The organism is Streptomyces sp. NPDC020742 (genome assembly GCF_040641675.1).
GTDB lineage: Bacteria > Actinomycetota > Actinomycetes > Streptomycetales > Streptomycetaceae > Streptomyces.
This window is the reverse complement of the sequence record NZ_JBFAEA010000002.1, coordinates 736,956-794,626: the sequence shown is the minus strand read 5'-3', so window position 1 is coordinate 794,626 and position 57,671 is coordinate 736,956. Positions and strand designations below refer to the sequence as shown.

The following is a 57,671-nucleotide window of genomic DNA, read 5'->3' as shown; positions in this document are numbered from 1 at the left end:
CGCGGGCGTAGCAGGTGCCGGTGCGGTCGGGGTCCGGGTCGTAGAGCCCGTCGAGGTTCCAGCCCCGGTCGGCGGGGAACTCGCCGACAGCGTCCGACCGGTCGTGCAGCAACCGCCACAGGTCCTCGGGCGAGCGCACGCCGCCCGGGAAACGGCACGCCATGGCCACGATCGCGATCGGGTCGTCATCGGCGGTGGTGAGGGGCGTCCGGTCCGTAGCGGCAGCCGTGCGGTCCGTACGAGCCGGTGTGGTGACGCTTGCTTCCAGCGGGACCGCCGATGCGGACGGCCCGGCGCCGGCGCCGGTCAGTGCCTCATCGGCGCCGGTCAGGGTGGCTCCCAAGTGCCCGGCGAGCGTCTTGACCGTGGGGTGGTCGAAGACGACGGTGGCGGCGAGCTTGAGCCCGGTGGCGGCGTTGAGCCGGTTGCGCAGCTCCACCGCGGTGAGCGAGTCGAAGCCCAGCTCGCGGAAGGCCCGTCCGACCGCGATCTCCTCGGTGTCCGCGTGGCCGAGCACCGCGGCGACCTGCCGGCGCACCAGGTCGGCCAGCAGCCGTTCGCGTTCGGCCGGCCCCAGCTCGGCGAGCTGGGCACGCAGCGACGCGGAGGCGCTCTCGGCGGCCTCGGGGTCGTCGGCATCGGTGTCCAGTGCGCGCAGGACCTCGGGGACCTCGTGCAGCAGCGGCCGGGGGTGGGCCGCGGTGAAGACGGGAACGAAGCGTTCCCAGTCGATGTCCGCGACGGCGAGGAAGGTCTCGTCGTGGTCCAGCGCCTGCTGGAGCCCCAGGACGGCCAGGTGCGGCGGCATGAACGGGATGCCGCGCCAACGCAGTTGCTCCTGCACCACCTCCACCGCCATGCCGCCGCCCTCCGGGCTCCAGATGCCCCAGGCGAGGGACGTACCCGGCAGGCCGCGGGCGCGTCGGTGTGCGGCGAGCGCGTCGACATAGGCGTTGGCGGCGGCGTACGCCCCGTGGTCTCCGCTGCCCCAGGTCCCGGCAACGGACGAGTACAGCACGAACGCGTCGAGCCCATCGCGGTCGAAGAGCGCATCGAGGTTGCGCGCGCCGAGGAGCTTGGCGCGGACCCCCTCGGCGAACTCGTCCAGGGTGGTGTCCGCGAGCGGCACCAGCAGACCGACGCCGGCCGTGTGGACGACGGAACGGATGGGCGGGCCCTCGGACTCCACCTGCGCGACGAGCGCGGCCAGCGCGTCGGCGTCCGCCACATCGCAGGCGGCGACCGTGACGTCGACTCCGAGCGCGGACAGTTCGTCGCGCAGCTCGGCCGCTCCCGGGGCATCCGGGCCCCGCCGACCGGTCAGTACCAGACGCTCGGCGCCGCTGCGGGCGAGCAGTCGCGCGGCGTGCGCACCGAGCCCTCCGGTGCCACCGGTGATCAGGGCCGTTCCGCCCGTACGCCAGGGGGCGGCGGGCTCACCGTGCAGGGGGGCGCGAGTCAGCCGGCGGGCGAGGAGCCCGGAGCCGCGGATGGCGAGCTGGTCCTCGTCGCCGCCGGCCGCGAGGGCTCCGGACAGCAAGGTCGTGGCGTGGGCGTCGGGCGCGGCGGGCAGGTCGATGAGACCGCCCCACCGGGCGGGATGTTCCAGGGCGAACACCCGGGCAAGTCCCCAGACCGCCGCCTGGAGGGGGTGTCGCACTACGCCATCGGACGCATCGGATGCGATGAACGGCCCTGATACGTCAGGCTCTTCGGTGGAGAGGCACTCGGTCGTCAACAGCCACAGCGGAGCCTCAACACCGACGTCGAGGAGCGCCTGCATCAACGCCACGGACTGGATCAGCCCTACGGGGACCTCGGGGCGCTCCGCCAGCGGCTGCTCCGCGAGGGCGAGGAGGGAGAGGACGCCGCTGGGCGCCTCCCCCGCCGCGAGCCGGCGAAGGTGTTCAGCCACCGCATCCCGGTCGGCGGACGCTTCGGGCAGGACGAGGGTTTCGGCCTCGACCCCGCCGTCCCGGACGGCCTGGAGCGCGCACCGTACGAGGGCATGGTCCTCATGTCCCTCGGGCACGACCAACAACCACCGCCCCACCAACTCCCCCTGTTTCGGGGCTTGTTGTGGCCTCCAGTTGATGCGGTAGCGCCAGCCGTCGACCGTACTGCGCTGTTGCCGCTGCTGTCGCCACGACGAAAGGGCGGGCAGTACCTCGTCCCACGTTTCGGCGCCGGTGAGCCCCAGCGTGCCGGCGAGTGCGGTGCCGTCCTGGGCCTCCACGGCGGTCCAGAACGCCGCCTCCTCGGGAGACGCCTCCACGGCCGCGACTGTCGGCTCCAGCCAGAAGCGCTGCCGCTGGAAGGCGTATGTCGGAAGCGCGACGGCCTTGGGGTGGGTGGCGGCAAAGGCCGGTGCCCAGTTCACCTGCACGCCTCGGACATACAGCTCAGCGAGGGAGGCGTAGAAGCGGGCCAGGCCGCCTTCGGCGCGGCGGAGGGTGCCGGTCACCAGCGTCTCCTCCTCCATGTCCGCGTCGTCCAGGGTCTCCTGGACCGGCACGGTCAGGACCGGATGCGGGCTGACCTCGACGAACACCCGGTGGTCCTCAGCCAGCAAGTGGCGTACGGCAGGCTCCAGTTCCACGGTCTGCCGGAGATTCGCGTACCAGTACGCGGCATCCATCTCCGACGTGTCCAACCACTCCCCCGTCACCGTCGACAACAACGGGACGGAACTCGCCTGCGGCCGTATCGGCGCCAGGGCGGCAAGGAGCTCCTCGTGGATCTCCTCCACATGCGCCGAATGTGACGCATAGTCCACCTCGATACGGCGCGCCCGGACATCCGCCTCCTGGCAGGAGGCCATCAGCTCGTCCAACGCCTCCGCATCACCGGACACCACGACCGACGAGGGGCCGTTGACCGCGGCCAGGGACACCCGCCCCTGCCAGCGCCCGATCAACTCCTCAGCCTGGCCACGACCAAGCGCCACCGACACCATCCCACCCCGACCCGCCAGAACACGGAGGGCACGGCTCCGCAGCGCCACCACCCGAGCGCCGTCCTCCACACTCAACCCACCCGCCACACACGCCGCGGCAATCTCGCCCTGGCTGTGTCCCACCACCGCCGACGGCTCCACCCCAAAACCACGCCACACCTCCGCCAACGACACCATCACCGCCCACAGAACGGGCTGCACCACATCCACCCGGTCCAGGCCCGGAGCACCCTCCACCCCACCACGCAACACCCCACCCAACGACCAACCCTCCGGCCAGTCCACAAACGGCCTCAACGCCGCCTCACACTCACCCAACCGCGCCGCAAACACCGACGAGGTCTCCAACAACCCCACCGCCATACCCACCCACTGCGACCCCTGCCCCGGAAACACAAACACCACATCGGTGTCGCCCTCCGGGCCACCCAGGTCTGCCACCTCACCGACCACGACGCCCTTCGGCGCTGTGCCCGCCGCTACCCCGCGCAGCCCGGCCGTCAGGGCGCCCCGGTCGCCGCCCACCACCACGGCGCGGTGTTCCAGTCCCGCGCGGGACGCCACCAGCGCGTGCCCCACGTCCGCCGGCGAGACCCCCACGTCCGCCGGCGAAAGCTCCAGGTCCGGCAGCGAGAGCGCCTCCCGCTCCGCCGGATCCTTCCGCTCCGCCCGCTCTGCGCGGCTCGCTGCCGGTCCGGTCCGCTCCGCCCAGTCCGCGAGGCGCTCGGCCTGGGCCCGCAGCGCCGCCGCCGAGCGCCCGGACACCACCCAGGGCAGGGCGTCCAAGGGCGTAGCTTCTTGTGCGGCCTCGTCGACCGAAGCCCCCTCTGCGGCCTGTGCCCCTCGGGCCTGTTCGTCTGTGGTCTGTTCCTCTGGGGTCTGTGCCTCTGGACCCTGTGCCTCTTGGGCTTGTTCGTCTGCGGCCTGTTCCTCCGGGGCCTGTTCGAGCAGGACGTGCGCATTGGTTCCGCTGCCGCCGAACGACGAGACACCGACGCGTCGGGGTGCGTCGGTGCCGGGCCAGGCCACCTCGTCCGTGAGCAGCCGGACGTTCCCGGTGGACCAGTCGACGTGGGGCGACGGCGCGTCGATGTGGAGCGTGGCCGGCAACTCGCCATGGCGGAGCGCCTGCACCATCTTCATGACGCCGGCAATGCCGGAAGCGGCCTGGGCATGCCCGATGTTGGACTTGAGCGAGCCGATCCACAGCGGCCGGTCCGCGTCCCGTTCCTGACCGTAGGTGGCGATCAGCGCCTGTGCCTCGATCGGGTCACCGAGCGTGGTACCCGTACCGTGCGCCTCCACCGCATCGACGTCCGACGGCCGCAGACCCGCGTTGGCCAACGCGGCCCGGATCACCCGCTGCTGCGACGGGCCGTTCGGCGCCGTCAGACCATTGGACGCACCGTCCTGATTGATTGCCGAACCCCGCACCACCGCCAGCACCGGGTGCCCCTTGCGCCGCGACTCCGACAGGCGCTCCAGCAGCAGGACTCCCACGCCCTCGCCCCATCCGGTGCCGTCGGCGGCAGCGGCGAACGGCTTGCAACGCCCGTCGCGCGCCAGCCCCCGCTGTCGGCTGAACTCCACGAAGTTCCGCATCGAGGACATGACGGTGGCGCCGCAGGCGAGCGCCATGGAGCATTCGCCGTGCCGCAGCGCCTGGACCGCGAGGTGCAGGGCGACCAGGGACGACGAGCACATGGTGTCGACGGTGACGGCCGGGCCTTCGAGGCCGAAGCTGTAGGCGAGGCGGCCGGACAGCACGGCCGCCGATCCGCCGGTCAGGAGATGGCCCTCGACGCCCTCGGGGGCGGTGCTCCCGTCGGCGGCAGCGGCGTAGCCCTGGTTGCTCGATCCGACGAAGACGCCGGCACCGCTGCCGCGTACGGAGGTCGGGTCGATACCCGCCCGCTCGAAGGCTTCCCAGGTCGTCTCCAGCAGCAGCCGCTGCTGCGGGTCCATGGCCAGCGCCTCGCGCGGCGAGATCCCGAAGAAGCCGGCGTCGAACTCCGGGGCGTCGTAGAGGAAGCCGCCCTCGCGCACATAGCTGCGGCCGGCCCGGTCGGCGTCGGGGTCGTAGAACGTGTCCACGTCCCAGCCTCGGTCGGTCGGCATGGGGGCGATGGCGTCGGTGCGTTCGGCGACCAGCTGCCACAGGTCCTCGGGGGAGCGCACCCCGCCCGGAAGCCGGCAAGCCATGGCGACGATCGCGATGGGCTCCTGCTCCCGTGACTCGACTTCCTGCAGCCGTCGACGGGTCTGCCGCAGGTCGGTGGTGACCCGCTTGAGGTAGTCGCGAAGCTTGTCCTGGTTGTCCATGTAGCGTCAGCCCTTCAAGAAACCGGTGGTCGGTGGGCGTACCGGGTCAGCCGATCCCGAGTTCCCTGTCGATCAGGTCGAACATGTCCTCATCGCTCGCTTCCGCGAGCTCGTCGTCGACGGCTCCGTCCGCCGTCTGTCGTCCGCCTTCCGGTCGCAGCCGGCTGTCCGGCTGCGGCCCGCCTTCCGACTGCGGCCGGCCATTGGGTTGCACCTCGCCTTCCAGCTGCGGCCCGCTTTCCCAGTGGGTGAGCAGGTCCCGCAGCCCGTCGACGAGGGCACGCCGCGAGGTGTCGTCGGTTGCCGCGCGCAGGGCGCCGTCCACCTGCTCCAGCTCGGGCAGCAGGTGACCTCCGCTCCCGGTGAGCGGCGACGGGGGAAGGAGCGCGTCCCGCAGGTATCCGGCGAGCGCGGCCGGTGTGGGGTGGTCGAAGACCAGGGTGGCGGGGAGCGTCAGCCCGGTGGCCGCCTTGAGGCGGTTGCGCAGCTCGACTCCGGTCAGCGAGTCGAAGCCCAGCTCACGGAAGGCCCGGGCGGGTTTGACCGAGTCACTGGACGCATGCCCCAGCACGGCGGAGGCGTGGCTGCGGACGAGGTCCAGCAGCCTGCGCCGGCGCTTGGGCTCGGGCAGCGCGGCCAGCTCGCCAGCCAGGTCCGGTCCTGGTGCGTCGACCTGGTCCGGCCGTTCGTCGTGGCCGGTGGTCAGCTGCCGCGCCTCCGGAATCTCATCCAGCAGCGGCCGGGGGCCGCCCACGGTGTAGGCCGGGAGGAAGCGGTCCCACTGGATGTCGGCGACGACCAGCGTGGTCTCCCGGTGGTCGACGGCCTCGCGCAGCGCCGCCACAGCGAGACGGGGGTCCATCGCGGGAACGCCCCGGCGGCGCAGCTGTTCGGCCACGCCCTCATCGACCATGCCGCCACCGTCCCAGGCACCCCAGGCGATGGCGGTGGCGGGCCGGCCCTGTGCGTGGCGCCATTCGGCGAGCGCATCGAGCGCGGCATTGGCCGCCGCGTACGGGCCCTGGCCGCCGTTGCCCCACACTCCGGCACCGGAAGAGAACAGCACGAAGGCGTCCAGCGGGTGGTCGGCCAGCAGTTCGTCGAGGTGGCAGGCGCCGGAGACCTTGGCGTGTACGGCGGCCAGCACCTCGTCCGGGGAGGTCTCGGTGAGCGGGCGGGCCGGGTCGACGACGCCCGCGGTGTGCACCACGGCGGTCAGCGGGGGCCCGTCGGAGAGCGAACCCAGCAGCTCGGCCACCGCGGCGCGGTCGGTGATGTCGCATGCCGTCACCGTCACCCGCGCCCCCAACGCCGTCAGCTCGGCGGACAGCTCGGTCGCGCCCGGGGCATCGGGACCGCGCCGGGCGACGAGGACGAGGTGCTCCGCGCCCTCGGCGGCGAGCGCCCGCGCCACATGAGCCCCCAGGGCACCGGTACCGCCGGTGATCAGAACCGTGCCGCGCGGCCGCCACGGCTCGGCGCCGGCCCGCGCGTCAAGCGGCGCGTGCACCATCCGCCGGACGTAGACACCGGATGCCCGGACGGCGTACTCGTCGCCTTGGTTGTCCCCTTGGCCGTTCCCTTGGTCGTTCCCTTCACCGTTCCCTTGGTGTCCGCCCCTGGCAGGGGTCCCGTCCCCACTCCCGGCCCGGGCCCCGTACCCGCTCCCGATCTCGTCCCCGAGCAGGCGCAGGTACCGGCGTCGCGCCGGTGCGTCCAGGATGCCCGGCAGGTCGATCAGGCCGCCCCAGTGCGCGGGGTGGTCGAGGCCGAAGACCCTGGCCAGCCCCCAGAGCGCGGCCTGGGCCGGATTGCGCACGGGGTCGGGCACCCGGTCGGTTTCCGGCGCCCGCTCGGCCGCTCCGATGGACACGGCTCCCTGAGTGACCACCCACAGTCGGAAGTCCAGGCGCGTGTCGGCGTCCAGGCCCGTGTCGGCCCGTGCCAAGGCCTGGGCGAGCGCCATGGTGCTCAGCAAGCTGCCGGGCACTCCGCGGTGGCCGTCGATGTCGCGGTCGTCCAGCGCGAGCAACGACAGTATGTGACAGGGACCGGGGCCCTCAATGGCCTTGCCCGCCGTCGTCAACTGCGCCACGAGAGCGGCACGATCGACGGCCAGGGGGACGGACACGATCCGGGCCCGGTCGCCGAGCCCATGGACGGTCGCCTGCACAAGGTCGTCGTCCTCGTGGCCGACGGGCACAACAACCAGCCAACGTCCTGCCGACTCCGCCTGCTCCGTCTCGTCCGGCTGTCCGGGCCGATCGGGGTGCTGGGGCTGTTCGCGGTCGGGCTGTACGGGCTGTACGGGCTGGTCGGGGTGCGCGGGCTGTTCGCGGTCGGGCTGTACGGGCTCGGCCTGTGGCCGCCAGACGATGCGGTAGCGCCAGCCGTCGACCGTACTGCGCTGCTGCCGCTGCCGATGCCACGCCGAGAGCGCCGGCAACACTTCGGACAGCGCCCCCTGCTCCGACAGCCCGAGCGTCGCGGCCAGACCATCGGCATCCGCACGCTCCACCGACTCCCAGAACTCCCCGTCCAGCGCACCCGCGGCAGCCGGCAGCGCAGCGGGCCCCGCCGACTCCAGCCAATAGCGCCGGTGCTGAAAGGCGTACGTGGGCAGCTCCACCAGCCGGGGCCGATGCGCAGCAAAGGCCGGCGACCAATCCACCTCCACACCGTGTACGTACAACTCGCCCAGGGACGTGTAGAAGCGGGCCGGTCCGCCCTCGCCGCGGCGCAGGGTGCCGGTCACCAGCGTCTCCTCCGCCGTCCCCGCGTCGTCCAAGGTCTCCTGGACCGGAACCGTCAAGACCGGATGCGGGCTCACCTCCACGAACACCCGGTGGCCCTGGGCCAGCAAGTGCCGTACTGCGGGCTCCAGTTCGACGGTCTGCCGGAGATTGGCGTACCAGTACGCGGCATCCATCTCCGCCGTGTCCAGCCACTGCCCCGTCACCGTCGACAACAACGGCACCGAGGACGCCCGTGGCCGTATCGGCGCCAGGGCGGCAAGGAGCTCCTCGCGAATCTCCTCCACATGCGCCGAATGCGACGCGTAATCCACCTCGATGCGCCGCGCCCGAATACCGGCTTCCCGGCAGCAGAGCATCAGCTCGTCCAGCGCCTCCGCATCACCGGACACCACCACCGACGACGGGCCATTGACCGCGGCAATCGACAACTGCCCAGGCCACTGCTGGAGCAGCACATCCGCCTGCGTACGCCCCAACGCCACCGATACCATCCCGCCCCGACCCGCCAGAACACGGAGGGCACGGCTCCGCAGCGCCACCACCCGGGCACCGTCCTCCAAGCTCAACCCACCCGCCACACACGCCGCGGCAATCTCGCCCTGGCTGTGTCCCACCACTGCCGACGGCTCCACCCCGAAACCACGCCACAGCTCCGCCAACGACACCATCACCGCCCACAGAACGGGCTGCACCACATCCACCCGCTCCAACCCCGGAGCACCCTCCACCCCACGCAACACCCCACCCAACGACCAACCCTCCGGCCAGTCCACAAACGGCCTCAACGCCGCCTCACACTCACCCAACCGCGCCGCAAACACCGACGACGACTCCAACAACCCCACCGCCATACCCACCCACTGCGACCCCTGCCCCGGAAACACAAACACCGTCCGACCCGGATCACCCACCACCACACCCGAAGGCATCAACCCCCGCAAAAAAGCGACCAGTTCACCACTCTCAGAACCCACGACAACAGCCCGATGCTCAAACGCCGACCGCGCCGCCACCAACGACCAACCCACATCCACCACCGACACGTCCCCACCGGCACCTACATCGGTCCCGGCACCCGCCCCGGCCCCAGCCCCAAGACCACCACCAGCACCAGCACCAGCACCAGCACCAGCACCACCCTCCACCCACAACGCCAACCGCTCCGCCTGCCCAGCCAACGCCTCAACACCACGCCCCGACACCACCCACGGCACCACCACCCCACCCGAAGAAGAAGCCACCAAGCCACCACCACCACCACCACCAACACCAACACCAACACCAACGTCATCCCCCTCCCGCCGCGCCGCCCCAGCAACCACCCCCAGCTCCGGCACCTCAGCAACCACCCCCTGCTCCGGCGCCTCGACAATCACATGCGCATTCGTCCCACTGATGCCGAAGGAGGAGATGCCGGCGCGCCGTGGACGTCCCGTGGCCGCGTCCCACGGACGTGCCTCGGTCAGCAGCGCCACTGCCCCCGCCGACCAGTCCACATGCGGTGACGGCTCATCGACGTGGAGCGTCGCCGGCAACTCGCCATGGCGCATGGCAAGCACCATCTTCATGACACCGGCCAGCCCCGAGACGGTCTGGGTGTGCCCGATGTTCGACTTGACGGAGCCGATCCACAGCGGCGGCCGCTCCGGGTCCCGGTCGCTGCCGTACGTAGCGATCAGCGCCTGCGCCTCGATCGGGTCGCCGAGTGCCGTGCCCGTACCGTGCGCCTCCACCGCATCGACGTCCGAAGGCCGCAGACCCGCGTTCGCCAGCGCGGCCCGGATCACCCGCTGCTGCGACGGGCCATTCGGCGCCGTCAGACCATTGGACGCACCGTCCTGATTGATCGCCGAACCCCGCACCACCGCCAGCACCGGGTGCCCCTTGCGCCGCGCCTCCGACAGACGCTCCACCAGCAGCACGCCGGCCCCCTCAGCGAGGGCGAAGCCGTCGGCCGCCGCCGCGAACGGCTTGCACCGGCCATCGGGGGCGAGCCCGCGCTGGCGGCTGAAGCCGATGAACGGGCCGGGGTCGGCCATGACCATGGCCGCGCCCGCGACGGCGAGGGAGCAGTCCCCCGAACGGAGTGCCTGCACCGCCATGTGCAGCGCGACCAGCGACGACGAGCATGCGGTGTCCACGGTGACGGCGGGGCCCTCCAGCCCCAGCGTGTAGGCGACCCGACCGGAGGCGACGCTCGCTGCCGCGCCGGTCGCCAGGTAGCCCTCGACCTGCTCGGAGTCCAGGGCACGCAGCCGGTTGCCGTACTCCTGGTCGGTGACGCCCATGTAGACGCCGGTCCCGCTGCCGCGCAGCGACCTGGGGTCGATCCCGGCGCGTTCGATGGCCTCCCAGGAGGTCTCCAACAGCAGCCGCTGCTGCGGGTCCATGGCCAGCGCCTCGCGCGGCGAGATCCCGAAGAACTCCGCGTCGAAGTCACCCGCGTCGCGCAGGAATCCGCTCTCCCGGACATAGCTGCGGCCCGGCCGGTCGGCGTCGGGGTCGTAGAGGCCGTCCAGGTCCCAGCCCCGGTCGGTGGGGAAGGGGGACACCGCCTCGGCCCCGTCCCGCACCAGTCGCCATAGGTCCTCCGGCGCACGTACGCCGCCCGGGAAGCGGCAGGCCATGGCCACGATCGCGATCGGGTCGTCCTCAGCCGGTCGTACGACGGGAGCCGGGGTTTCCGCCACCGCCGTGCCGGACTCCTCTGCGCCCGGGGTCCGGGTATGGACGTACGCGGCGAGGGCGGCGGGGCTGGGGTGGTCGAACACCACGGTGCTGGGTAGGCGCAGGCCCGTGGCCCGGCCGAGGCGGTTGCGCAGTTCGACGGCGGTCAGCGAGTCAAAGCCCAGTTCCTTGAAGGGGCGTTGTGGGTCTATCGGGACCGACTTGTCGTGCCCGAGTACGGAGGCGACGTGCTCACGGACGAGTTCCAGCAGGGCGGTGCTGCGTTCACGGGCGTCGAGTCCGGCCAGTCGTTCGGCGAGCGCCGGACGTTCGGATCCGCCCTGTGCATCTCCACGGCGGGCTCCCCGGGCGCCGTCATCGCCTCGCTCTCGGTCTCCGTAGCCGTGCCCGTACCCATCCCCGTTTTCCTCCCCGTCCCCGTTCGCCGTGAGCTCCGGGATCTCCGACAGCAGCCGGCTGGGCCGTACGGAGGTGAAGACGCTGCCGAAGCGTCGCCAGTCGACCTCCGCGACCGCGATGGTCGTGTCGTCGTGGTCGAGCGCCTGCTGGAGTCCGCTGAGCGCGGTGTCGGGGTCGATGACGGGAACACCGCGGCGGCGCAGCACGTCCTGGAGCGACTCGGGGATCATGCCGCCGCCGGCCCAGGGGCCCCAGGCAATGGACAGCACCGGCAGCCCGGCGGCCCGGTCGCACTCGGCACGGGCGTCGAGGAGGGCATTGGCCGCGGCGTAGGCACCGTGGTCGGCGACGCCCCAGGTCCCCGATATGGAGGAGAAGTGGACGACGGCATCGAGCCGTGCCGGGTCGAGGATGCGGGCGAGGTGCGCGGCGCCGGTGACCTTGCCCGCGCAGGTGGCGGCGAGGTCCTCCGGCCGGGCTTCCGCGAGGGGGCCCAGCGCGCTGACCCCGGCGGCGTGGACGACGGCCCGGATCGGCTCCCCGTCACGTTCGGTCTGCCGCACGAGGTCCGCAACGGCCCGCTGGTCTCCGATGTCGCAGGCGGCGACTGTGACGTGCACACCCAGGTCACGGAGTTCGGCGCGCAGCGCGGCCGCCCCGGGGGCGTCGGCACCGCGACGGCCGGTGAGGACGAGGTGGTCCGCGCCGTTGGCGGCGAGCCACCGGGCGACGCGGGCGCCCAGGGCACCGGTGCCGCCGGTGACGAGGACCGTGCCGCGAGGACGCCAGGAGCGACGCGGGGGCGTGCCGTTCGCCGGAGCGGGGACCAGCCGTCGGCCGAGTACGGCGGTACCGCGGACGGCGAGCTGGTCCTCGTCGCCGCCGGCCGCCAGGATCCGTACCAGCAGACCCGCCGAGCGACGGCGGTCCCGATCGGGGGCCCCGTCGACCCCTTCGCCCGGTTCTGGAGCCCTTCCGCCCCGGTCGCCCACGTCGCTCCGGTCAGCTTCCTCGACCCGCCCGGCCGGCCCGGCCAGTTCCGCCGGCCCGGGCAGGTCGACCAGACCGCCCCAGCGCGCCGGGTGCTCCAGCGCGGCGACCCGGCCGAGTCCCCAAATGCCGGCCTGATCGGGGCGTGCGGGGGCGATGTCCCCGGCAGGCTCCGCCTCGTTGGATGTGCTGCCGTGGCCGTCACCCGTGCCGGTGGCGACCGCGCCCTGGGTGACACACCACAGCGGGGCGTCGATCCCGGCATCCCCGAGAGCCTGCAGCAGCGCGAGGGTGCTTACCAGACCGGCCGGAACACTCGGGTGGGCACCGTCCGGCCGCTCGTCCAGCGCCAGCAGCGACAGCACCCCAGCGAACGGCCCCGGCGCCTCCTGCGCTCCCCGTCCCTCCCGTACCCCCTGTGTCTCGCGTACCCCCTGTATCTCCCGCAGCCGATCCGCCAGCCCGTCCGCGTCCGCCAGCGTCAACGGGCAAAGGTGCGCGCCCGCTTCTTCCAGCGCATCCCGGACGCTGTGCACCAGCGCGTCGTCCTCGTACCCCGCGGGAACGACGAGCAGCCAGGTACCGTCGAGTGGCCGGGCTGTCGGCTCCGCGAGGGTTCGCCAGACGATGCGGTAGCGCCAACCGTCCGCCGTGGCGCGCTGTCGCCGGCTCAAGCGCCATGTGGACAGGGCGGGCAGCACCTCGTCCCACGCCTCGACGCCGGGCAGGCCCAACGTACCGGCCAACGCCGTTGTGTCCCGGGCCTCCACGGCCGTCCAGAAAGCCGCCTCTTCGGGAGAGGCCGCCACGGCCGGTGCCTCCGGCTCCAGCCAGAAGCGCTGCCGCTGGAAGGCGTACGTCGGAAGTTCCACGAGTCGGGGGCTACGGGTGGCAAAGACCGGCGACCAGTCCACGTCCACCCCGCACACATACAGCTCGCCCAGAGAGGCGTAGAAGCGGCCCGGTCCGCCCTCACCGCGGCGGAGGGTGCCGGTCACCACCCCCGTCTCGACGCCCGCCCCCTCAAGGGTCTCCTGCAACGGCACCGTCAGTACGGGATGCGGGCTGACCTCGACGAACACCTGGTGTCCAGCGGCGGCGAGCGCTTCGACGGCGGGAGCGAACTCCACGGTCTGCCGGAGATTGGCGTACCAGTACGCGGCGTCCATCTCCGCCGTGTCCAACCACTCCCCCGTCACCGTCGACCACAACGGCACCGACGAGGAACGCGGCTCTACCGTCGCCAGAGCATCGAGCAGCTCCGCACGAATCTCCTCCACCTGTGCCGAGTGCGAGGCGTAGTCGACCTCGATCCGCCGCGCCCGGACACCCCGGCGCTCGCACTCCGCCACCAAGCCGTCCAGAACATCGGCATCACCCGACACCACCACCGACGACGGCCCGTTGACCGCAGCGATCGACACCCGTCCCGGCCATAGCTGAATCAACTCCTCCGTCTGGATACGGCCAAGCGCCACCGACACCATCCCGCCCCGACCCGCCAGAACCCGCAGCGCACGGCTCCGCAGCGCCACCACCCGAGCGCCGTCCTCCAAGCTCAACCCACCCGCCACACACGCCGCCGCAATCTCCCCCTGGCTATGCCCCACCACCACCGACGGCTCCACCCCAAAACCACGCCACACCTCCGCCAACGACACCATCACCGCCCACAACACCGGCTGCACCACATCCACCCGCTCCAACCCCGGAGCACCCTCCACCCCCCGCAACACCCCACCCAACGACCAACCCTCCGGCCACTCCACAAACGGCCTCAACGCCGCCTCACACTCACCCAACCGCGCCGCAAACACCAACGACGACTCCAACAACCCCACCGCCATACCCACCCACTGCGACCCCTGCCCCGGAAACACAAACACCGTCCCGGATGCGGGTGCCGTGGGTACGGAGCCAACGGCGGTACGGGGGTGTGGGTCGCCCTCGGCCAACGCGTGCAGGTCGCTGACCAACGCGGCCCGGTCGTCCCCGACGAGCACCGCCCGGTGCTCCAGCGCCGCACGGGAGGTCAGCAGGGAGTGCGCCACGTCGTAGGGCACGGCATCGGAAGCGTCAGGACGGTCCGGAGCATCGGGTGCGGGCATGAGGTGGGCTGCGAGGGCGGCAGCCTGCGCCCGTACGGCTTCCGGGGTGCGGCCATGGACCACCCAGGGCACGACTGGCCGCTCAGAGGGATTGTCCCCTTCCCCCTCAATCGCCCCATCGGGTTCTTCAGGGAGTCCTTCAGGGAGCCCTTCAGGGAGCCCTTCAGGGAGCCCTTCGGGGAGCAGCCCCTCATCGAGCCCCTCATCGAGCTCTTCGCCAAGCTCGTCACCGGGCTCGTCGAACTGCTCGTCGAACTGCTCACCGACCCGCTCGGTGACCCGCTCATCGCCCTGCTGGTGATCGGGCTCATCGTCAGCAGCCCCATCGACAGCCCCGCGGGCGGGATCCTGCGCCTCTTCCGTCGGCGGCTGCTCCACGATCACATGCGCGTTGGTGCCGCTGATCCCGAACGAGGAGATGCCGGCCCGGCGGATGTGCCCGTCCGGCTCCCACGGCTGTGCCGCGGTGAGCAGCCGTACCGTACCCGCCGACCAGTCCACGTGCGGCGAGGGCTCGTCGAGGTGGAGCGTCTCCGGCAGCATCCCGTGCCGCATGGCGAGCACCATTTTGATGACCCCGGCGACACCGGCGGCGGCCTGGGTGTGGCCGATGTTGGACTTGAGCGAGCCGAGCCGGAGCGGGCGGCCCTCCTCCCGGTGGCACCCGTACGCGGCGATCAGCGCCTGGGCCTCGATGGGATCGCCCAGCGTCGTCCCGGTACCGTGCGCCTCCACCGCATCGACGTCGGCGGGCCGCAGGCCGGCATGGGCGAGCGCTGCTTGGATCACCCGCTTCTGCGCCAGACCGCTGGGGGCGCTGAGACCGTTCGATGCGCCGTCCTGGTTGGTGGCGCTGCCACGGACGAGGGCGAGCACCGGGTGGCCGTTGCGGCGGGCGTCCGACAGGCGTTCCAGAAGCACGATTCCGGCGCCTTCGCCCCAGGCCGTGCCGTCCGCAGCCGCGGCGAACGGCTTGCACCGCCCGTCCGGTGCGAGTCCCCGTTGGCGGCTGAACTCCACAAACATGCCCGGCTGTGCCATCACCGTCGCCCCACCGGCCAGCGCCAGCGTGCACTCCCCCGCGCGCAACGCCTGCGCTGCCAGGTGGAGCGCTACCAGGGAGGAGGAACAGGCCGTGTCGACGGTGACGGCCGGGCCTTCGAGACCGAAGGTGTAGGCGATGCGACCGGAGGCCACACTGGTGGCCGTGCCGGTCAGGACATGGCCACCCACCTTGTCATCGGCGCGGTGCAACCGGGGCCCGTACTCCTGCGCCATCGCGCCGATGAACACGCCCGTGCGGCTGCCGCGCACGCCCGAAGGGTCGATGCCCGCGCGCTCCAGCGCCTCCCAGGAGGTCTCCAGCAGGAGCCGCTGCTGCGGATCCATGGCCAGCGCCTCGCGCGGCGAGATCCCGAAGAGGCCGGCGTCGAAGGAGGCGGCGTCGACGAACCCGCCCTCGCGTACGTAACTGGTGCCCGACCGGTCGGGGTCCGGGTCGTAGAGCGCGTCGAGGTCCCAGCCCCGGTCGGTGGGAAACGCCGAGACCGCGTCCACCCGGTCGCGCAGCAGCCGCCAGAGCTCTTCGGGCGACCGTACGCCGCCGGGGTAGCGGCATGCCATCGCGACGATGGCGATCGTGTCGTCGGGGGCATCGAGGTCGTCGGCCATGACGCGGGTGTCACGGGCACGGGCACCGTCGCTGTTGCCGTCGCCGTCGCCGTCGCCGGAGACGCTCCCGTAGCGGGGAGCGTCGGCCGAGCTGTGCGTGTCCTCGGCGGTGCGAGTGCCGCCCAGCAGATCCGTGTCGATGTAGTGGGCCAGCCGCGCGGGCGAGGGGTGGTTGTACAGCGCGGTGGACGGCAGTCGGAGCGCCAGTGCGCGGTTGAGCTGGTTGCGCAGTTCGACCGAGGTGACCGAATCGAAGCCCAAGTCCTTGAAGGTCCATGTGGTGTTGAGGGTCGACGGCTCCTGGTGGCCCAGGACCACGGCGGCATGGTCGCGTACGACGTCGAGGATCGGCCGCCGCCGTTGCTGCGCGGGCCGGTCGGTCTGCGCGTGGGCGGACGGATCGAGCGGGGCCGCGTCGACCTCGCGGCGCGGGCCCGTGCTGCCGGCCGTGTCCGCTATCCAGTGCCGCTCGCGCTGGAAGGCGTACGTGGGCAGCTCCACCAGCCGGGGCCGATGCGCGGCGAACGCCGGCGACCAATCCACCTCCACACCGTGTACGTACAACTCCCCCAGGGACGTGTAGAAGCGGGCCAGGCCCCCCTCGCCACGGCGCAGAGTGCCGGTCACCAGCGCCCTGTCCTCCACGCCCGCGTCCTCAGCCGCCTCCTGCACCGGAACGGTCAGGACCGGATGCGGGCTGACCTCGACGAACACCCGGTGATCCTCAGCCAGCAAGTGGCGTACCGCAGGGTCCAGTTCCACGGTCTGCCGGAGATTGGCGTACCAGTACGCGGCATCCATCTCCGACGTGTCCAACCACTCCCCCGTCACCGTCGACAACAACGGCACCGAGGACGCCCGTGGCCGTATCGGCTCCAGCGCAGCCAGCAACTCCTCGCGAATCTCCTCCACATGCGCCGAATGCGACGCGTAATCCACCTCGATACGGCGCGCCCGGACATCCGCCTCCTGGCAGGAGGCCACCAGCTCGCCCAACGCCTCCGCATCACCGGACACCACAACAGACGACGGGCCGTTGACCGCGGCCAGGGACACCCGCCCCTGCCAGCGCCCGATCAACTCCTCAGCCTGGCCACGACCAAGAGCCACCGACACCATCCCGCCCCGACCCGCCAACACCCGCAGCGCACGACTCCGCAGCGCCACCACCCGGGCACCGTCCTCCACACTCAACCCACCCGCCACACACGCCGCCGCAATCTCCCCCTGGCTATGCCCCACCACCGCCGACGGCTCCACACCAAAACCACGCCACACCTCCGCCAACGACACCATCACCGACCACAACACCGGCTGCACCACATCCACCCGCTCCAACCCCGGAGCACCCTCCACCCCACCACGCAACACCGCACCCAACGACCAACCCTCCGGCCAGTCCACAAAAGGCCTCAACGCCGCCTCACACTCACCCAACCGCGCCGCAAACACCGGCGAGGTCTCCAACAACCCCACCGCCATACCCACCCACTGCGACCCCTGCCCCGGAAAGACAAACACCGTCCGACCCGGATCACTCACCACCACACCCGAAGGCATCAACCCCCGCAAAGAAGCGACCAGTTCACCACTCTCAGAACCCACGACAACAGCCCGATGCTCAAACGCCGACCGCGACGCCACCAACGACCAACCCATATCCACCACCGACACGTCCCCACCGGCACCTACAGCGGTCCCGGCACCTGCCCCGGCCCCAGCCCCAAGACCACCCCCACCACCAGCACCAGCACCAGCACCAGCACCCTCCACCCACAACGCCAACCGCTCCGCCTGCCCAGCCAACGCCTCAACACCACGCCCCGACACCACCCACGGCACCACCACCCCACCCGAAGAAGAAGCCACCAAGCCACCACCACCAACACCAACGTCCTCCCCCTCCCGCCGCACCGCCCCAGCAACCACCCCCAGCTCCGGCACCTCAGCAACCACCCCCTGCTCCGGCGCCCCAGCAACCACCCCCTGCTCCGGCGCCTCGACAATCACATGCGCATTCGTCCCGCCCATGCCGAACGACGAAACACCCGCAACCAGTTGACGTCCCGACTCCCCCCTCCAGGGCGCGGACTCGGTCTGGACCCGCAGGTTCAGGCTGTCGAGCGGGATGTCGGGGTGGGGGGTGGTGAAGTTCAGGCTCGGTACGAGGCGGCCGTGGGCCATGCACAGCACCAGCTTCAGGAGCCCGGCGATACCGGCCGCTCCTTCCAGATGACCGATGTTCGTCTTCACCGACCCGACCCGCAACGGGGCACTCCGCCGCGGGGCGGTGCCGTACGCCGCGCCGAGTGCCGCCGCCTCGATGGGGTCACCGACCGGGGTGCCGGTGCCGTGCAGCTCGACATAGTCGATGTCGCCGGGCTCGATGCCGGCGTTCTCGCAGGCCAGTCGGAGGACTTCAGCCTGTGCGCGCACGTCGGGGGTGGTGAGACCGGGTCCCCCACCATCATTGTTGACCGCTCCTCCCCGGATCACGCAGTGGACGTGGTCGCCGTCCGCCAGCGCCTGGCCGAGCGGCTTGAGCACCACGAGGCCACCGCCCTCGCCGCGTACGAAGCCATTGGCCCGGGCGTCGAAGGTGTGGCAGAGCCCGTCCGGACTGAGCACGCCGAGGCGGGCCAGCGCAAGGGAACTCTCGGGGGCGAGGTTGAGATGAACGCCGCCGGCAAGCGCGATGTCGCAGTCGCCGCGGCGCAGGCTGTCGCACGCCGTCTGGACGGCCACCAGTGAGGAGGACTGGGCGGTGTCCAGGGTCATGCTCGGCCCGCGCAGCCCGAGGTGGTAGGAGAGACGGTTGGCGATCAGGCCGCGGTTGAGCCCGGTCGGTGTGTGGTGGTCGAGGGCGTCAGGGCCCTGACGGTGCACCAGGAGGGCGTAGTCCTCGACGGTTGCTCCGACGTACACCCCGGCCCGCCGGCCGCCGAGCTGATCGGGGCGGATGCGGGCGTTCTCCAGGGCCTCCCAGCCGAGTTCCAGGGCGAGGCGCTGTTGCGGGTCCATCGACCGCGCCTCGCGCGGCGAGATGCCGAAAAAGGCGGCGTCGAACGCGGCGACATCGTCGAGGAATCCGCCACGTACGAGCCCTGCCTGCCGCCCCTGCTCCCCCGCGACGGGGTCGGCTTCCTGGCGGAGGGGGGCAGCGGTCGGCCGCTGGGCGGGCGCTTCGGCGACCGCACTCCTGCCCTCGTTGAGGAGTTCCCAGAGGGCGGCGGGAGTGCCCGCCCCGGGCAGTCGGCAGGAGAGGCCGACGACCGCGATCGGCTCGCGGTACGGCGAGGGGACGGCGAGGCCCACGGTGTCCGACCCGTTCATCAATCGCACTCCCAACCCGAAGTGACACGGTCACGGTTCGCCTCACCGTTCCACAGCGTGGAGCCCGGAAAGGCCTGGTGAGGGCCACCTCTAGGGGAACTTCTAGGCATCCGGCAGCCACCCCGACCGGGTGCCCAACGGGCGCTTCAACAGGAGTTCTCAGCAGGAGTTCTCAGCACTCTCCGGCCGCCACCGCCGCGGCGATTCACGTATGGCTCCGGTCGTGGCCTGCACTTCAGGGCGTGTCCGGGTGGGTCGCGGGGGGGGCGCAAAGCCCTGTCATGTGGCGTCGGCCGGTGTCTGCGCGTGCTGGAAGGATGTTGCTGAGGCTCGACCGATCGCGATACGGTCGCCGCACTCTAAAGATCACGCTCTCTGGAAACGCAGCCGCAGAACGGGAGCGAGCCCGCGCACAGCAGCGCGGAGCCACGGAGGGGCGGCACCTGATTCTGGCTTGCCCTCCGGAGGTTTTCCATGAAGATCGGTCTTGGTCTTCCCATCGCTGATCCCGCCCTGCTGCTGACCTGGGCCCAGCTCGCCGATGTCGGCCCCTTCAGTACGCTCGGCCTGCTCGACCGGCTTGTCTTCGACAACCCTGAGCCCCTCATCACCCTTGCGGCGCTCGTCGGCGCCACGTCGCGCATCCGCCTGCAAACCGAGGTTCTGATCGCGCCCGTCCACAACACAGCGATGCTCGCCAAGCAGACCGCGACCCTCGACCGCATGTCCGGCGGCCGGTTCACTCTCGGCGTGGGCGTCGGTGGGCGCGAAGACGACTGCCTGGCCGCGGGCATCGACATCCGACGCCGGGGGCGCCGCCTCGACGAACAGATGCCCCTGCTGCGCCGGACCTGGCGCGGCGAGCCGTACGGCGAAGGCGTCGGCCCCATCGGTCCCGCGCCCACGACGCCCGGTGGCCCGGAGGTACTGTTCGGCGGTTTCGCCCCAGCAGCGATCGAGCGTGTCGGCCGGTTCGGCGACGGCTTCCTCGGCGCGGCGCTGCCGCCGCAGTTCATGGCCGGCCTGTTCCGCAACGTGGAAGCGGTCTGGGAGAAGCACGACCGTGATGGCCGGCCGCGCTTGGTGGCTCAGGCCAACGTCGCCCTCGGCCCAGAGAGCACCGTCGAGCAAGCCCGACGCAATGTCCGTGACTACTACGGATTCAGCGGTCGCGCCGATCACGTGGCCGATGGTCTTCTCACCACGCCGGAGACGATCCGTAAGGCGGTCGCTGACTTCACCGGCATCGGCGCCGATGAAGTCATGCTCTACTGCTGGTCCCCGGATGTCGACCAGATCGACCGGCTTGCCGACACCCTGTTCTAGGGACTGTGTGTCACCTCCGCACCGAAGCCAGAGCCGAATCGCGGTGAGGGCGACCGTGCCCTGGAAGACGCACGCCCGCTTGTCGTATCTGGTTGCTACGGCCCGGAAGCCCTTGAGGGCGTTGACGGTTCGCTCGACTTCGTTCCGCGGACACAGCGGGCCGACGGCGCAGCCCCGCCCCTCAGCCTTCCGATCCGCCTCCGATCCGTCTTCGATCCGCCTCTGGTCCGTCTTCGATCCGCCTCTGATCCGCCTCTGATCCGCCGGACCGGCCCTACCCGTCGGGACCGCGGCGGGCAAGGTGCAGAGACTAGGTGAATGCCAGGCCTTCCCGGTGCAGGCTGCGGGGCAACGGCCGTCCCGTGCCGTACCCGCACCAGCATGGAGAGGCGCAGCGATGCACATGGACAGCGCGGCGGAGTCGTCGCCCATCCCCGGATCCGCATCGTCCGATCGGCGGCCCGGCTCACTGTCCTCCCGGCTGGCCGCCTCCGCCCTGGCCACCGACGGCGGGGTGATGAGCAATGAGGCCTTCGACAAGTGGTTCGAGGAGCGGCAGTACCAGCATGCGCTCCAGGTCAGCCGGATCGCCTTCGACGAACTGCAGGGCTGGGGGTTCGCTCCCGAGACCGGCGACCTCCGGCACGACAGCGGGCGTTTCTTCTCCATCGGCGGGATAGGGGTGCACTCCGACTACGGGCCGGTCCGGCAGTGGTGCCAGCCGATCATCCACCAGCCCGAGATCGGTGTGCTCGGCATCGCGCTGCGGGAGTTCGACGGAGTGCTGCACTGTCTGATGCAGGCCAAGCCGGAGCCCGGGAACGCCAATGCGGTGCAGCTCTCCCCCACGGTGCAGGCGACCAAGAGCAACTACACCCGGGTGCACGGTGGTTCCGCCGTTCCCTACCTGGAGCGCTTCATCGACCCCGACCCGCCACGGGTGGTGGCCGATGCGCTCCAGTCGGAGCAGGGGTCGTGGTTCTTCCGGAAGCGGAACCGCAACATGGTGGTCGAGGTCGGTCCCGAGGTCGAGGCGGGCGAGGACTTCTGCTGGCTCACCCTGGGTCAGCTCGGTGCGCTGCTGCACCGGCCCGATCTGGTCAACATGGATGCCCGGACGGTGCTTTCGTGCCTTCCCGACTGGCGAGCCGGCTCCGGGGCCGCCGGTGCCGGGCTGCACTCCGGGACGGAGATCCGCAGCTGGATCACCCAGCGGCGGGCCCAGCACGAGATCTCGGTGGAGCCGCTGCCGCTGCACGATGCGGCCGGCTGGTACCGCTCCGAGCGCGAGATCGCGCACGAGAGCGGGCTGTTCTTCAGCATCGTCGCCGTCGACGTCCGCTCGCACCGGCGCGAGGTGCCGGCCTGGTCCCAGCCGCTGCTGGAGCCGCATGGGCTGGGGGTGGCCGCGCTGCTGGTCAAGCGGATCGGCGGGGTGCCGCACGCCCTGCTGAGCGCACGCGTCGAGCCCGGCTTTCTCGATGTGGTGGAGCTCGGTCCGACCGTGCAGTGCACTCCGGAGAGCTACGCCCATGTTCCGGCGGAACTCCGTCCCAGGTACCTGGACGTGGTGCTGGACCGGCGACCTGGGCGCACGCTGTTCGACGCGGTGCTGTCGGAGGAGGGCGGCCGCTTCCTCGATGCCCGCAGCCGCTACCTGATCATCGAAGTCGACGAGGACTTCCCCGCCGAGGAGCCCGCGGACTTCCGCTGGGTGACACTACGTCAGATCAATGAGCTGCTGCGGTACAGCCATCACCTGAACGTGCAGGCCAGGACGCTGGTCGCGGCCCTGCGAACGGTGCTGTGACGGGGCGCTGCCGTACCGGCATGGTGCGGTAACGGCGCGGTGCCGCAATGGGGCGGTGGCGTTATGCGGCGGCGCTGCAGCGGGGCGGCGCCGCGACAGGACGCTGCCGCTACCGGGCACCGCCACCAGGGCGGGCGGCACCGGGGCCCGGCGTCACCACTGCTCATCGCCCCGGCCGCCCGGACGGATGCTCGAACACAGGGCGGCCAGCGCCGTCTCGACATGGTCCAGGTGCCTGCTCATGGCCTGCACGGAGCCCTCCTCGGAGCTTCGGGTGATCGCCTCGACGATGGCCCGGTGTTCCTCGTTCGACCGCTCACGGCGGTCCCGGTCCAGCACGTTCAGGAAGGTGGACTGCTGCGTCAAGGCGTCCCGGATGGCCTCGATCACGCTGCGGAACACGAGGTTGCCGGAGCATTGCGCCAGGGTGACGTGGAACTGGGTGTCCAGTGCGGCCCAGGCCGCCGTGTCGGACTCGTGCTCCATACGATGCCGCAGCTCATGGAGGTGGTCCAGGTCGGCCTGGGTCCGCCGGGTGGCGGCGTAGGCGGCGACCGGGATCTCGACGTGCCGGCGGGCCTCGACGAGGTCCCGCGCGGGGTACGCGCCGAAGGTGGGCCCCTCGGACTTCTCCGGCGCCGCGACATAGGTGCCCTTGCCCGCGTGGGAGACCGTGAGCCCCAGGGCTTGCAGCGCGCGCAGCGCTTCCCGGACGACGGAGCGGCTCACACCGAACCGGCGCCCCAGCTCCGCCTCGGACGGGAGCTTGTCGCCGACGGCGAGGTCGCCCCGTTCCACGGCGGTGCGGAGGTGTTCCAGCACCACCTGCATCGCATTGACACGCCGCGCGGGCACGGTCGACGTCCGGCTGTCCGACAAGGCCATGGGCCGCATCCTGGGGAGGACCGGAGAGCGGCGTCAAGCACCGTGGAAGAAGGCTGGGGATATCCCTAGAAGGGACGTCCCGGCCGACCGTCGGGTACCGCGGAGCCTCCCGTGACCTGCCTCGATGTACCTCAGCCGGCGCATCGGTGCAGGTAGCGGCGGCACCGTTCTTGACACCCCTGACCGGGGCGTTCGACGATGCCTCAACTTGTCAGGCAGCCGGACAGGCGGGTCTGCGCAGGTCAGGACCGGATGCCCGCGCCCACCCATGGACGGGTTCGGCCGGTTCGGCGCCCCCTGGCCACGAGCCGACGGCCGCCCCCTCACCGGGCCTTCTCACATTCCTTTAAGAACCCCGCCCATTCCCAAGACCCCTCCGACTCGCAAGAGTTCCACACCACCGGGACCGGGACCGGGACCGGGACCGGGACCAGGGTCGGTTCGGAGTCCGGGCCTGCCGGGAAAAGGTTTTCCCGACCGAGACCTTCGCCCCCGAAATTCCGCGGCCCCAGAAGCCCTACTCCCGAGTATTCCCCGCGGGCCCCCGGAGAGGTCATCGATCGCCCGCCGCGCGAAGTCTTCCTGCATCATTTCCTCCCCCCCTCAGGAGTGCTTTGCCCGCATGATGTGGCAACCTTGGCCATGAGCTTCCGGAAATCCCCCTGCAACACAGTGCCGTTGGAGGTGATGCGACAGCCGACGCCAACCGAATCCAGCTGGCCGCAATGAACTTCGAAGGTTCGGTGCGGCACGGAAACCGGCATACCGTCATCGCACAGACGCGCCGGATTTCCGTTTCCCGCATGACCGCGTGCCCTCTTGACCGCCTACCCGCTTGGCTACGTGCCTACGTGACCGCGCGACTACCTGACCGCATGACCGCCTGCCCGGGGGGCCACGGCAGCAGGTCCGCATCCGCACGCGTCCGGATCCGAGTCGCACAAGGGGGAACCGGAGTCTCTGCGCCTGCTTTCCTTGCACAGACCGTCTTTCCACAGACCGCCCTCACACAGACCGCCCTTACGCAGACCCTCGTTGCGCACGGAACTCCTCACGCACAGAACTCCTCGCGCATCGAACTTCTCGCACAGAATTCCTTGCACACAGAACTTCCTTGCATACAGATATTCATGCCCGCCAGACCCTCGCGAACCCCCCACACCCGCCGCCGCACCACCGCGCGGCCCGAAGGGACCTGAACTCGATGTTGCTGGACCGGGAGGCCGAACTCGACCTGGCGGCCGCTGCCCTGCAGGCCGGATGCGGTGCCCTGATACTGGTCACCGGCCCCCTTGGGGTGGGCAAGTCGGCCCTTCTCGACGGCATCGGCGCGCTTGGCGAGGCGCAGCGGGCCCGGCAGCTGCGGGTCAGCGCCGCCCCGATGGAGCGTGGTTTCCCGCTCGGTGTGGCCCGCCAACTGCTGGAACCGGCCCTGCGGGACGCCTCCCACGCCGCGGCGGAGCGGTGGACCACGGGGCCCGCGCGCGCGGCCCGTACCGCGCTCGACAGTGGCTGGCCCGGCGGCGAGGAGGCACAGCGGGCCGTTCTGCACGGTCTTACGGCGCTGGTCGAGAACATGGGGCGCGACCAGCCCCTCCTGATGCTGGTCGACGAACTGCAGTGGGCGGACCGGGCGACGCTGCGCTGGCTGCGGCATCTGGGCGAGCGGCTCGCCGCCCTTCCGGTCGTGCTGGTCTGCGCCGTCCGCGAGGGCGACACGCTCGCCGGCGATCCGGACGTCCAACAGGTCATCGGGCACGCCACGGAGACCCTGCGCCCCGGGAACCTGCCGCTCGACGGCTCCGCCGGGCTGGCCCGGCAGCACTTCGGGGAAGCGGCGGACGAGGCGTTCGTACACGCCTGCCACGAGGCGACCGGCGGCAATCCGCTGTTCCTCGGCTCCGTGCTGGCGGACGCCGCGTCCCAGGGCCTCCGGCCGACGCCCGAGCACGCCCGGGCCGCCGCGGCGCTGCGCCCCGCTCCGCTGCAACGCCGGCTGCTGCTGCGCCTGGACGCGCAGTCGGAGCCGGTGCGGAAGCTGGCACGGGCGGTGGCGGTGCTCGGTACGCAGGCCACTCCGGAGCTGCTGAGCCGGCTGACCGGGCTGGACGCCGCGGTCCGGGACCAGGCCCTGCGGCACCTCACGTCGCTCGGCCTGACGACCGGCATGCGGTGCCCGCGGTTCGTACGGCGCCTGGTGCAGGAGGTGGTGGAGGAGGGTGTTCCGCCTACTGAGCGGACCGCCCTGCACGCGCTCGCGGCCGAGTTGCTGCACCGGACCGGGCGGCCGCCCGAGCGCGTGGCCCGGCACTTGATGGCGCTCACGGCGCCGACCTGGCCGTGGGCCACCGAGGTGCTGCGTGCGGCGGCCCGCTCCGCACAGCGCAGGGGTGCCCCGGAGGTCGCCGCGGGGTTCCTGCGGCGGGCGCTGTTGGACGGCCCGCCGGACGCTGAACGGGCGCAGCTGCTGGTCGACTTGGCCACCGCGGAGCGAAGTTTCGCCCCGTACGCGGCGGTGCGGCACATCGCCCAGGCCGCGTTGCTGCTCGACGAGCCGGAGCAGCGTGCCAAGGCCCTAGTGCGGCTGGCGCCCACCTCGTTCGCGTCGACGCTGCTGCCGGTACAGGAGCTGCTGCGCGAGGTGGCGGACGCGCTGGGGCCCGAGGAGCGGCTGTGGGGGCCCGACCGGGAGCTGGCGCTGCGTCTGGAGGCGCGGCTGCGGCATTCGTCGCTGCCGGAGCCGGACGAGCTGGCGGACTCGGTGAACCGGCTGCTCCACAAGGGCCCCGAGCCCCGGATGGACACCGTGGGGGAACGGGAGTTGCTCGCCCCCTTGCTGGCCGCCGCGACGTTCGCCAACGCGCTGCCCGCGCACAAGGTGGCGCCGATGGCGAACCGGCTGCTGGAGAGCGAACCGGCACTGGCGACGCATGTGCACACCACTGCTCCGCTGGTGGTGGCGTCCCTGGTCGCTGCGGACTCCCTCGACTCGCTGGGTGCCTGGCTCGACCGGGTCGAACAGACCGCGACCGGGCGGCAGACGCGTATGGAGCAGGCGCTGGTCGGCACCGAGCAGGCGCTGGTGTCGCTGGCCAGCGGCCGGTTGGCCGAGGCCAAGGAGCGTGCGCTCGCGGCCTACGAGCTGGGGGGCGCCAAGAACGAAGAGGTCTTCACCGTCTCGTCCATGACGCTGGCCATGGTCTCCATCCCGACCGGGGACGACGCGCTGGCCCAGCGGCTGCTCGCGGGTACCAGCCGGGCGGCGGACGACCCGTATGTGTGGTCGGTGCTCTCCATGTTGAAGGGGCAGTGCGCGGCGCGGAAGGGCGATCTGGAGCTGGGGCTTTCGCACTTCCTCAACGCGGGCCGCCGGCTCGAACAGTGCGGATGGCTCAACCCGGCGCTGCTGCCGTGGGCATCGGCCGCCGCGCTGGTGCACTTCTACCTCGGCAACCAGGAGCAGGCCGCCGAGTTGAGTTCCCTGGAGGTGGAGCGGGCGCGGGTCTGGGGCGCGCCGGGCTCGCTCGGCCGGTCCCTGCGTGCGCACGCCCAGGTGCTCGGGGGACCGGAGGGCACCGAGGTGTTGCAGGAGGCGGTGGACGTGCTCCAGGGCTCCAACAACCGATTCGAGCTGTGCCAGGCCCTGTTGGAACTCGGTGAGCGCCATGGCCCGGATGACCCCCGCGGCCGGGAGGCGCTGTTGGGGGCCCGCGCGGAGGCCGTCGCCTGCGACCTTCCCTGGCTGGTGCGGCGGGCCGAGGAGCGGCTCGCCGAGGCGACGACGCCGGGGCCGACGGGCAATCAGCTGACGCCCGCGGAGCGGAAGGTGGCCGAGCTGGCCGCGTCGGGGCTGACGAACAAGAAGATCGCCGAGTTCCTGAACATCACATGCCGTGCGGTTGAAAAGCATCTGACAAATTGCTACCGCAAGATGTCAATTCGAGGACGGATGGTCCTCGCCGATTCCCTGCGGGAACTCGACCGGTCGACGGACTTCCCCGGGGCGGCCGCCTCGGGCTGAACTCCGCCGCATTGCACGGCGCCACGGCTCTTTCCCGGGCCGTGGCCCTGCCATGCCTGCGGGCGCCCTCTCCCCTTCCTTCGCGCGCCCTCTTCCTTCCCTTCGCGCGCTCTCTTCGCGGGCCGCCTCCGGCGTCCGTTCCCGGGATCGGTTGACTCGCAACAATGAGACCATGACGAAGAGTTATCGCTACCGCACGGTATTGATACCGAACCACCGTACCGAGACACCACAGTGTTTTGCGTATCGCCACACCTCGCGTTGACTGCCCGGACACGGCTTTCCTAGGGTCAAGGTCAGCGGAATACCAATGCAAGAAAGGCACTTCGCTCCGTACGCCGAAGGAGCGGGACGACCAATGCCTCATTCGGCCGCCGGAATTCCCGGTGTGCCGACCGCAGAAAGACGGTAGCTCCCTTGACATCCCAGCGCCATGCCGATCCGATCACCCTTGCGGCCCTTCGCGCCCCTTCCCCCCACCCCGCCGGCCTGCCGGATCAGCCCGTCCCCCGGACCGGGCGACGGGCAGCCGAGCACCAACCGGCCTGTATGGCAAGCCTCGACGCGTCCCTGTCGATCGTGGCCGCCGACGCGGAATTCTTCCGCCTGTTCGGCCTCGATTCCACGGAAACGTGCGGCCGCAATCTCTACAGCCTTCTGCACCCCAGCGCCCCCGTACTGCTCAACCGGCACTTCGCCCGCCTCGCCGAGGGGCAACGAGCCCGGTTCGTGGAGCGGATGGTGGGGATACGGGGCGAGGAGGTGCCGTTCTCGGGTGAGCTGACCGGTGTTGCGGTACGGGGTGAGCCCGCCCAGGCACCGTCCTTCGTGGTGGCCATCCGGCCCGACGACGACGCTCCGGCCCCCGAAGGCGATGAGGAGGCACCGGCCCGGCGCAAGCAGCTGCTGAGCCAGCTCGATGCGCAGATCCTCGAAGGGGTGGCGAGCGGCGCCTCCACGGTTCAGCTGGCCGCCCGGCTCTACCTCAGCCGGCAGGGCGTGGAGTACCACGTCGGCCTGATGCTGCGCAGGCTCAAGGCGCCCAACCGGGCCGCGCTGGTGGCCCGGGCCCACTCCATGGGGATGCTCACCATCGGCAGCTGGCCGCCCCGGGTCCTGTCCGAGTTCGTGAAGGACTCCGACACCCGGCGCAGCCGCCGGGCCGGAGCGCCCGGGCAGCGGCCGGCGGGTGCGGCCGGACCGCGTTCAGGCCGTACCCGCCCCGAGACCGCCACCCCGCGTCCGCCGACGGCCGCCTCCCGCGCCCGTAGCGCGCCGGCCGATGCCCGTGCGTAACGTCCCGGTCGGCGGCGGCTGACCGGCAGCACCCTGGGGCGCCCCGGTCGGGGCGCCCCTTTCGTGCTGCGCGCTTCGCGCTGCGAGCGCGGCGACGACGTACGTGCGGACCGTCGCCGGACGGACCGGGCGAGCGGCCGCACCGCCGCCGTGCACGCTCAGGCCGCCGCGTCGGTGCCAGCGGACAACCGCGGTGGCCGGGGCCCGAGTTCGCAGGCACCGCCCCGGGATCTAGGGATTTCCCCAGGCGGTGTCGGTGACCATGGAGAGGTCGTCGGCGCGGCTCCTTGTGGCCCGACCCCCGGACGCCCGGAGCCGCGCCGGCGGCGGCGGCCGGCACCGTACCCGACCGGCCGCAGGCGCACCGGCTCCGAGAGGGTGACTCCCCCCGCCCTCTCTGGGCCGGTGGGCGCCTTTGCCCACCGCATGCGGGGCTCCGCCCCGTGCTGCGCGGCGCCCTCCCCCGCCGCGCGCGGTGGCGCAACCCGTTGCTGAATGCCCGGGGTTGACGCCGCCTCGGCTCCGCCCCCGGGCTTCCTCCCGGCTTCCCTCGGCGCCTCCCACTTCCCTCGGCTCCTCCCAGCTTCCGCCGCCGTCCGCCCGGCTCCTGCGCGGTCCTTCCGCGCCCGCGTCGTGCACCCATTCGTGCACCCGTTCTGCCGGTGCCACGGGCGCCCCCGCCGGCCACACGCACGGGCGTCTTCACCGGACTTTCGCCTGTGCGGTCCCCCCGGGTGTCTCCCGATCCCTCCGGATGGGAGAAACTGGAGAAAGATCCCAATGGGGAGAGGGCACAGACGTAGGTATGGACAGGCGACCCCCCGGTGTGTCCGGGGCCGGCCACGTGCCGCGCGGGGACGTGCGGCGGCGGACCGGCCGGCGCCCGACGGCCGTCCCTGCGTCCGGCCCCCGGCCCCTGAGGGGTGGCCCGGCACGAGGGTGCCGCGCACGGGTGCGGACAGGAGACTCCCGATGACCAACGGGATACCCATCGACGGAATCAGCTGTCAGCGGGACCGTTTGTCCCTCGCCAACCGCGAGGCGGAGACGGGATTACTGGCCGCACTCCTGCGGGACGCCCGGGCCGGGTCGGGCGCCATCGCCCTGCTGGAGGGTGCCGTCGGCACCGGCAAGAGCCTGCTGCTGCGCCGGCTGGTGTCGGGACCCGGCGTCGAGGGCGTACGGGTGCTCGAGGCGCACGGCGATGCCCTGGGCCACGACGTCCCGTTCGGTGTGGTGCGGCAGCTCTTCGAGCCGCTCCTGACCACCGTCGACGAGGTGCGGCTGGCCCGGCTGCTGAGCGGCAGCGCCGGCACGGCCGCCCAGGCGCTCCGCGGCACACCGCCGCACGGCGCTGCCGTGCCGCCGGCCGAGGACACCTCGTTCTCCGTGCTGCACGGGCTGTACTGGTTCACCTGCAACCTCGCGGCGGAGCGACCGCTGCTGATCGTCGTCGACGACGCGCACCGCGCCGACATGGCGTCGCTGCGCTTCCTCAACCACCTCGCCCGCCGGATCGAGGGGCTTCCCGTCCTGTTGGTGCTGTCCCAGCGGACCGGCGACGAGGCGACGGACGCCGTGCTGCTCTGCGACATCGCGGGGCAGCCGCTGTGCCGGGTCCTGCGGCCCGGACCGTTGACGTCCGAAGGCGTCGGTCAGCTGGTACGGGCCGTCTTCGGTCGTCCGGCGGAGGACGGCTTCCACCACGCCTGCCTGACGATCACCGGCGGCAACCCGCTGCTCGTCCACGCGCTGCTGTGCGTGCTGCGGTCGAGCGGCCGTCCCCCGGCCGTCGAGGAGCTGGCGGACCTCACCGCGGACGACGGCTCCTTCCTGCAGGAGGCGGTCCGCGCCGTGCTGCGGCGGCTGCCCGGGTCCGCCACGGCGGCGGCCCGTGCGCTGGCCGTCATGGGCGACGACGCCCTGCCGGAGGTGTGTGCGCGGCTGGCCGGCCTGGACGACGCCAACCACCTCGCGGCGATGCGGGCGCTGGCGTCCAACAGCCTGGTCTCGGCGGTCGACGAGGGCCGGCGCTGGTCCTTCAACCACGGGCTGATCAGGGAATTCATCGTGACGGGCATGCCGCCAGAGGAGGTCGCGGACGCCCATCGACGCGCCGCCCGGCTGATGCTGGACGCGGGGGCGCGCGCCGAGCAGGTGGCCGGCCACCTGCTGAAGAGCGATCCGCCGACCACCGAGGACTGGGCGGTCACCGTGCTGCGCGAGGCCGCCCGGGAGGCGTCGTTCCGCGGTGCCCCGGCGCTGGCGGCGGAGCTGCTGCGGCACTGTCTGCCCGAAGAGGGACAGCCGCCCGTGGACGCGACCCTGCTGGTCGAAGTGGGCCTGGCCGAGGCACCCGTGGACCCCCAGGCCGCCGCCCGGCACCTACGGGCGGCCCTGGACCATGTGCACGAGCCGCTGCTGCGCTTCCAGGTGTTGAGCTCGCTGGCCGGCTGCCTGACCCGCAGCGAGCAGTCGCTGCAGGCGGTGCGGCTGCTGGCCGAGCAGGCACCGACGGTGCACGACACCACCGGCGATCTGCAGCGCCTGCTGAAGGGGCAGCGGCTGCTGGCGTCCGCCGAGGACCTGCAGAGTTTCACGGAGACCCTGCGGGAGTACCCGTTCGACATCGACCTGCCCGGCGACACCCCCGGTGAGCGGGCCTTGATCGCCACGGGGGCCGGCCTCAGCTGTGTGCGTGCGGACCGGGCGCAGCAGTCGGCCGCCGCGGCCCGCCGGATGCTGAACCGCAGCATCCCAGGCGTGGACTCGCCGTTCTTCCTCGTCACGGCGGCGACGGCGCTGCTGTACGCGGGGCTGCCGGGCGAGGCGGACGCCGCGTACCAGCAGATCATCGAGAGCACCCGGCAGAGCCAGCGGCTGCCGCTGTACAGCCTGTGCCAGGCGTTGCGGGCGGAGGCGCTGTACCGGCTGGGGGCGCTGTCCGAGGCGCTGGCGGCCGTTCAGTCGGCGCTGCGGGTGGTGCCGCCCGGCGCCTGGGGCCGCACGCTGGCGCTGCCGATCGCGACGCGCATCCACGCGTTGCTGGACGTCGGTGACCTCGCCGGTGCCGAGGCGGCCGCGGCGCAGGCCCAGCCGTCGTCGACCCAGGAGACCTGGCAGTGGAACGAGTTCCTGTGCGCGCGGGGGCGACTGCGGCTGGCCCTGCACGCTCCCGAGGCCGCGCTGGCCGACCTGTTGGAAGCGGGCAGGCGGCAGGACCGGTGGACCCGGACGAGTCCCGCCGTGTCGTCGTGGTGGGTGTGGGCCGGCCGTGCACACCTCGCCCTGGGGGCCCGGGCGCCCGCGAGGGATCTCGCGGAGGCCGCGGTGGAGCGCGCCCGGAAGGGCGGCCTCCGCGACGCGCTCGGCGCGGGGTTGCGGCTGCTGGCGCAGACGGAGAACGCGCCGGAGAAGCTCCGGCTCCTGGAGGAGGCCCGGTCCGTCCTGGAGCACGCCCCGGCGCGGCTCGAACGGGCCCGGGTGCTGGTCGACCAGGGCGCCGCGCTGCATGCGTGCGGCCGGACCGAGGCCGCCCGGGAGACGCTCCGGCAGGGGCTCGATCTGGCGTACTCGCTCGGTGCCGGAGCGCTGCGGGCCCGGGCCAACGACGCGCTGCTGGCCACCGGCGCCCGGCCGCGCCGCATCACTTCGAGCGGCCTGGAGTCGCTGACGCCGAGCGAGGAACAGGTGGCGCGGCTGGCTGCCGGCGGCCGGACCAACCGGGCGATCGCCGAGGAGCTGTTCGTCACCCAGCGCACGGTGGAGCAGCATCTGACGTCCGTGTACCGGAAGTTGGGGGTGTCCGGGCGCCGGGGGCTGGGGACGTTCTTCGGCGCTGACCGGGCGGGGAGGTGACGGCGCGGCCGTGAGCCGCGGGAACGGGGCGCGGCCCGGCCCCGTTCCCGGCTGCCGCCGGCCGTCGTCGCGGCTCGTCATGCCTGCGGCCCCTCGCCCCCGCAGAGGGGTGCGGTGGCCGACCCGGTCGGGCGGGCGGTGGGGCCAGTGTGAGCGGCCGGTACCGCGACTGCGGTCACGACCAGCCCCGACCGTACGGCCCAGCGCCCCTCGAAGCCGGTCAGGAGGCGGTCGGCGAGCTGCCAACCGGGCACCAGGAGGCGTGCGGTGAAGGTTCCGCCGGCCGGGTCGAAGGTGAGGAACGCGTCCTCGAATCCGAGGGTGCGGCCGGTCATCGGGAACCACGCCTTGTAGACCGCTTCCTTGGCGCTGAACAGCAGGGTGTCCCAGGGCAGCGGCGGGGCTCCGGGGCGGTCGCGGGGCAGGTGGGCCCGCTCGTCCGGCAGGGACACGGCGTCCAGAATCCCGTCCGGAAGGGGCCTGGCCGGCTCGGCGTCGGCGCCGACGGCGAGCACCTCCTGGCGGGGTGCGACCGCGGCCGCGGCGTACCCCTCGCAGTGGGTGAGGGCGCCTACGGTGCCGGAGGGCCACCGGGGCTCGCCGCGGGGCCCCGGCAGGATCGGTACCGGCGGCGAGCCGAGGCCCGCCAGGGCCCGGCGGGCGCACCAACGGCCCGCGGCAAACTCCCGTTTCCGCTTCTCGACGGCGCGCGCCACGACGCGCTCCTCCTCGGGCAGCAGCACACCGGCCGGCGGCGCGCCGAAGGTCTCCGCCACGGAGACCGTGCCCGGCAGCAGTGCGCCGATCAACGTCGTTCCCCTCGCGGTGTCTCCGGTCATGTCTCCGGTCATCGCAGCTGCTCCCGCCCCCTCGCCCTAGTCCGGTGTCGCGCCGCACGGCAGGCGCCGTCCGATGCCAGGGTGAGCCTAGGTCCGGTGTGCCGGGTGTCCCACCGAAAGCCGGGATCCGGCGGGAAGTCCCGGGGAAATGACCAGACTTCCCGCCCCGGGGCCCGCTGCGCGGGTCGCTCGCCGGGCTCCTCCCCACCCTGCCGGTGGAGAGCCGGTGGACGGTGTCCGCGCCGCACCGGCCCCGGGAGCCGATGTGCCTCCACCCGCCCTAGCGTCGCGGCAGCCCACCGCAGGCCGGACGGTCCGGCTGCCGGACCGCTGGAGGCCGGTGCCGGTGATCGGCAGATTCCTTCACTGGCGGTGCTCGTCGGGGTCGGCGTCCGCACCGTGCGCCGCGGCCGGGCCGTCCGCTACCGGTGCGGCGGCCCGCTGTTCGGGGCGCGCACACCGACCGCGCCGCCCGCCTGAGGCCATAGCGCCGGTTCGTTCCGGTCGGGGGAAAGACGGCGAGTCCGGCCGGGGTGTGCCGGCCGGACTCGTCGTCCCGATCACTCGTCCCGATCACCCGCCCTGATTACCCGTCAGGTAGGGATCGGAGCGGTACGGTCAGTGGCCTCCCTCGTCCACCACCGCGACCTCCTCGATGTTCTGCTCGATCGCCTCGGTCGGCACGGCCGATGCCCGCGCCCAGAAGTAGATCCCCAGGGAGAACAACGTCACGAGCGCCATGTCCCACCACAGCGGGATGTGGTTCTGGCCGTCGAAGCCGCCCTGCCAGGCGATGATGCCCATGCCGATCAGGTACACCGGCAGCCACCGCGCGGCCTTCCAGTCCAGCCGCGGGGCGTTCGGCAGGCGCTTCTTCGTCGCGTACCAGGCGTAGCTGCCGAGCAGGATGTAGCCGATGATGATCGCGCCGCCGAGGCGCTCCAGGGTGTTCCAGCCGGCCCAGTAGATGATCAGGCTCGCAACGACGAACGACAGCGGCGAGATGATGTTGCCGCCGGGCAGGCGGTAGGGGCGCTCGTGGTGCGGCAGACGGTCGCGGAACACGCCGAACGCCAGCGGCGCACCGGCGTACATCAGCACGCTGGCGGAGGTGATGAAGGAGACCAGCTCCTGCCAGCTGGGGAACGGCAGGAAGCAGATCACGCCGGTCACGAAGGAGATGATCAGGCCGAACCACGGCACACCGCGGGCGTCGGTCTTCTCGAAGAGCCGGGGTGCGTAGCCGTTCTTGCTGAGGCCGTAGGAGATGCGCGAGGTGGAGGTGGTGTAGATCAGGCCGGTGCCGCCGGGCGAGATGATCGCGTCGGCGTAGAGGACCCAGCCCAGCCAGCCCAGGCCGATCACCGTGGCCAGGCCGGCCCACGGGCCGCTGATCCCGGCGTAGTCCAGCTTGGCCCAGCCGTGCGCGAACGAGGCCAGCGGCAGGGCGCCGATGTAGACGATCTGCAGCAGGGTGTAGATGACGGCGCCGATCACCACGGACCCGATGGTGGCGCGGGGCAGGTCGCGCTTGGGGTTGCGGCTCTCGCCGGCCAGCTGGATGGCCTGCTCGAAGCCGAGCAGCGCGAAGATGATGCCGCTGGTGCTGATCGCGCTGAGCACGCCCTTGGCGCCGAACGGCGCGAAGCCGTGCGAGGTGAAGTTGTGCGGGTGGAAGTTGGTGACCGCGATGACGAAGATCGCCCCGAGCGGTACGGCGATCTTCCACCAGGTGGCCGCGCTGTTGGTGTGCGCCAGCACCTTCACGCCGAGGAAGTTCACCGCGACGAAGATCGCCATCAGGATGACGGCGACGATGAAGCCGCTGGTGGTGAGGGTGCCGTTGGTGTGCTGCAAGCCCTGCGCCCAGGACCAGTGACCGGCGTAGCCGATCATGGCCTCGACCTCGATGGGGGCGACCGTCGCCGCCTGGAGCCAGGAGAACCAGCCGAACGACATGCCGGCGAGGCCGCCGAAGGCGTAGTGCGGGTACCGCGCCGTGCCGCCCGCAACGGGGAACAGGCCGCCCAGTTCGGCGTGCACCAGGGCCAGCAGCACGATCGCGACCGCGCCGATGCTCCAGGAGATCACTGCCGCCGGACCCGCCACCACAACGGCCTTCTGGGCCCCGTAGAGCCAGCCGGAGCCGATGATGGATCCGACCGAGGCCCACATCAGGCCGATGAGGCCTACATCCCTCCGCAGAGAGCCTGATTCTCGTGTCTTCGGGGGCGTGAGCTCGTCAACGCTTGCCATGGGAGGCCTTTCAAGACAGGACTGGCCGAAAAGTTGCCTCAGAGTAGGGAGCATTCAGAGCCCTGCAAAGAGCCGTTGACTGAATAGTTACTTTCCTTGAATTTCATTACCTAATTCAGGGCTTTACGTTGTGGACATTTGGCGGTACGGGACACTCAGATACCCCACGAACCGCTCCAAGTGACGGAAGGCGACCACGCCACTACACATTTCCTTGTCGACCGGAATTCAATTTGATCAAAATCTGAGCTTCGACGCAGGGGTTTTGTCGCTTACTGACACAAGGGTCGACTCCGGCCGCCGACGCACGTCGCGGTCACGCGACCACCCACCCTCACCACCCCAACGCCCCAGGTGAGCGAGCCCGCCGGCGCCCACTCCGACCGCGCCCGCCACATGACGGGAGCACACCAAATAGACTCCCGTGGCGACCGGAACCCCGGCCGGCTCCACCGTCGTGCACCCTGTGCACGGCCGTGCACCACCCGCACGGACCGGCCCGCGGGCCCCACACCCGTATAAGGACAACTCACCTGTGAAAACGAGCGTCATAGCCGGACTCTGCAGCCTCGCCCTCCTGGTGGGCATCGGCATATACGAGGGCAGCGCCGCCGCCGACGATCCGCTGACGCTTGCCGAATACCAGAAGATCAAGGCCGGCAGCAGCGAGCAGACGCTGCTCCAGTACGCCACCACCTGCCAGCAGGAGGACAAGGCGCAACCCCACGACGGCTACCCCATCACCTGGACGTGTTACGGCGCCGACGGCGCCAGCAGCGCGGTGTTCTTCTACTCAAAGGGCGTGCTCTTCAGCAAGGCACAGACGGGGCTCCTCTAGGCCGGACCGCCCCCGACCGTCGCCCGGCCCACCCACCGCGCAGAGGCACACCGCGAGGGCCGGGCGGCCCCGCACCGAAAGCCCCCCGCAACAGCGGCGTCTGACGGATGGTCAGCCCCAGCTCCAACGACGCGACGTCCCAACGACGCGACGTCCGTTGACCCGACGCCCCGATGACGCGACGGCGTCGGCAGGAAAGCAGCCCCTCTCCCATAAGCACCTCTTTACGAGAGCCAAAGCCGCAGTAAGAGGTCAAATCAGGTCGCTTGAAAGGGAGTTGAAGCGGCTCGACACCCTCCGCGACGCCTTCGGAATGCCCTCCTCCGACGATTCACCTTCCGAGCTGCGGCGGCCGAAAGCCCCCTCGTCGTACAGGCATGCGGAGTTGAGATACCCGTACAGCGACCAATTCCGGCCGAACGCCGGCAAACGGGTGGTTGCGGACGCCTGACGGCAACCGGACGATCGGTGTGATTCCCGCATGTCGTCCGGCCGTGCACCGGACCACCGGCATGCCTGTTTGCGAGGAGGTCCCGTGAACGAACGAATGAGCCTCAGCCCGGGTGCCGCACGGCAGCTCGCGACCACGACCAAGACCAGCCCGCAGATGCGCGGTATCACTCCGCGCTATCTGCTGCGCGCCCTGCCCTGGGTGGATGTGGAAGCCGGCGTGTTCCGCGTCAACCGGCGCCGTACGTACATCCTCGGCGACGATCGCATCAGCACCCACACCGACGGCGGTGCACCCCGCATCATCCCGGGCGACCTGCGGGAACTCCCCTACCTCCGGGAGGCGGACGACGCGCTGCTGTCCGAACTCGCCGGAGCGTTCACCGAAGTTCCCTTCGAGGCCGGCCAGTTGCTGGCTCAGGACGGCGACGCCCACGACCGGCTCTGGGTGATTGCTCAGGGCCGTGCCGAGAAGCGGGTCAGCGGACGCTACGGCGAGGACGCGGTGCTCGAAGTGATCGGTGACGGGCAGTTCTTCGACCTGGACGCCTGGACCCGCTCCGAGCCCCTGCCCTACCGCGTGCAGGCGCTCACCCCCGGTGTGGCCCTCTGCGTCGAACGCAGCGTGCTGGCCGGGCTGTGCGACCGCGACGCGTCGGTGCGGGGGGCCATGGACGCCTACCTCGCCACCGACGGGGTCCTTCCGGGCGCCGAGGTGCCGGTCGACGTCAGCTCCGGCCATGTGGGCGAGCCCGACCTGCCCGGGACGTACGTGGACTACGAAGACACGCCCCGTGAGTACCACATGACGCTCGCTCAGACGGTCCTGCGGGTGCACACCCGGGTCTCCGACCTCTACAACGGGCCGATCGACCAGGTCCGGGCGCAGTCCCACCTGACCGTGCACGCACTGCGCGAGCGGCAGGAAGCCTCGCTGCTCAACCACCCGGAATTCGGCCTCTTCAACAATGTGGCACCAGGACAGCGGGTGCAGGCTCGCACCGGCTCCCCGACACCGGACGACCTGGACGAGCTGCTGACCCGGGTCTGGAAGCAGCCGGGCTTCTTCCTCGCCCACCCCAGGACCATCGCCGCATTCGGCCGGGAGTGTACCCGGCGGGGCGTGCCCCCGGTCATCGACAACCGCTTCGGCAGCCCCCTGCTGACCTGGCGCGGGGTGCCGCTGCTGCCCTCCGACAAGGTGCGGTTCTCCGGTGGTGCCGGGATCGGCACCACCGAGATCCTGCTGATGCGGGTGGGTGAGGCAGAGCAGGGCGTAGTGGGCCTGCGCCCCGCGAAGATCGAGGACGAGGTGGAGCCCGGGCTGTCGATGCGCAACATGGGCGTCGACCAGAAGGGCATCACGTCGTACCTGATGACGGCGTACTTCAACACCGCGGTGCTGGTGGAGGACGCCCTCGCGGTGCTCCAGAACGTCGAGGTCGCCAACTACCATGACTACAGCTGACGTCGGGTGGGGGGACGTGCGCGACCTGGGGACGGGTGCCCTTCCGGAGGCGACGGCCGGACTGCCGGAAGCGACCCAGCTTCCCGGTACGGCCCCGCTTCCCGATCCGGCCCCGCTTCCCGGTACGGCCCGGATGCCGCAGCCGGCCCCGTCCACTCCCGCCGATCCCCTCGCCGCCACGCTGCCCTCCACCGAACCCCCGTCCTTCTCGCCGGAGTTGGCACGCCTGGACGTACCGATCCTGCACCGGCTGGTGAACGGGCGCCCGCTGGTCTGGCTGGACAACGGAGCCACCACGCAGAAGCCCCGCCAGGTGATCGAGGCGCTGGCCGGCTTCTACGGAACGGCCAACTCCAACATCCACCGCGGTGCGCACACCATGGCCCGGGAGGCCACCGAGATGTACGAGGCGGGCCGGGCCGCCGTCGCCCGGTTCCTGGGCGCGGGCTCCGCCGACAGCATCGTCTTCGTACGCGGCACCACCGAGGCGATCAACCTGGTCGCCCAGAGCTGGGGGCGGGCCAACCTCGGCCCCGGGGACGATGTGCTGGTGCCGGTGCTGGAGCACCACTCGAACATCGTCCCCTGGCAGTTGGTCGCCAAGGAGACCCGGGCCCGGGTGGTGCCCGTACCACTGCGGCCGGACGGGCAGATCGACCTCGACGGCTACGCCGATCTGCTGTCCATGCGCACCCGGCTCGTCGCGCTCAGCCATGCGTCGAACGTGCTCGGCACCGTGCCGCCGGTGCGCGAGATGACCGCGCTCGCGCACCGCTACGGCGCCAAGGTGCTGGTGGACGGGGCGCAGGCGGTGGCGCACTTCCCGGTCGATGTGCAGGACCTGGACGCGGACTTCTATGTGTTCTCCGGGCACAAGCTGTTCGCGCCCACGGGCATCGGCGCCCTGTACGCGAAGCCGGACGTGCTCGGCGGCATGGCGCCGTGGCAGGGCGGCGGCAACATGATCGAGTCCGTCGACTTCGCCCGTACCACCTTCGCCCCGGTGCCCCACCTGCTGGAGGCCGGCACCGGGCACATCTCCGGTGTGGTCGGTCTGCTGGCCGCGCTGAATTGGCTGACGGCCTTCGACCGGAACGCCGTCGCCGCCTACGAGACCGCGTTGATGACCCATGCCCAGCAGGCCCTGGCCACGGTCCCGGGGCTGACGCTGTTGGGTTCGGCACCCGACCGGATCGGGGTGCTCACCTTCACCCTGGCCGGTCATGACCCGGCGGAGATCGCCGACCGGCTGGATCAGGACGGGATCGCCGTCCGGGCGGGCCACCACTGTGCCCAGCCGGCGCTGGCCCACTACGGCCTGACGAGCGCGACGCGTGCCTCGCTCGCGCTGTACAACACCCCCGAGGAGGTGGACGCGTTGGTGGCTTCACTGCTCGGGATGCAGCAGAGCGGGTGACGCCCCGGCGGCCGGGGGCCGCGAGGGCACACCCCGTGCGCACGGCGCCGCCGGTGGGGGCGCGGTGGGTACGGGGTGTGCCGCCCGTCGGCGGTCGGTGCCTCAGACGGGCGGTGCCTCAGACGGTCGGTGCCTCAGACGGGTGGTTCCGCCGCCAGCCAGGTGGCGATGGCCTGGGAGATGGGCTGATCGGTGTCGAGCTGGATGAATCCGAACTGGCCGCCCTGGTTGCACTCCAGGAACCACCAGGTGCCGTTCTGGTCCTCGGCGAAGTCGAAGGCACCGTAAGCGAGTTGAGCGGTGGTCATATAGGCGTCGATCGAACGGCGGACGAGGTCGGGGACCTCGGCGGGCTTCCAGGCGCCGTTCTCGGTGAAACGGCTGTCCACCTCGTCCGGGTCGGCTTCCTTGCGGGCCGCGAAGAGGTCCCCGTCGATGCAGGTCAACCGGATGTCGGCCTGCTTGCGGACGTGCTGTTGGAGCAGGGTGGGGCCGGCCGCGACCGCGCTGAAGTCGGCGTCGGGGCTGATGCGGGTGGTCGGCAGGACCATCGGGGGATCGCCGGGGTGCTTGCCGGACACCGACTTCACCACGAGGTCCTGGTAGGTGGTGGCGAATTGGCGGGCGACCGAGGGGAACGAGGTGATCAGTGTGGCGGGCACGGTGAAGCCGCTCCGTTGGGCGACATGGAGCTGCCAGGGCTTGTAGCGGGCCTGTGCGGCCGCCGCGGGGTGGTTCATCCAGCGGGCCGGGGTGCAGGTGAGCATGCCGTAGAGCGCCTGGTCGGCCTCCGCGGTGAGCCAGGTCGAGGGCTCGTCGGCGCGGATCCCCGGCGTGCCGGGCCGGCGGACCCATACCGAACGCAGGCTGCTCAGGCTCACCATGCGCTCGTCGGTCTTGAGGTAGCCGTGGAAACCCTTGTTGACGTAGTCCGCCGAGAGGTCGACCCTTCCGGGCAGGTCGGCGGGGTCGAGGCGGACGAGCGGGACACCGAGGTCGTGGAGGGTCGCGACGACCATGTCCGCGGTCAGGTCTTCCTCGCAGGTGAGGACCAGGACGGTCATCGACGCTCAGTCGTCGAAGTGGGTCTTGGAACCGGCGGTGGAAGCCGTGGTCCCGGTGGCCAGCAGGACCGCCCGGCTACTGGTGGCCGGGCGCCCGTCGGGCAGGACGTTGAGTTGCCGCGTGGCGTCGTAGCTGTACGGAGTGGTGGCCGCCGACTTCACCGCCGGACGGGCGTAGCTCAACGCAAACGGTCGCATAACTTCTCCTTCAAAAACCCCGTGATCGTCCCCATGGCACAGTCTGGGACGGGTACTTCGCCGGACGACTCTGCACAGATGACGCAACTGTTCGGTCAATAGTTGCCACCTTTGCTCGGTTCCTGCGTTCTGCTTGACGCACTTGGCGTCAGAACGTATTTGTCGACCGATCTATACCGCCTGAGAGTGAGAACGGCACTACGCCGCGTATTCCCTTCCCGCGGTGGCGCGAAGGGGCGCACAGCAGGCTCACCGGCGCCTTCCGAGGAGCGCATCCACGCGGGCGCACTTATCGCTACACTCTCGCTCTGCTATATCAACACTACGCAGAGCGAGCACCGGTGTGGGGTAAGGCTGCGGGTGGTTTCGGGGGTGGCGCGCATGGTTTGGCAGGTTGAATTCGCTCCAGCATGCGGCATCGACGAGCAGGATCACGGATACCTCATCGACGCCCTGTGCGACGTTGCGGTGCTGGACAGCGAGGGTGCCGGGGCGGCCGACGGGGACGCGCCAAAGGGATACTGGCCCGCCGGGGTGCACACGGTCACGGTGTTACGCAGGCTCGCCGGCGGGCGCAGCGGTTCGGAAGTCCTGGAGATCGAGGTCGGGGTAAAGAGGGCCGCCGTCTTCCGCCAAGTGGCGAAACTGATGAGCCATGACGAGGCGAAGCGGGAGTGGCAGGCATTCACCGCGCTGGCGAGAAAGCACGACGACACGCTTTACGTGCCGATCGTCGCGGTGAGTCGATCCGTGATCGACGAACAGTATGCGGTGGACTTCAAACGGCACGTGGTGGTCTACGCACATGTCCGGGACCGGGACCAGAACACCGAAGGGACGGTCCGGTCACTGGAAGACGTGGTGGTTGAGGCCATAGAGAATCCGGATGCCACCGAGCAGGGTGTGGCCACCCTTTCGGCAATGATGAGTACGCTCCGGAACAAGCTCTACCGGCAGGCCACCTCGGCCTCGGAACAGCTCCTGCGGCAGGAGAACTGGAGCCTCGGGCCCAATGTGGTGCTCAAGGTCGATGCGATCGACGCACCGGAGCAGGGCCCGGTCCGGCTGGTGGACGGGAACCCAGGCCCGAAGGAGCTCAAAAGGCCCGCGGTGACCTCCAGCGACCTGATGCAGGCGTCCACCGCCCCTCCGGGCCGCGGCCGGATCCTCGGCCCGGGCGACACGGTGCGGCTGATGCTGAACCGGGCCACGGTGCCACGCCGGGCCGCGGGGGAACCCCAGGTGGTGTCCGGCGCATTCAACTCCGTGCGCGTGCACGTCGAACTGACCGGCAGCGCGGGTGCCGTCACGGATGTCGCCGGACTGATCGGTGAGCGGCCGCTGGATGTGTACGCCACCGTCCGGTACACCCGTGCGCAGCAGTGGTCGCAGTTGTTCTCCGCCGGCCTGCGCACGCGGGGGGACTTCGCCGAGACCGCACACCTGCTGCAGTACGACGGCATGACCGTGGGTCATCCGATGGCCGCGCTGGCGGGCGTGCTGTCCGCGTCGGCCGAGGCGAGGACCACCTCCCATGTGCACGGCGACCTCAATCCGCGCAACATCATGTTCTGCGAGAAGAACCCGTACCTGATCGACTTCGCGTCCTTCTCGACGGACGGCTATCTGCTCTCCGACCTCGCCTGGATGGAGGTGTGCACCCTCCGCGACTGCGTCGCCCCCGCGCTCTCCTGGGCCGATCTGGTGCGGCTCCAGCGGTATCTGGCGCTGCTCACCGTCGTCACCCCGCTGTGGGGAGCCGATGCGGTGGCCGCGGCAGCGGCCTTCCTGGTGGAGTCCGTCGCCGCCGAGGCGCCGGTGCTGAGCCGCTGTCTGGCCCTGCTCTGGGCCCTGCGGTTGGGCGTGTGGAAGACCGTCCCGGACGACGACCGCGAGGCCTGGCCCCGCCACTACTTCCAGCATCTGGCCCTGGCGGCCTGCCGGACGTTCAAGTGGGACGCCGGGCAGCAGTCCGAGCAGCAGATCGGCGCGTCCACCGCGGTCGCCGGCGTGGCCTCGGAGTGCCTGGGGGTCGCGTACCGCAGCTTCTTCGACCGGTGGACCGTCGGCCAGGCCCGCCTCGCCCGGGACATGCTGCTGGGGAACCCCGACGAGCTCAGCTGGCCGTCGGCCGATCTGCTGACCGCCGCCCTGGTGGCCGCCGGTGTCGAACGGCCGCGCAGGGCCGGCTCGCCGGCCCGCCGGGTGACCGAGCGGCTGTTCGGCGGACCGCTGGCGCCGACCGTCGAGGAGCTCCAACGGCACTGCCGGGACAAGGAGTTCGACAGCACACAGCACTTCCGCGACTTCACCTACATCCCCCTGGAGGGCCGGGTGCTGGCGCACGGCGAGCCCTATGTGCAGCAGGGCGAGGGGGCGCTGACCGTCGCGCCGAAGACCTGCCTGGACCTGCTGGCGCAGCATGACGTCGCGGTGCTGGTGGCCGACTCCGGGTCGGGCAAGAGCGTGGTGGTCCGCGAGCTGAAGATGCGCATGATGAACGCGTTCGCCAAGAACGCCGACCCGACTGCCGCCGCCGACACACCGTGCTGCCTTCCGCTGTCGGTCAGTGCGGTACGGCTGAGCATCGAGCTGCCGGGCGCGTCCGACCCGGCGCCCGCGGCCGTTCTGCGGGCGCTGATACAGGTGCCGGACGAGGTGTCGCAGGACCGGCTGGAGCGGCTGCTGGAGATCGGGGCGGTCCATCTGACCGTCGACGACCTGCACAAGGTCGAACTCCGGCACCGCAGAAGCGTCACCTCCTGGCTCAAGGACCTGCACGTCAGGTACCAGCAGGTGCGCATCGTGGTGTGCCAGCGCGGCGGGGACTACCGGCCCGAGGTCTTCGGGTGGCCGGCGGTGGTGCTGCACAAGGTGCGCGAGCAGCCCGCGCGCGCCTTCATCGCCGATGAGTTGCGCAAGCGGCATCCGAACGAGTGGCAGGCGGAGTTCGCCCGGCTGGAGGAGCTGCTCTTCAAGGACCCCTCGGCCGTGGCGTTACGCGAACTCGCTGGCCGTCCGCTGTTCTTGAAGATGCTGGTGCGGCACTTCGTGGACACCGGCGATCTCCCCACCAACCCGGGCGTCCTGGTGCACGCGTACCTGGAGCGGATGCTGAAGACGGGTGAGCACGTCATTCCGGTCGTCCAGCAGAAGGAGATGCTCAACAAGCTGGTGAGCCGGCTCGGGGACGCGGGGGCGCTCAGCCGTGAGGAGGCCGTGCAGGTCATCGAGGACCCGGCCCGGGCCGACGCCGAGCAGGACCTGCAGACCCTGCTGTCGACCACCGCCGTCCAGCAGGACGCCTCCCGGGTCACCTTCTGCAACCCGCTGGTGCAGGCGCTTTGTGCGGCGTCCGTGCTGCTGGACGACGCCCAGGACGGCGCGCCGTCGGTGACCGACCGGATCCGGACCTTCGGCTGGCGGGACGCGGCGCTCTTCCTGGTCGCCGATCCGCATGCCGACCCGGAGACCGTCGCCTCGGTGCTGCAGACCGCGGTGGAGGCGAACCCGTGGTACGGGGCGATGCTGCTGCAGGCCGCGCCCGAGGACGCCGTACCGCAGGTGCGACAGGCGTTCCTGGAGGCCCAGCACGCGGTGTTGCGGTCGGTGACCAGCGGCCGACCGGCCTGGCGGCGCTCGGCGTACGCCCTGGCCAAGTACGGAGCGCCGTCGGCCATGGACGTCCTGGAGCGGGTGGCCCTCGACCAGGAGAGCGCCCCACAGGCGGTGAAGGCCGCGCTGGACGGCCTGGTGATGATGCATCAGTGGTTCGTCCCGGACGCCACCACCGCCCTCAAGGAGGTGCTGTGCGGGCTGCTGGATCCGCCGCCGGGCCGCAGTGTGGGGGACTCGGTGAGCGTACGGGCGCTGCGCAGCATCCAGGCCGCGGGGTTGACCAGCCTCACCGGGCACGCCTGGTCCCGGCTGGAGCAGCCCGGCTCGTCCTGGGAGGTGACCTCCCAGGCGTGGGACACGCTCGTACAGCTGGAGGTGGTGCCCAGCCGGGCGCTGCGCGCGGTGTATGCGCAGGCCTGTGCCCGCCGACTGTCCGAGATCGACCGGGAGCTGGGCTTCACAGCGGCGACCGAAGCGGCGGAGCGGCGCAACGAGGAACGGCTCTTTCTGCTCCAGCAGTTGGCGGCCGAGGGCGACCTCGAAACCCTGCTGGCCTACCGCTTCCGGGCGGGCCTGGCCGAGTGCCCGGACTGGCGGGAGATGCTGGACGAGGCCGCCCGGGCGTTACAGGCCGGCTCCCCGCAGAGCGTGCTGGCCGGTGCGCTGCTCGACCCGGAGATGTTCGGCGCCGGGCCCGAGGGCTGGAAGGATCTGCTCACCCAGCCCAATGAGCACCTGGCGGTGATCGGGGCGCACCGGCTGCTGTCGGACGGCCGGGTGCTGGGCGCACCGCTGCTCGAGGAGATCGGCGCCGCCCCGGCGTCGGCGAAGCGGCTGTCGATCGTGGCGGCGTTCGTGCACTGCCTGCCGTCGGATGACCAGGGGGTGCTGGAGCGCCTGCTGGAGCCCGTCCTGGCCGCGCTCACCGCGGAGTTCATCGACCCGGTCTCCGCTCTGGTGTCCGCGGCCGGCACCCTCGACCACGACCTGGGGCTGCGGCTGGCTCTCCAGGTGCAGCAGGCGCTGATCAAGCACGGTCTGGAGCAGCAGGCGGTGCACTGGCCGTGGTGCACGACCTGGCGCGGGGTGCTGCCGCTGCGGGCGGAGACGGCGCTGTTCGTCGACGAGCAGGGCATCGGCTCCCCCAGCCTGACCAGCCTGCTCGGCAGCGTCGATGTGCTGCTGGACGCGCCGTACGTCCAGCCGATGGTGCTCTCCCCGACGGTGCGTCAGCAGTTGCTGTCGCTGCAGCCGGAGAGTCCGGAGGGAGTAGCCGCCCACCAATTCGTGATGCTGGCGGCGAGCGCCGGGCTCCACGAGGCCCTGCCGTTCGTCCACGAGGTGGCGGCCAGCCAGTACAACGTCAGCACCGTCATCACCCACTCGCACGGCGAGCACGGGCTGGTGCGGGTCTCCCTGGCGGCGCACGCCACGACGGCCATCGGTTACCTGGGGCGGCTGGCGCTGCTGGAGGACCTGATGCTGGAGGCGGACGGCGCGGAGCAGGCCCTGCACCAGATGGCGTACGAGACCGATGCGTTGCACCCCAGCATGGAGCGGGCCCGGCTGGTGGGGCTGGGGTACTGGGGGAACTGGCGGGATCTGCTGGTGGCGCTGTCCCCGGAGGATCCGGTGCTGACCGCCGCCGCCCGCAACATCGTCAACCACTGGCTGCCGGGACCCAGGGACCGAATGGGTGAAGCCTGTTTCCACAGCATCGGGAAGTGGACCACCCAGGCGCTGGAGAGCGGGAAGCTACCGGCGTCGGAGCAGGCGGTGCTGACACAGATCCGCGACAGCGCGGAGACCAGACTGGGGCGCTATGTCCGGTGAGCAAGGGTGTTGCTTGGGGAACTCCGTGGATCGGGGAACGGGGCCCGGTGCGTGCGGCTGCACGGCGACGCAGGACGGCACAGCGACGCCGTGTGCGACGACGACAGCACCGCAGCGGCGCATGCCGGCCCCCGCGAACCCACGAAAATCCGGGAGGAGCCCCTTAAGGCAGGCCCATCTCGCGCTTGGCAGCGGCCACCACCACCCGCCGGCTGCGGGCCGCGGCCACCAGGGCGTCCTGGCGGTCGGCCCCGGGCAGTGCCTCCTGGGCAATGCGCTGGCAGCGCAGGAGGTCCTCCCCCGCCCGCAGTACCTCCGTGGAAGCCAGGAGGCGCAGCCGGGTCAACTGGCGGCGCATCTCGGCGTAACAGGCCTGGGCGGTGTCGGGATCGACGGGCCGCTCGTCGGGGGCGTACCGCACGAGGTCGGAGTGCGCCCAGCTCGCTTCGAGGAACGCGACGAAGGCGTCGGTGAGCGATTCGCGCGCCCACTTGCGGTGATCGCGTCGGCCACCGACGACCGTCGTCACGATCAATGTGGCCAGGCTCGTCGCCGCCGCCACCCATGCCGCCCACGCGCTCGGATCCCCCATCGCTCCATTGTCTCCGTACGCGGGTGGTTCGGGGGGCGAAATCACATGGATGCGACGGGTGTCAAGCCCGCAAACTCATCTCATTTTCTCCTTGGCCTAGTGGTGTCCGCGGGTGGACAGTCATGGCAGGGGAGTCAGGCGGCCGGCACCGACGCCGGCCGGTTCGACCGTTCCTTGGGGGGGCATGGCCATGGCGGCAGCTGAAGCAGACCGGCCGGACGCTAGCGGGCGCGAGGAGGCCGCACCGTTGTCGCTGCAACGCGCGATGGTGGACGTCCTGGCCGATTCACCCCGTCTGGCCTCGCATTCGGGGCGGCGGGCGCTGGTCCGGATGCTCGCCCAGTCCCTGGACGATCCGCTCAGCGAGCCCGACACCCAGACCCGTTCCCTGGACCAGTTCTCCCAACTCGTGGCCGAGTGCACGGCCCTGGCCGAGGGCGCCGACGCGCTGGCGGACGCGGTGGGGACGTTGACCGGTGATCCCCGGACCACCCGGCAGTTGCGGCTGCTGTGCGACCGCTGGTCGGCGCGTTCCTGGCTACCGGAGTCCGAACTGCTGTGTCTGGAAGACCTGTTGAACCAGGTGTCGTCCGACGATGTGCATGTCGTCGCACAGGCCGCGCTGCAGCCGCTGGCCACGCCCCTGCCGCTGCACTGCACCCACGCCTGGAGCATCCTGCTGCATCTGCTGCGGCGCAATGCGCTGCCCAGCGGGCTGCCCCCGTTCATGGCCTTCCTGGAGTATCTGGCGGCCACCGTCGACGAGGCCGTCGGTGAGCAGATCCGCAGTTGGACGCTGCGGCACGCCAAGGAGTCGGGGCTGGTGGCGTCGCTGCGCGAGTGCCGGGCGCGGGCCACGTCGGTGCAGTTACCCGATGCCGCCGACCGCCGGGTGATGTTCGTGCTGATGCCGGACGGGCTGGAGAACGACTACTACGTGATGCGGGTGTGGCACGACGAAGGAGGTGCCTACGACGGTCCGCCGCTGCGGGACGACGACACCCGGGTGCGGGCCGGGGACATCTCCCGTGCGGTGACGGCCCGGCTGCGGAACGCCCTGGACGCCGGCCAGCGTGCGGACCTGACCGTCGAGTTCTGGCTGCCGCTGGCGTTGGTCAACCAGCCGGTGTGGGAGTGGTGCCGGCGGGCCGGCGGGCGGGACGCCGAGTGGGACTGCCGGGTGCTGGTGCGCAGCCTCGACCGGCTGCAGTCGCCGGACTCCCACAGGTCGTGGCGCCGGCGCTGGATGTTGCTGATGCGGGAGGACGCGTCGACGCCCCCGTGCGCCGGCCGCCGTGACACCGCGGACGAGGTACGGCGTTCCCGGGAGCCGCTCGTCCTCACCTCACCGCCCGATGTGGAGGACGGCCGCAGGCAGCTGATGGAGGCCATCCACTCGGGTGTGCCGGCGATCCTGTGGCACCGTCAGAACTGCTCGAAGTCGTTCCGGGACTCCGTGCAGAACCTCATCCACCAGGGGCCGTTGAAGGATCTGCCCAGCCGGATCGGTGAGATCCACCAGTCGTCGGGGCCGTTGGGCGACGAGGCGGAGCTGCTGCGCGAGGTGACGCTGCTGTGGGACGACCCCAACCGTTCGCTGCCGGTCCTCAAGCCGCTCGTCGCCCCGGACGAGGTCACCACACCGTGAGCATCTTCGAGGCCGCACCATGGCTGATCACCGCCGCGCCGGCCGCACCGGTCGCGCCCGCCCGCGGCCGCGGGCAGCACACCACCCGGACGGTCTTCGCACCGGCACCGGACGGGTGGCCCTCGGCCCTGCCGCTGCCCGCCGCGGAGGCCGCGGTCAGCGCGCTCCAGGCGCTGGGCCAGCCGCAGCCGGAGGGCACCGGCGTCCGCCACCCGGCGGCGGACGCGTACGCCATACCCGCGGCGCCGGGGCCGGTCAGCCCTCCGGCATCGGACCCCCAGGTGCAGGAGCTGGTCCTGGTGGCCGACACCGGTCTGTCGATGTCCGCCTGGTACCCGACGGTGAACGCGTTCGCGGCGTCGGCCTGTGAACTGCCGCTGTTCAACGACGTCCACCTCGTCATGCTGCGCAGCCAGTCCTCGACCACCGCCGAGGACCTCGTCGACCGCAAGGAGGTGGCCCGACTCGGTCTCGACCGGGAGGCGCCGCCGCATCGCCGGAAGACCGTGTTCGTGATCACCGATGCCGTCGGCGCCGCGTGGAAGCGCGGGCTGGTCTGGCGTGAACTGCGCGCCTGGGCGCAGCACCACACGGTGGCGATCCTGCAGGTGCTCCCGCACCACGACTGGAGCCTCTCGGGCATCCACACCCGGCCCCGTCTCCTGCGTGCGCTGGTGCCGGGATGTCCCAACAGCGAGCTGGAGGTGGCGCGGCCGGGCGACGTGCCGGTGGCACCGCGGTGCAGCGCCCCGGAGACGGACGAGCAGCGCCTGCTGATTCCGGTGCTGGAGATTCGCAAGCGGTGGCTGGACCAGTGGGTGCGGCTGATGACGTCCCGGCGGTGGGTGCCGCAGCAGGCACTGGAGGTGCCGGTGGCGGCGGGCCTGGTGCCCGCCCCCGGCTCCGCCCCGGACGCGGAACGCAGCCCGGAGCAGCGGATCACGGAGTTCCGCACTGCGGCGTCCGACAACGCCTTCACCCTTGCTGTGCTGCTGGCCGCGGCACCGCTCAACCGCCATGTCATGCAGCTGATCGCCGCCGAGCTGCTGCCCGCCGCCGGCCCCGGCGACCTGGCGGCCGTCCTGACCAGCGGGCTGCTGATCTCCGTTGAGAACGCTGCGGAGCAGGACGATCCGCACGACCAGGTGGTGTTCGACTTCGCGCCCGAGGTACGCAAGAAGCTGCTGTCACTGGGGGAATCGGCCAAGACGCGGCGCGTCGTCGGGCTCCTCGACCGGTATCTGGGGCCGCATGTGCCGTCGATCCGGGGGATCAGTCAGCGGGTCAAGAACCCCGCCACCGCCCCGCCTCCCGAGATCACACCGCAGGCGCCGCCCTATCTCCGCGTCGAGTGCGAGGTCCTCAGCGCCCTCTCCGGCGGCTCCACACCGCACCGCGAGGCGGCCGAGCTCCTGCAGACGAAGATCGAGGAGTTCGCGGCGGCGGACGCGCGCCGCGAGGCCGACTGAGGCCCGCCGGCCGGCTCCCCGTGGGCCCCGCCGCCAACGGACCACCGTCCGGGGTACTCAGTCCAGCGTCACCTTCCAGTACGCCGTCTCCCGGTAGCCGTCGTCCGGGGGCGCCACCGCCACGGTGACCGCCATGCCCTCGACGCTCCCCACCACCCGCACCGGCACGGTGCGCCGCTCGCCCGCGCGCAGCGGCCGCATCAGCCGCTGTGCCGCTTCGTCGCGGTTGAGCCAGTCACTGCTGCTGCCGCCCTCGGGCGTACCACTGTCCAGGGGATCCCCGGCCCGGACGACGAGTGGGGCGGCCTGGTACTCCGAGACGCTCGCCGCGGCCGAGTCCCCACCGGGCGTGAGCGTCGCGTCGGTGTCGTTCTCATAGGTGAGGGTGAAGCGGTGGGCCGGTCCGCCCGGCTCCCGGTGCGGCACGCCGACGGTCACGCTGAGCCCGTCCTCGTAGTGCGCGGTGACGCCGGGCGCCAGCGGGTCGGCCGCTCCCCCGGACGTGCCGTCGGCCGTCTCCTCGATCTGGCCGTACCCGTCGAGCCCCTTCTCCAGCTCGGACAGCCCCCACACCGCCAGCGCGCCCAGGGCGCAGAGGACGGTGAACGCCGCCGTACAGCCCGCGTACCACCGGTTCGCCCGGCCGGCGTCGTCGGCGGTCTCCGCTTCCGCTTCCATCCCGGTCATGGTAGGGACGGCCACCGCGGCGCTCCTGAGCGCGCGTACTCATCCGGGGGGTGAGTACGCGGCACAAGGGCATCGTCGCGACGACGAGCCGACGAGCTGACGAGCTGACGGACCGTCACGCTCCGCTACTGACATACGGATTGACTCCCCGCGGGAGACCTCATGCCGTCTCGGGGAGGTGCGGCCCGACGTCCGGGTCCTCCGGGGTCACACCGCCGGGCCGGCGGCCGCGCCGAGCGGGCGGATGGAGTCGAGGTTGTCCTCGACCCAGCGGCGGACGGCGGAGAGCGGCTGAGCCACGCTGTGGCCCAGGTCCGTGAGGCGGTACTCGACGTGCAGCGGCACCTCGGGGTAGACGGTGCGGTCGACGAATCCGCCGGCCTCGAGGCGGCGGAGGGTCTGGGTGAGGACCTTCGGGCTGACGCCCTGCAACCGGCGCTGTACGGCGCCGAACCGCTGGGGCCCCTCTTCCAGGGCACCGATCGCCAGCGCGGACCACTTGTTGGCGATCAGGTCGAACACCTCGCGCCCCGGACACAGCGCCGCATAGACGTCATGCTCGTCGTGATCACCGGTCACGCACCGCGTTCCCATCGCTTCCCACCTCTCTGAGCTGCATGCTTCCCATTCGATAGTAAGCGCCCTTGCGGGTCACTGTGTGCCCGGGCATAGCGTCCCGGGTGTCCCGGCCGGCCTGCGGAGGTCTCCCGTACGTCCGGCCGGCGCCGGTCCACCCCTGCCCGAGGAGCACTCAGCATGTCCACTGACACACCCGTGATGCGAGCCGTCGTCCAGGACGCCGTCGGCGGCCCGGAGGTCCTGCGCCTGGCCGAGGTACCGCGGCCCGAGCCGCTGCCGACCGAGGTGCTGGTACGCGTCCGCTCCGCCGGGGTGAACCCCGTCGACTGGAAGACCCGGTCCGGTGGCGGCATGGCCGGGGTCCTCGGCGAGCCGCCGTTCGTCCTGGGCTGGGACGTGTCCGGGGTCGTCGAGGCGGTCGGCTTCGGCGTGCACACCCTGGAGGTGGGGGACGAGGTCTTCGGCATGCCGTGGTTCCCGCGGGCCGCTTCCGCTTACGCCGAGTACGTGACCGCCCCTGCCCGCCAGTTCGTCCGCAAGCCGGCGGGGCTCGGGCACGACGAGGCCGCGGCCGTACCGCTGGCCGCCCTGACCGCCTGGCAGGCGCTGGTGGACGCCGCCCGGGTGCGCCCCGGCGACCGCGTCCTGATCCACGCCGCGGCGGGCGGGGTGGGGCACTTCGCGGTGCAGATCGCCAAGCATCTGGGCGCGACCGTGATCGGTACCGCCTCCGCGGCCAAGCACGCCTGGCTCCGCGACCTGGGCGCCGACGAACTGATCGACTACACCACCTGCCGCTTCGAGGAACAGGTCGCGGACGTGGACGTCGTCCTGGACCTCGTCGGGGAGGGGCACGACGCCACCAGCAGCCGGTCGCTGGCGACCCTGCGCCCGGGAGGCCTGCTGGTCGCCGTGCCGTCCGGTGTCGCGCCGGAGCTGGCCGAGCGGGCCCGCGCCATGGGCCTGCGCACCAGCGCGTATCTGGTGGAGCCGGACGGCGCCGCGCTGGGCCGTATCGCGGCGCTGCTGGAGAAGGGTGAACTGCGCGTGGAGGTCAGCGACGTCACGCCGCTGGAGCGGGCCGCCGAGGCCCACCGGCGCGGCGAGGAGGGGCGGACCCGCGGCAAGGTCGTCCTGCGGGTCAGCGAGGACGCGGACGGGGCCTGACGCCCGGCCCGCACGACGGCGGCACGGTGGCGGCAGGCGGTACGTCGATTCCCCGGCAACCGCGGCGGTCCACCCGTATGATCGCTCGCGAAACCAAACAACTGTCGCAGTCACCGCACACCCGGAAAAACCTCCGCGGTACCGGACCAAGGTGACGGCGTAGGGGGGAAGGACAACTCCATGACCACCATGCGTCTGCGGAGCCGCCTCGCGGCTGCCGCGACCGTGACCGCCCTGGTCGGCGCCGGGGCACTGGCCACCGCACCGTCGGCGGCCGCCAAGGCCAACGTGCTGACGCTCAACAAGGTCTCGCTCCAGCAGCCGGGCCTCCGGGCGGACGTCACGTACTCCTGTGACAAGGGCATGAACCACCGGCTGGTGGCGAACGCCACCACGCTGGACCGGCCCGGTCACGACCAGTCGATCGCCGCCGGCACCCTCAAGATCGACCAGCTGGTCTGCGACTACGCCGACCACAAGGCGCAGGTGACCCTGCGGCCGGCCGTCGGTTCGCACTTCGCCAAGGGCGACAAGGTGAAGGTCACCCTCTTCTACTTCGACGAGGACGGCTTCAGCTACGCCCAGCGCGAGACCGTCGCGGTGCTGTAACCCCGCGGGTACCGCCCACGCCGCCGCCGGGCCCGCCCGGCGGCGGCGCCGTCACAGGGAGCGCGTGCATCTGACGCGGCTTCAGGGGGCGGTGTGCAACGGCCTCCGGTGCGGCGCGCACCGGCCGGCACCCATACCGCGGCGTACAGCGGGTACCAGGAGGGGTGCAAGCTACCGCAATGGAGCGGCAGGTGCCCGTCCAGGCCGGCCGTACGCCGTGCCGGCCCCGACAGGGAAAGGCACAACATGCTCTTCCTGGCCGTAGCCCTCTTCCTCTTCGGTGTGCTCTTGGGGACCGCGGGGCACGTCCCGGTGCCCGTCACGGCCGTCGGCGGCGTCGCCGTCGCGGCGTGGCTGACGGTGTTCTTCCTCAAGGAACGCCGCAAGACGGCCGCCACGATGAAGGAGGCCCGCCGATGACCTCCACCTGGCTCCCGGTGAAGACCGGCCCGCACCCCCAGGCCGACCGGATGGCCGTGGCCGCGTTCGTCTGCGGCCTGTTGGGAACCCTCGTCCTCAACGTCTTCTTCGGCCCGTGCGCCGTCCTCTTCGGCGTGCTCGCCCTGTTCCGCGGCACCATCCGCCGGCTGCGCGCCTGGCTGGGGCTGGGCTTCGGCGTGCTCGACCTCGCCCTGGTCGTCGTCCTGGCCCAGGCCGACGGAACGCTCAGCTGGCACCTCTGACGCCGCTCCCCCACCGCGACTGCCGTCGGGACCGGCGAAGGTGCCGGTCCCGCGGGCAGCGCCGGGCAGCTGCCCGGCGTTCCCTGCGGAGTGCCGTACGACCGGCGGCTTTGCTGGTGTGTCCGGCGGCAGATGCCGGGTTTCGGGCGCGGATCGTGGTCAAGTGAAGGCCCGCCCCGGCTCCGGTGGTTCGGGCCGGCGTCCCGGGCTTCTCCCATGGCGGTGCCCGGGCACGGGCGGGTCCGCGAGCGCCGGGAGCGGTGCGCCGGGCCCTCCGCCGGCGACGAGACGAGAGGATGCCCGATGCGCCGTCACGACCAGACCGCACCCCGCGCCGCAGGGGAAGGCGGAGTCCGGTGAAGGCCCTCGCCGGACCCACCGACCACGTCGTGGTGGTCGGTGCCGGCCTGTCCGGACTGTCCGCCGCACTGCATCTGCTGGGCGCGGGCCGTCGGGTGACGGTGGTGGAGCGGGAGGCGCTGCCCGGCGGGCGGGCCGGCCGGATCGACCGCCACGGCTACCGCATCGACACCGGTCCGACCGTGCTGACCATGCCGGACCTGCTCGACGAGGCGTTCGCCGCGGTCGGCGAGCGGCTCACCGACCGGCTGACCCTGCAGGAGCTGCACCCGGCGTACCGGGCCCGGTTCGCCGACGGCAGTGAACTCGACGTGCACACCGAGCCGATGGCCATGGAGGCCGAGGTCGAACGGTTCGCCGGCGCCCGCGCGGCACAGGGCTACCGACGGCTCCGGCGCTGGCTGCAGCAGCTGTACGCGGTGCAGCGCCGCCGCTTCATCGACCGCAACTTCGACTCGCCGCTCCAGCTGCTGCACCCGGACCTGGTGCGGCTGGCCGCGCTCGGGGGCTTCCACCGGCTCGACGGCCGGATCGCACGCTTCCTGCCCGACCCCCGGCTGCGCAGGGTCTTCTCGTTCCAGGCGCTGTACGCCGGGGTGCCGCCGGCCCGCGCCCTGGCCGCCTACGCCGTCATCGCGTACATGGACACCGTGGCCGGGGTGTACTTCCCGCGGGGCGGGATGCACGCCGTTCCGCAGGCCCTGGCCGAAGCGGCCGCCGGGGCCGGCGCCGACTTCCGCTACGGCCGGCGCGTCACACGGCTGGTGCGCGCCGGCGGCCGGATCACCGCGGTGGTCACCGAGCACGAACGCCTCGCCTGCGACGCGGTGGTGCTCACCCCGGACCTGCCAGCCGTCTACGAACTGCTCGGCCGCCGGCCGCGGCGGCCGGTCCGGCTGCGCCACGCACCGTCGGCGGTGGTCCTGCACGCGGGCAGCGACCGGACCTGGCCGGGCACCGCGCACCACACGCTGTCCTTCGGCGGGGCGTGGGAGCGGACCTTCGAGGAACTCACCCACGGCGGGCAGCTGATGAGCGACCCCTCGCTGCTGGTGTCCCGTCCGACCGCGTCCGACCCGCAGCTGGCGCCACCGGGGCGCCATCTGCACTACGTCCTGGCGCCCTGCCCCAACACCGAGCGCGGGCCCGGAGCCGCTGAGTGGCACACCCTGGGCCCGCACTACCGCGACAGCCTGCTGTCGCTGCTGGAGCGCCGTGGGTTCACCGGCCTGGACGCCGCCGTCGAGGACCTCGGCACGGTCACCCCGGCCGACTGGGCGGGGCAGGGGCTGGCGGCCGGTACGCCGTTCTCGGCCGCGCACACCTTCGCACAGACCGGTCCGTTCCGTCCGCGCAACCTGGTGCGGGGCACCGAGAACGCCGTACTGGCCGGGTGCGGCACCACCCCCGGTGTCGGCATCCCGACAGTGCTGCTCTCCGGCAAGCTCGCGGCGGCCCGGGTCACCGGGCTCCGCCCACCCGGTTCCGCCACCCGAACGTCCCGCAGACGTCGGGGAGTTGTGCCGAGGTGACCGGCCGCGAGCTGACCGCGGCGGGCATCGCCGATCCCGGGCTGCGCACCGCCTACGCGCACTGCCGCCGGCTCAACGCCCGGCACGGCAAGACGTACTTCCTCGCCACCCGCCTGCTGCCCCCGGACCGGCGGCCGGCCGTACACGCCCTCTACGGCTTCGCCCGCTGGGCCGACGACCTCGTCGACGACCTGGGGACCGACGCCGGCCCCGCCGACCGCGCCCGGGCGCTGGACGCGCTGCACCGCTGCCTGCAGGAGGGCCTGCGCGGCGGGCCGAGCCCGGAGCCGGTCGTGCGGGCCGTGGCGCACACCGCCGCGGCGTACGGCATCGACCACGGCCACTTCGCCGCCTTCATGGCCTCGATGCGGATGGACCTGGTGGTGACGGACTATCCGACGTACGCGGACCTGCAGCGCTATATGCACGGCTCGGCGGCGGTGATCGGTCTGCAGATGCTGCCCGTGCTGGGCACCTGTGTGCCGCAGGAGGAGGCCGCCCCGCACGCCGCCGCGCTCGGGGTGGCCTTCCAGTTGACCAACTTCCTGCGGGACGTCGGCGAGGACCTCGACCGGGGCCGGGTCTACCTGCCCGCCGATCTGCTGGCGGCGCACGGCGTCGACCGCGCCCTGCTGCAGTGGAGCCGGGACACCGGCCGCCCGGACCGCCGGATCCCCGCGGCGCTGGCGGCGGCCGCCGAACTCACCCGCGGTGTCTACCGGGAGGCGGCACCCGGGCTGGCCATGCTCGACCCGGTGTCGCGCCCCTGTATGCGCACCGCGTTCGTGCTCTACGGCGCCATCCTGGACGCCGTGCGCGACGACGGGTACGCCGTGCTGCACCGGCGCGCGGTGGTCTCCCGCCGCCGGCGTGCGGCCACCGCCGTGGGCGGGCTGGTCCGCGCCGTCGCGGCCCGCCACGGCACCGTACGCCCCGTCGCGCCGCGCTGCCGGACGCCGCTTCCGTAGCCGAAGGAGAACGCCATGTCCCCGGACGCCCGTCCCCGTCCCCGTATCCCGCTGCGGCTGCGCCGCCGGCCGGAGCGGTGGGAGCGACAGCACCCCACCTGGCGCGAGGCCCAGCCCGCCGTCATCGACGGTGCCCTCAAGCGGGCACTGGCCCGCCCCTCGGGCAACTGGTTCGTGCTGGGTGCGTCCGACGGCATCGGGGCCCGGCGCGCGTTCGGCCGGACGGTGGCCGGTGTCGAGGTGGTCGCCTGGCGCGATGCGGGCGGCCGTCCGGTCGCCGGGCCCGGGGCCTGCCCGCACCTGGGGGCGCCGCTGGCGGAGGGTGCGGTGCGCTGCGGCACGCTGCGCTGCCGGTGGCACGGACTGGCCCTGGACGGCGGGCCGTTCGCCGGCTGGGAGCCGTTCCCCGCGTACGACGACGGGGTGCTGGTGTGGGTGCGACTGGACGCGGCCGGCGGTGAGACTCCCCTACCACGGCCGGTGATCCCGCCGCGGCCCGCGGCGGCGGGCGCCCTCGCCGCCGTGCACACCGCCGTCGGGACGTGCGAGCCGGAGGACGTGGTGGCCAACCGGCTCGACCCCTGGCACGGGGCGTGGTTCCACCCGTATGCGTTCGTGGACCTCAGGGTGACCGGGGCGCCGTCGGAGTCCGGCGGGGAGGCGCCCGACGCCTTCACGGTCCAGGTCTCGTTCAAGGTCGCCGGGCGCGCCGTGGTCCCGGTGACGGCGGTGTTCACCGCGCCGGAGCCGCGCACGGTGGTGATGCACCTGGCCGACGGCGAGGGGCGGGGTTCGGTCGTGGAGACCCACGCCACTCCCCTGGCCCCGGACGACCGGGGACGGCCGCGCACCGCGGTGATCGAAGCGGTCGTGGCGACCTCCGACCGCCGGGGGTTCGCCCTGGCCCGTGCGGCGGCTCCGCTGGTGCGCCCGCTGGTGCGGGCGGCGGCGGGGCGGCTGTGGCGGGACGATCTGGC

General features: G+C 71.8%; 28 protein-coding genes and 1 pseudogene (2 of these 29 cut by a window edge). 18 read left to right on the top strand and 11 right to left on the bottom strand.

The features are described 5' to 3' along the window. Both AB0G84_RS07460 and AB0G84_RS07455 read right to left on the bottom strand, forming a co-directional pair. Positions 1 to 5,278, bottom strand: partial view of a type I polyketide synthase gene (locus tag AB0G84_RS07460; RefSeq protein WP_361316748.1) — the start only. 10,163 nt of this gene lie to the left of the window's left edge; only the first 5,278 of its 15,441 coding nucleotides appear in the window; its start codon is at positions 5,276 to 5,278; its stop codon lies beyond the left edge, outside the window. Positions 5,279 to 5,324: 46 nt separating this feature from the next. Continuing rightward, complete coding sequence (locus tag AB0G84_RS07455; RefSeq protein ID WP_361316745.1) at positions 5,325 to 19,223, bottom strand: SDR family NAD(P)-dependent oxidoreductase; 13,899 nt, start codon at positions 19,221 to 19,223, stop codon at positions 5,325 to 5,327. A gap of 474 nt (positions 19,224 to 19,697) precedes the next feature. Here AB0G84_RS07455 and AB0G84_RS07450 point away from each other — a divergent pair, with 474 nt between their 5' ends. Next, on the top strand, positions 19,698 to 20,549 hold the full coding sequence (locus AB0G84_RS07450; RefSeq protein ID WP_361316742.1) for an LLM class flavin-dependent oxidoreductase: 852 nt from the start codon (positions 19,698 to 19,700) through the stop codon (positions 20,547 to 20,549). A gap of 21 nt (positions 20,550 to 20,570) precedes the next feature. Here the strand turns inward: AB0G84_RS07450 and AB0G84_RS07445 are convergent. Next, positions 20,571 to 20,696, bottom strand: a pseudogene (locus AB0G84_RS07445) (IS5/IS1182 family transposase); the annotation flags it as partial. A 250-nt stretch (positions 20,697 to 20,946) separates the two neighbouring features. Between AB0G84_RS07445 and AB0G84_RS07440 the strand changes: the two are divergent. Then, positions 20,947 to 22,359 (top strand): NDP-hexose 2,3-dehydratase family protein, encoded by a 1,413-nt coding sequence (locus tag AB0G84_RS07440; protein ID WP_361316739.1) that lies wholly within the window; start codon positions 20,947 to 20,949, stop codon positions 22,357 to 22,359. A gap of 153 nt (positions 22,360 to 22,512) precedes the next feature. On the opposite strand, the gene AB0G84_RS07435 is transcribed toward AB0G84_RS07440, so the two are convergent. Continuing rightward, positions 22,513 to 23,244: a FadR/GntR family transcriptional regulator gene (locus tag AB0G84_RS07435; protein WP_361316736.1), complete on the bottom strand. Its 732-nt coding sequence runs from the start codon at positions 23,242 to 23,244 to the stop codon at positions 22,513 to 22,515. A 1,204-nt stretch (positions 23,245 to 24,448) separates the two neighbouring features. Here AB0G84_RS07435 and AB0G84_RS07430 point away from each other — a divergent pair. The 3 genes from AB0G84_RS07430 (at position 24,449) to AB0G84_RS07420 (ending at position 32,419) form a co-directional block, all read left to right on the top strand. Then, complete coding sequence (locus AB0G84_RS07430) at positions 24,449 to 27,265, top strand: LuxR family transcriptional regulator (protein ID WP_361316733.1); 2,817 nt, start codon at positions 24,449 to 24,451, stop codon at positions 27,263 to 27,265. 489 nt (positions 27,266 to 27,754) lie between these two features. Then, entirely contained in the window at positions 27,755 to 28,561 is an 807-nt protein-coding gene (locus tag AB0G84_RS07425) for a LuxR C-terminal-related transcriptional regulator (protein ID WP_361316887.1), read from the top strand. Between the two features lie 972 nt (positions 28,562 to 29,533). Beyond that, complete coding sequence (locus AB0G84_RS07420) at positions 29,534 to 32,419, top strand: AAA family ATPase (RefSeq protein WP_361316730.1); 2,886 nt, start codon at positions 29,534 to 29,536, stop codon at positions 32,417 to 32,419. A gap of 77 nt (positions 32,420 to 32,496) precedes the next feature. On the opposite strand, the gene AB0G84_RS07415 is transcribed toward AB0G84_RS07420, so the two are convergent. Further along, a complete protein-coding gene (locus AB0G84_RS07415; protein ID WP_361316727.1) occupies positions 32,497 to 33,270 on the bottom strand; it encodes a 4'-phosphopantetheinyl transferase superfamily protein in 774 nt (257 codons plus the stop codon). 606 nt (positions 33,271 to 33,876) lie between these two features. Beyond that, entirely contained in the window at positions 33,877 to 35,514 is a 1,638-nt protein-coding gene (locus AB0G84_RS07410) for an APC family permease (RefSeq protein WP_361316724.1), read from the bottom strand. A 535-nt stretch (positions 35,515 to 36,049) separates the two neighbouring features. On the opposite strand from AB0G84_RS07410, the gene AB0G84_RS07405 reads away from it, so the two are divergent. The 3 genes from AB0G84_RS07405 to AB0G84_RS07395 all read left to right on the top strand — a co-directional run bounded on the left by AB0G84_RS07405 (position 36,050) and on the right by AB0G84_RS07395 (position 39,687). Then, a complete protein-coding gene (locus tag AB0G84_RS07405; RefSeq protein WP_361316722.1) occupies positions 36,050 to 36,352 on the top strand; it encodes a hypothetical protein in 303 nt (100 codons plus the stop codon). 535 nt (positions 36,353 to 36,887) lie between these two features. Next, on the top strand, positions 36,888 to 38,270 hold the full coding sequence (locus tag AB0G84_RS07400) for a family 2B encapsulin nanocompartment shell protein (RefSeq protein WP_361316719.1): 1,383 nt from the start codon (positions 36,888 to 36,890) through the stop codon (positions 38,268 to 38,270). Continuing rightward, positions 38,257 to 39,687, top strand: a complete 1,431-nt coding sequence (locus tag AB0G84_RS07395; RefSeq protein ID WP_361316717.1) for a cysteine desulfurase — start codon at positions 38,257 to 38,259, stop codon at positions 39,685 to 39,687. The genes AB0G84_RS07400 and AB0G84_RS07395 overlap by 14 nt, the downstream gene beginning before the upstream one ends. Before the next feature lie 134 nt (positions 39,688 to 39,821). Here AB0G84_RS07395 and tgmB read toward each other — a convergent pair whose 3' ends face one another. Continuing rightward, positions 39,822 to 40,751, bottom strand: coding sequence for an ATP-grasp ribosomal peptide maturase (gene tgmB, locus AB0G84_RS07390; RefSeq protein WP_361316715.1), 930 nt, complete (start codon positions 40,749 to 40,751; stop codon positions 39,822 to 39,824). Between the two features lie 6 nt (positions 40,752 to 40,757). Continuing rightward, positions 40,758 to 40,949, bottom strand: a complete 192-nt coding sequence (gene tgmA, locus AB0G84_RS07385) for a putative ATP-grasp-modified RiPP (RefSeq protein WP_361316712.1) — start codon at positions 40,947 to 40,949, stop codon at positions 40,758 to 40,760. A gap of 381 nt (positions 40,950 to 41,330) precedes the next feature. On the opposite strand from tgmA, the gene AB0G84_RS07380 reads away from it, so the two are divergent. Next, positions 41,331 to 46,400 (top strand): hypothetical protein, encoded by a 5,070-nt coding sequence (locus AB0G84_RS07380; protein WP_361316709.1) that lies wholly within the window; start codon positions 41,331 to 41,333, stop codon positions 46,398 to 46,400. Positions 46,401 to 46,563: 163 nt separating this feature from the next. Here the strand turns inward: AB0G84_RS07380 and AB0G84_RS07375 are convergent, their stop codons facing one another. Beyond that, entirely contained in the window at positions 46,564 to 46,992 is a 429-nt protein-coding gene (locus AB0G84_RS07375; protein WP_361316706.1) for a hypothetical protein, read from the bottom strand. 247 nt (positions 46,993 to 47,239) lie between these two features. Between AB0G84_RS07375 and AB0G84_RS07370 the strand changes: the two genes are divergently transcribed. Together AB0G84_RS07370 and AB0G84_RS07365 are read left to right on the top strand one after the other, a co-directional pair. After that, the gene (locus AB0G84_RS07370) at positions 47,240 to 48,640 is read left to right on the top strand and encodes a hypothetical protein (RefSeq protein WP_361316704.1); all 1,401 of its coding nucleotides are present in this window, start codon (positions 47,240 to 47,242) and stop codon (positions 48,638 to 48,640) included. Next, on the top strand, positions 48,637 to 50,109 hold the full coding sequence (locus tag AB0G84_RS07365) for an SAV_2336 N-terminal domain-related protein (RefSeq protein WP_361316702.1): 1,473 nt from the start codon (positions 48,637 to 48,639) through the stop codon (positions 50,107 to 50,109). The genes AB0G84_RS07370 and AB0G84_RS07365 overlap by 4 nt, the downstream gene beginning before the upstream one ends. 57 nt (positions 50,110 to 50,166) lie before the next feature. Here AB0G84_RS07365 and AB0G84_RS07360 read toward each other — a convergent pair whose 3' ends face one another. Both AB0G84_RS07360 and AB0G84_RS07355 read right to left on the bottom strand, forming a co-directional pair. Beyond that, positions 50,167 to 50,787, bottom strand: coding sequence for a hypothetical protein (locus tag AB0G84_RS07360; RefSeq protein ID WP_361316700.1), 621 nt, complete (start codon positions 50,785 to 50,787; stop codon positions 50,167 to 50,169). A gap of 216 nt (positions 50,788 to 51,003) precedes the next feature. Next, a complete protein-coding gene (locus AB0G84_RS07355) occupies positions 51,004 to 51,375 on the bottom strand; it encodes a helix-turn-helix domain-containing protein (protein WP_361316697.1) in 372 nt (123 codons plus the stop codon). A 177-nt stretch (positions 51,376 to 51,552) separates the two neighbouring features. On the opposite strand from AB0G84_RS07355, the gene AB0G84_RS07350 reads away from it, so the two are divergent. The 7 genes from AB0G84_RS07350 to AB0G84_RS07320 all read left to right on the top strand — a co-directional run. Beyond that, entirely contained in the window at positions 51,553 to 52,542 is a 990-nt protein-coding gene (locus tag AB0G84_RS07350; protein WP_361316694.1) for an NADP-dependent oxidoreductase, read from the top strand. Positions 52,543 to 52,722: 180 nt separating this feature from the next. Continuing rightward, positions 52,723 to 53,151, top strand: a complete 429-nt coding sequence (locus tag AB0G84_RS07345) for a hypothetical protein (RefSeq protein WP_361316692.1) — start codon at positions 52,723 to 52,725, stop codon at positions 53,149 to 53,151. Between the two features lie 246 nt (positions 53,152 to 53,397). After that, positions 53,398 to 53,571: a hypothetical protein gene (locus AB0G84_RS07340; protein ID WP_361316690.1), complete on the top strand. Its 174-nt coding sequence runs from the start codon at positions 53,398 to 53,400 to the stop codon at positions 53,569 to 53,571. Then, positions 53,568 to 53,834 carry a DUF4190 domain-containing protein gene (locus AB0G84_RS07335; protein ID WP_361316687.1) on the top strand — a complete coding sequence of 89 codons (267 nt, stop codon included), beginning with the start codon at positions 53,568 to 53,570 and terminating at the stop codon, positions 53,832 to 53,834. Before AB0G84_RS07340 ends, AB0G84_RS07335 begins: the two co-directional genes overlap by 4 nt. 356 nt (positions 53,835 to 54,190) lie before the next feature. Next, a complete protein-coding gene (gene crtI / locus AB0G84_RS07330) occupies positions 54,191 to 55,726 on the top strand; it encodes a phytoene desaturase family protein (RefSeq protein ID WP_361316684.1) in 1,536 nt (511 codons plus the stop codon). After that, complete coding sequence (locus AB0G84_RS07325; protein ID WP_361316681.1) at positions 55,723 to 56,694, top strand: phytoene/squalene synthase family protein; 972 nt, start codon at positions 55,723 to 55,725, stop codon at positions 56,692 to 56,694. The genes crtI and AB0G84_RS07325 overlap by 4 nt, the downstream gene beginning before the upstream one ends. A 15-nt stretch (positions 56,695 to 56,709) precedes the next feature. Then, a protein-coding gene (locus AB0G84_RS07320) for a DUF5914 domain-containing protein (RefSeq protein ID WP_361316679.1) crosses the window boundary here: on the top strand, positions 56,710 to 57,671 show its 5' portion. The gene runs 52 nt beyond the window's last position; 962 of the gene's 1,014 nt are visible here — the first part of the coding sequence; the start codon lies at positions 56,710 to 56,712; the stop codon falls past the right edge of the window.

Coding starts and splice junctions, on each gene's coding strand:
- AB0G84_RS07450 (WP_361316742.1), top strand. CDS start 19,698: ATGAAGATCGGTCTTGGTCTTCCCATCGCTGATCCCGCCCTGCTGCTG.
- AB0G84_RS07440 (WP_361316739.1), top strand. CDS start 20,947: ATGCACATGGACAGCGCGGCGGAGTCGTCGCCCATCCCCGGATCCGCA.
- AB0G84_RS07435 (WP_361316736.1), bottom strand. CDS start 23,244: ATGGCCTTGTCGGACAGCCGGACGTCGACCGTGCCCGCGCGGCGTGTC.
- AB0G84_RS07420 (WP_361316730.1), top strand. CDS start 29,534: ATGACCAACGGGATACCCATCGACGGAATCAGCTGTCAGCGGGACCGT.
- AB0G84_RS07360 (WP_361316700.1), bottom strand. CDS start 50,787: ATGGAAGCGGAAGCGGAGACCGCCGACGACGCCGGCCGGGCGAACCGG.
- AB0G84_RS07335 (WP_361316687.1), top strand. CDS start 53,568: ATGACCTCCACCTGGCTCCCGGTGAAGACCGGCCCGCACCCCCAGGCC.
- tgmA (WP_361316712.1), bottom strand. CDS start 40,949: ATGCGACCGTTTGCGTTGAGCTACGCCCGTCCGGCGGTGAAGTCGGCG.
- AB0G84_RS07430 (WP_361316733.1), top strand. CDS start 24,449: ATGTTGCTGGACCGGGAGGCCGAACTCGACCTGGCGGCCGCTGCCCTG.
- tgmB (WP_361316715.1), bottom strand. CDS start 40,751: ATGACCGTCCTGGTCCTCACCTGCGAGGAAGACCTGACCGCGGACATG.
- AB0G84_RS07345 (WP_361316692.1), top strand. CDS start 52,723: ATGACCACCATGCGTCTGCGGAGCCGCCTCGCGGCTGCCGCGACCGTG.
- AB0G84_RS07340 (WP_361316690.1), top strand. CDS start 53,398: ATGCTCTTCCTGGCCGTAGCCCTCTTCCTCTTCGGTGTGCTCTTGGGG.
- AB0G84_RS07410 (WP_361316724.1), bottom strand. CDS start 35,514: ATGGCAAGCGTTGACGAGCTCACGCCCCCGAAGACACGAGAATCAGGC.
- AB0G84_RS07455 (WP_361316745.1), bottom strand. CDS start 19,223: ATGAACGGGTCGGACACCGTGGGCCTCGCCGTCCCCTCGCCGTACCGC.
- AB0G84_RS07380 (WP_361316709.1), top strand. CDS start 41,331: ATGGTTTGGCAGGTTGAATTCGCTCCAGCATGCGGCATCGACGAGCAG.
- AB0G84_RS07350 (WP_361316694.1), top strand. CDS start 51,553: ATGTCCACTGACACACCCGTGATGCGAGCCGTCGTCCAGGACGCCGTC.
- AB0G84_RS07415 (WP_361316727.1), bottom strand. CDS start 33,270: ATGACCGGAGACATGACCGGAGACACCGCGAGGGGAACGACGTTGATC.
- AB0G84_RS07375 (WP_361316706.1), bottom strand. CDS start 46,992: ATGGGGGATCCGAGCGCGTGGGCGGCATGGGTGGCGGCGGCGACGAGC.
- AB0G84_RS07395 (WP_361316717.1), top strand. CDS start 38,257: ATGACTACAGCTGACGTCGGGTGGGGGGACGTGCGCGACCTGGGGACG.